This window comes from Ruegeria sp. YKSD179, from assembly GCF_059612885.1.
The window spans coordinates 1-56,563 of sequence record NZ_JBXWRL010000016.1 but is presented as its reverse complement, the minus strand read 5'-3'; the positions used below and the strand labels follow the sequence as shown (position 1 = coordinate 56,563).

Here is a 56,563-nt window from a genome sequence, read left to right as displayed (position 1 = left end):
AAGGGCAACGCCACAATCTGCGCTGGCTGCGGCTTGCGCCTTATAATCAGATTAACCGTTTCTCCGGGTTCGCCGTGACCCTTGGCAACATAACCCATAGCAATCGGCCCCCCGACGGTGGGCCCGAAACCGCCAGAGGTAATGTGACCAATCGTGTTGCCTTCCTTACATTGAATTTCGACCCCTTGGCGGGCAGGCGCCCTTCCTTCGGGCTTGATTCCTACCAACCGGCGTGATGGTCCTTCGTCCAGTTCCTTCTGCACACGCTCGGCTCCGGGAAATCCGCCTTCTTCCTTGCGGCGTTTCTGAATTGCCCAACCCAAAGAGGCCTCAATCGGCGAAGTCGTCTGGTCAATGTCGTTACCATATAGGCACAAGCCCGCTTCCAGCCGCAGGCTGTCACGAGCACCCAGTCCTGCCGGTTCGCAATCCTCATGCGCCAGAAACGCCCGTGTGATCTCAATTGCGTTATCATCGGGGATCGAAATCTCGTAACCGTCTTCGCCGGTATAGCCGAGCCGCGAAATGCGGCATTCCACGCCTTTGATTTCGGCTATGGCTGTTTCCATGAACTTCAGGTCCCGCGCGGCCGGGCATAGCCCACCCACAACTTCCTCAGCCTTGGGACCCTGTACGGCAACTAGCGCGCGATCGAAAATTTCGGTCACTTCGACGCCGCCCAAGTTGGCTTTCATGTGTGGGATATCTTGATGGCGCAGCGCAGCGTTAACCACGACAAAATAATGATCCCCTGCGTTTGACACGATCAGATCGTCCATAATTCCGCCGTCTGTGTTCGTGAAAAACCCGTAACGTGCTTTACCTTCCTTCAATGTCGCGTAGGCCTGGGGGCAAAGGCTTTCCAGCTTTTCCCCTACATTTTCACCCATTAGGATCACCTGACCCATATGGCTCACATCGAATAGGGCTGCTTTTTCGCGACACTGTTTATGTTCCCCCATAATACCCAGCGGATATTGAACGGGCATCTCCCAACCGGCAAAATCAACCATCTTGCCACCAAGTTCGACATGAAGATCGTAAAGGGGCGTGCGCTTTGGTGCGTCGGTCATGGCGATTACCTTTTCGTTCCTATCAGTCTGCGCGCTTACCAATCAGTCTGAAGCAAGCCGGACATTTTGCAACGATCGAATACATTAGACCCCACTGGCACACGCCTTTTGGGACGGTCGTTTTCAGTAGTCGCAAACGCCCCGGCGGACTGCATCGAACCCAATCGTACACCAGCGCATTCGGTAATATTTCCTATAGGAAACTTTTTTCCGTTAAGCAACACACAAGTTAAAGAGCATTATGCATTAAGACTGAGAACCGCGTGTTCCAATACGCGTAAACCCGCAACCAAATCGCTTTCGGCGGTGTCTTCAGAAAAATCGTGGCTGATCCCAGCGATGGAAGGTACGAAAAGCATAGCAACAGGCATCAGCCGGGCCACGTTAGTTGCGTCATGCAACGCGCCCGATGGAATTTTTTGCCACCGTTCCGGCGCGACTGTTTCCGCACCCATTTGAAGGGCAGAACGCAACTTAGTATCCATGGAAACTGGTTCTAACCCAAGCATCGTGCCGAAACTGAGGCCGAGGCCAACACTCTCTGCGACCTCCTGTGCAGCTTCCCGGATAATCCCTTCCATTCGCTCCAAACGATTTGCGTCACCGTCTCGCCATTGCATGGAAAAGCGAGCGCGCCCTGGCACGATTGACGATGCATTGGGGTGAAGATCGACACGGCCAATTGTCCATACAGTTTGGGGAGTGACCACGTTCTTAAAGCGATTGTTGATCATCGCGTTGAATTGCGAAACCGCCTGAAATGCGTCCCGGCGGAGATGCATTGGCGTCGTTCCGGCGTGATTTTGCTGCCCATCGAAAGTGATGACCACATCACGAATACCAACAATATCGGTGACCACGCCTATCTGATCGCCCTGCGCGTCTAGTGTTGGACCTTGTTCGATATGAAGCTCGATGAAGCCCTCGAACCGGGCCTGGTCCACAAAATCGTCAGACAGGTCAGACATCGATGATCTTGCCTCGGCGAAAGTAATCCCTGACGCGTCGGTCAATGAATCCGCTTTATCCAACGGCAAGCCACCGGACCAAACGGCCGATCCTGTAGTGACGCCAAATCTCCCCTCTTCGTCCTGAAAGCTGACAACAGAAATTTGTTGTTTAACGGACCGGGCAACCTCCAGCGCTGCGACAACGCCCAGCGCCCCATCCAACCAACCACCCTCGGGCTGACTGTCGGAATGTGACCCCAATAACAGAGAACGCCCTGGTGCCAGCCCGAACAAATTTCCAACCGGGTCAAAATGCGGAGCCAGACCCGCGTCGGCCATTTTCTGCGCCAGCCATTTACGTGCGGCGATATCGGCCTCGGAATAGGCCGGTCGCACAACTCCTTTCCCGACGCCCGAGGCGCCAAATTCGCGCAGCTTATGCAGGTCGGATAGAAAACGGCTTTCGTTTATTGTCATAGGCTACCCCTGCGTGTGGTCAGGATAACATTATACTCAACGCCGCAGTGAGCAAGACAGTGCTACCTTTCAGTATCGCACCGTATCGGTAGAAACGGCATATTGGCTTTTCTGGTTGAGCAGGCAAAACCCCTCTGGTCCCGGTCCGAATCCTGCCCTAAGACTTCTCGCCAAGAGGAACCGACATGTCATACATTACATTGGTGCGTCACGGACAAGCCAACACAACAGCGCGGGATGAATCGAGCTACGACAGGCTGAGCGATCTGGGCCATCAACAGTCGCGCTGGTTGGGCGGTCATCTTCGCGACACCCACGCACATTATCCGCGCGTTTTTTGCGGCACCTTGAACCGCCATACGGAAACAGCCAGCAGTATGGGTCTGCCGTCCCCAATCCTCGACAAACGTCTGAATGAAATTGAGTATTTCACCTTGGCCCAACTGTTTCACGAACAGCACGGCGTGCCCATTCCAACTGACCGCGAAGGATTTGTTGAGCATCTCCCGCAAACTTTTGGCGCTTGGGCAAACGGAGATATTGCGAACGCGCCCGAAACCTTTGATCAATTTGAAACTCGGGTTTCAGATGCGCTGCGCGAGATTGGAACAGAGGGCGGACCAGCCATTGTTGTGACCTCAGGCGGCCTGATTTCAATGGCGGTGCGTCAGGCAATGGGGCTGGACATACCGTCTATGGCACGGGTGGCCCTTGCCATCATGAACACATCGTTACATCGTCTGCATCCTATAGGGGCTCAGCTCAGCCCCGTTCTTTTCAATGCCGTACCGCATCTGGAAGCCCCTGATAGGCACTTCGCCCAGACGCATCTGTAACCACCATCCTGAGGGACTTCTTTGATACAGCTATACTATGCCCCGCGTACGATTTCCGTCGCTGTCGCTATCGCTTTGGAAGAGGCCAGGCTGCCGTATGAAACAATTCGCCTGGACTTTGCCGCCGGTGAACAAACCAAACCAGCCTACTGTCAGATCAACCCAAAGGGACGTGTTCCAGCGCTTGTGATCGACGGCGGCATCCTGACTGAAACGGGCGCGCTGCTAGAGTTTGTCGCCGCTAAATCGCCCGACGCCGGTTTGGTTCCGGACGATCCGTTCTTGGCCGCGCGTATGCGTGAAGTAATGTATTATCTGGCATCAACAATGCATGTGAATCATGCGCATAAGTTTCGCGGACAACGCTGGGCCGACAATCAAGACAGCTGGAAAGATATGGCTTCAAAAGTTGCCGAGACGATGACGGCTTCATGTGAATACATCTCTTCCAATGGGTTACGCGGTCCCTTTGTTTTGGGTGAGACGTTCTCGCTGGCCGATGCTTACCTGTACGTTGTTTGCACTTGGCTGGAAGGCGATGGCGTAGATGTCTCCGCCTTTCCCAAGATCGTCGCCTTTCGTCAGGCGATGAATGCACGAAAGTCGGTTCAGGCGGTAAAAGCCGCTGGAATGCTCTGAGCAAAGGATTCTCGATGACACATCTCTGGGTCCGGGCTGAACAGCGCCCGAACGAAGAAAGGGTTGGGTTAACACCCAAGGGTGCCGCCGCGCTGATCGCCGCCGGAATTCGTGTAACTGTCGAGGAAAGCCGTGTCCGTGCCATTCCGATTGATGGCTACAAAGAAGCTGGATGCGAAATCGCGACCGAGAATTCCTGGCCGGAGGCACCGTTGGATGCTGTCATCTTCGGCCTCAAGGAATTGCCCGAAGATGGTACACCCCTGCCTCACCGTCACATTATGTTCGGCCACGCTTTCAAGGGTCAGCATTCTGGCCGCACTCTGTTAGGAAGGTTCAAGGCTGGGGGCGGTACGCTATACGATCTGGAGTATCTGGTGGACGAAAACGGCCGCCGTGTTGCTGCATTTGGGTATTGGGCGGGCTACGCTGGGGCCGCAGTCACGCTAAAGACATGGGCGGCGCAGCAACGGGACGAGGAATGCCCCCCGGTTGGAGTATATCCCAGCAAAAACGCGTTGAATGCAGAGTTGTTGGCTGAACTTGATTCCATTAAAATTTCGCGCCCTCGCGCAATCGTCATCGGCGCTTTGGGCCGTGTTGGAGCGGGGGCTTCGGATCTGTGCGAAGCGATGGGCGTTCAGGTTACAAAGTGGGACATGGCCGAGACCGCCAGCGGTGGACCTTTTCTGGAAATTCTTGAACACGACTTGTTTCTGAACTGCATACTGGCCCGCCCAGGAACACCAGTTTTTGTTCCAAGGGCTGCACTGAGCTCTCCCCGCAACCTGACGGCAATTGGCGACATAGCTTGCGACCCGGACAGTGATTACAACCCTGTTCCCGTCTACGATCACGCGACCACCTGGGACGCCCCGGCCGTGCGTGTCGCCACCGATCCGGTGATGGACGTGATGGCAATCGACAATCTGCCGTCAATGCTGCCGGTCGAAAGTTCCGAAGATTATGCAGCTCAGCTACTGCCTTCTCTGCTAACCTTATCGGATATCAATGGCGGTGTTTGGGGTCGAGCGGCGACTACGTACAAATCGCATGTAAAAGGGATCTAAGCGATGACGATTCATTGGTGTGGAACTGGCCTGTCGGCAATCCCAGGTCTGCGCCGCCTGATCGAAGGCGGGCACAAAGTCACAGTCTGGAACCGGACTATTGAAAAAGCCAAAGTTGAGGTTGGAGACTTAACAAACGACATCCAAGCCTTTGACATCGACGCGCTGGGTTCGGTCCTTGAAAAAGGTGACGTGATCGTTTCCATGCTGCCCGGAGATTGGCATGTCCCGTTGGCGGAACTGGCGATCTCTAAACAGGCGAATTTCGTTTCTTCCTCTTATATTGCTCCAGAAATGCGCGCGCTGGACGATAAGGCACGTGACGCTGGCGTAGCATTGGTGAACGAGGTCGGCCTGGACCCTGGGATTGATCACTTGATGGCCCACGCACTTGTTGATGACTACCGCGCATCGAGCGCATTCGATCCGCAAAACCATCTTAGCTTTATTTCTTATTGCGGGGGCGTCCCGAAAAACCCCAACCCATTCCGATACAAGTTCAGCTGGTCGCCGCTAGGCGTTCTCAAAGCGCTTCGGTCCCCCTCGAAGTCGATCCGAGACTACGCAACGCTGGACGTCGCACGCCCTTGGGATGCGATCAGCAGCTATATCGCTCCGTTACCAATCCCTGAAAGTTTCGAAGTTTATCCAAACCGTGACTCCGTCCCTTTCATGGCCCAGTACCATTTTGAAGACCATTGGCCAGTCAAGGAATTTGTACGTGGCACCTTGCGACTAAACGGATGGGCGGATGCTTGGTCAGATGTTTTTTCCGAAATCGAAACACTGTCCGGACCCGAAGGCGAAACTCGTTTGAAACAAATGTCGGACCAGTTCTGGAGCGAAAACGCTTACGACGAAGGCGAACCTGATCGGGTTGTTCTGTGCGTAGGCCTAAAAGCCGAAAAGGATGGGCAAGAAGTTTGGCACAAAACCTATGTCATGGATGCTTGGGGCGATGATCGTGGCACAGCAATGGCACGACTGGTGTCTATCCCGGTGTCGCTGGCCGTCGAGGCAGTATTAAACCGCGAAATTCCTGTTGGGGTACACGCTGCGCCCAGTGATCCGAAACTGGTCAGCCAATGGATGGCGGAAGTCGATAAACTGGCACAACAATTGCAGATCGTAGATCATGTGAAAGATCAATACTAATTTTACATTTCGTGGATCCAGATGGAAACAGACCTCGGCCATTTGCCGAAAGCTGCTTTCTCTCCAATTGTGATTGCCTTCGAATGTCAAAATCCTGACCGAACATCTGATGAGTTCAAAAAATCGGGACTTTAGGTCTGGTCGATCAACCGAATGTATCAATCCAAATAAACGAATGGGCCACTCAAGTATTTTGAACGGCCCATCAAAAAATTAGCTTTGTTGAGGATAAGTGGTGCAATTTTAGATGTACCGATCAATTGTATCCTCGATATCTTTTCGGTTCAGACCAAGCTCGGCCAATTGATGATCAGTCAACCCGTTTAACTGTTGGGCCGCAAACACAATATCCCCTTTGATAGCGTTTATCCGCATTGCTCGATCAAACAACAAAAGGGCACTGGCCAAGGGGGAGTTGTCGGTCGGTGGTATTACATCAAACATGGTGGATACCTCATAACTTTTGAATTCCGACGGGCCGATGAATGTTTTGCCCGTATCGCGGTCAATGACGGTAAGGTCTGTGATTGTAGACGCTTTCATAAGCTTTCCGTTCGATCTGCTCCCGCGGCACACCAATGTCGTCCAGTTGCTGGTCACTCAGCCGTCTGAGTTCATTAACGGTTTTTGAGAATAGCCTGCGACGGAATTGTTCAACCCGAGCTTCGGCAAAATCAGAAAACAGGCCCGCAAAGACACTGCTTTGGGGCGTTACTTTATTGGTATATTCCATTGTTTTTCTCCTCCAAGAATTAACTGCTTTTTTTCTGTACAGTTAAAATAAAGGAGCACTGCCTTAACGACGCCAAAACGACTCATTAAGCTATGTTAATGAAAGTCTGCATCGTAAGAATTGCGGGTTTGGGCGGCCAGTTGGCACAATTCAACTCATGCAATCCGCGATTAGCCTGGGTCTTCGGTTTCAAGTAAGTTTCTGATCAGGAACTGCGCCGCCGGTGGAGTTTCGTCCGATGCAAGCAACGCCTCGAAAGTCGAATTCAGTGTGTCGTCTTCCCAAACATTCACCGCAGCCGCTATCCAGACAACTGACGCAGGATCATCTTCCAGTGTTTGCTTGAAGACTTCAGAGATTTGTTCTCGATGCTCCGGTGCCACAGCTCCTGCATCGGCAAGCGCGCGGATCAAAGCTTTCAGATCGTCCTGCGTTCCATAATTTTCCGCGATCGCGTTTCCAATTTGGGCGACGGCCTTTGACCCATCTGCTTCTATTCCGGCAACGGCCCATTCCCGAAGGCTTATTCCTCCGGTTTTTAAAGAGGATGAGTATTGGGATCGAACAAACTCTCGCGCTTGCGAATCTTTCTGTAACCCAAGCAAACGGATTGCAGCAGGTGCATAAGCATAACGCCCAACGGTTCGCAGATCCTGCCGCAGCACGTCAGTTGAAACAGTTATCCCCAGTTCACGCACAATGGGATAAGGAGCGCGGTGAATTTCTAACAGCGCAGTATCGCGTAACACCCGGTCGTGATGTTCCAGAAAATGGGTAAAGAATTCTATGCGGTCCCGCGAGTCGCTCTGTCCAATGCCCCAGCTTTGCCCACTTGAGCGGACCTGGCTCAAAAATTCAGCACGTTCAGGAGTGACCAAAAAGGCTTTAGACCACTCAGCTGAAAGGCCTCGTCCTGTTTTGTCCAGCAAAGAGGATCCATAAATCATTAAAACTCTTCGGTTCGGATCAGCGCGAAAAGCTGCACGTGTCGAGCTATCCACCAAAAATGGAATTTCCGGTGCCCTCGCAAGTTGGTCGGATGTTCCTTTCAAGACTTTCACGGGAACAAACTTAAATGGATTGTCAGGAGACGGAGCGGCAAGAACGATCACGCGCGACGACAAAATGCGATCTGCCAGAGAGTATTCCGGCAATGTTACGCAAACCCCGCAAGCAAGTGAAGGCCTAGGCGCCAAGAACCCAACCAGAACAATTCCGCAGAATATTACCAACTGCAATGTGCGAAGCATAAATCTGCTCTATCCAAAACGCAGCCTGATAGCTACAGGCCGATCACATACTCCTGTGCCAGCTTACACAAAAACTAAGAGTTCTGCGACATGTTGCAGGTTCATCCCTATTGGATGCTCCCCTTGAACAGCAGAATGGTTTTCACATGAGATCGTTTTCCACGTCTTCCGCCGAAATTCCCAGCGCATCCAGCCCGTTTTCCAAGTGGTCAGACAAGTGTGGAGTCCCGATCAAGTAGTCGGCACAGGGGGTCGAGGCCTCGGTCTTAGCGGTCACAATGGCCTCAGCCAGATCTTCGGCAAAAAAACTTTCACGACCAATCCACATTATTGCGACCAGCTCTGCTTGTTCATCCTCACTCATTCGGTCAACAAAAGCGCGCAACTCGCCTTCTGCACGTTCCAGTTCTCGCCCCATCATCGCAACTTGGGCGACTTTTCTAGCCGAAATCTCCAGCATATGACCAACTCCTGTGTCCGCGGTTTCCATCAATCAAAACCACCATCTCAGGCTTGCGTCTTTGATCTTGAGCAAACTAAACCCCTATTGCTCGCGCGGGCGAGAGATTGGGCAGGAAGGCACGGGTTCTGAACGAAACGGCCGGAATCGGGCATTTTTAAACCAGAGCTTGGCGGCCTGCCAAACTATTAGCGCAAAAACCCGCCTTGCGCCAAACGGGCGTCGGACCAAAGCCCAAAGTATTGTGCGATTTGTCAGCAAATTTCGGGGCCCGGTGAGGGTCGCGATAAGACCACCGTTTTCCCGCGTGTAATCTATCCACACGCCTACCCTTTCCAAACGATAGTCAAACCGAAAAGTGTATACACCTTCGATCTTTTGAAACGGTGAGACATGCATCAGCTTTTTAGCGACGATGCGATCCGAAGGCTGAATTAGCGAAAGGTCTGGTTTGTGACATAGATAGCTGTGGCGGGTTCCGTAGGTATTCGTGACTTCGGCCACAACGGCGTATAGACCGTCATTTTGATCGAAACAGAACCAGAAACTGACCGGGTTAAAAACGTGAGCCAAAACACGCGGTTGCGTTAGCAACACAATCCGAGCGGGCTGGGGAAACTGCAATTCATCAAACCGTTTCCGCAGCCACGCGGCCCCGGTGCCTTTGCCCGGATCGCCACCATGATCGCGATCCCGCCAGTTTGTAATATTTGCCTTGTTGACAGAAAATAAAAACGGCGTTTTCGGCCGACCTTCTGGGTCGAATAGGATGTAGTCCACGGAATAACGAAAGGAGTTTTTAATTGAACCCTTTCGGCCGTGATAAGTATGGCCAGATATATGCTCTATTTCGTTCATGTAGTTTCGATTTTCGTTCTGACCGTAACCTGCTAAAAATACAGAATATTCCGTATAGCGTTTCATACAGTTGTACGAAGTTTAGCGCAGTGTGGATTAAAACAATTAAATAAAGTGATCCGACTTGGGCTGCGGCGCGTATTGTGGTTATGTTTGCCGAAACTGATATCGCGACCTTGGACACACCGTCGGCTGAGCCTGATTTTGTGCCATCCAAGTTCGCGCCGAAAAGTGTCAGGGGTAAGTCGGTGAACGGATCGAACAACAGCTGCGATATCCGGCAAGAGTGGGTTCTCCACGTCAGACGCATTCGGGACGAAAAAGATCAGTTGGCTTTCGCCGAATTGTTCCGACACTTTGCCCCAAGGGTGAAGGCGTTTCTGATTAAGTCAGGTTCGGACGCAACTACGGCGGAAGAATGCGCGCAAGAAGTAATGGCGACGTTGTGGCATAAGGCCCATCTGTTCGACCCGTCCCGAGCAACGGTTGCAACATGGGTGTTCACGATCGCCCGTAACAAGCGCATCGATGTCCTGCGCAAACAACGCCGTCCTGAACCCGAAGATCTGGGTTGGGGCCCCGAGGCGGAACCTGATCAGGACGATGTGATTGCGCTTCAACAGGAAACCGCGCAGCTGCGTGACGCTATGGCGGCGCTTCCGGATGCGCAAAGAGAGCTGATCCAGAAGGCTTATTTTGGAGACCTGAGTCACCGCGAGATTGCGTCGCAGACAGGGTTGCCTTTGGGAACTATCAAATCACGTATAAGGCTGGCGCTGGACCGCTTGCGCCATGCGATGAATTGAGTTGAATGAGATGAGTAAGGACATAAAACATCACCTGACCGACGACCTGCTGATGGCATATGCAGCAGGATCTCTACCCGAGGCTTTCGACTTGATGGTCGCTACGCATTTGTCGTTGTGTGACCATTGCCGTGCGCAGGCGGAAAGTTTTGACGCCGTCGGTGGGTTCGTTCTAGACGACCACGAGATGCCTCTGCAAATGGGTGAGGAGTCTCTGACTGCAACTATGGCACTAATTGCCAAAGGTGAACCGACACCCAAAACTGTTCGGCCATCTTGCTCCGTCTTGCCGACTCCGCTTCAGGAATATGTCGGCGGTGATGTCAGCGCGATCCGCTGGAAATCAATTGGTATGGGAGTGAAACAGGCAATTTTGCCGACAACGCGCGAGGCGACTGCGCGCCTATTGTTCATTCCCGCAGGGGCCGCGGTACCTGATCACGGTCATAACGGCATGGAACTTACCATGGTTTTGCAAGGCGCGTTCTCGGATGAGGTGGACCATTTTGCGCGCGGTGACGTTGAGATTGCGGACGAAGATCTGGAACACACGCCTGTTGCGGATATGTCAGAAGATTGCATTTGCCTAGCCGTGACAGATGCGCCACTTAGGTTCAACAAGCTGATGCCGCGTCTGTTCCAGCCATTCCTACGGATCTGACGTTTATATCCGGATCGAGTCAAAGAGGTTGCTAAGTGTGAAGTGGTTGTTCGTAGCGATTGTCTTTTCGACCATAGGAGCGTTGGCACAAGCGCAGTCTACCGCTGAGGTAAAGTTTCAACCTGGCAACTACGGCACAATGGTCAACGGCACGATCACCGGGAACGAGTATTTCGACTATACGTTGGGCGCAAAAGCCGGCCAGGAGATGTTTGCTGAACTTAGCGTCAGCGACACTAACGGAAATGGCGTTATCTATTTCAATATCTTGCCACCCGGCAGCGATGGGACCGCGATATATATTGGCTCAATTGATGGAAATACTGCCCGGATCAATCTGCCCGAAGACGGGGACTACACGATTCGCGTTTATCTTATGGGCAACGACCGTGACACTGGGAAAACGGTCGGCTACAATCTGGACCTGTCGATTCAATAGAGTTTAAACTTCGGTTTTGCCTAACGGGACAACGTTGTTGTGATCCTCTGGAACCAGTTCTTCAAAATCAAAATTGTCTAGCCGCTGTGCCCGTCGTCCGGCCTTTTCGGCGCTGATCTTGATGTCCGAGATATCTTTGGCCGCCTGCCCAAAATGTCGATCCAGATTTGTGACGCGTTCACCTAGACGTTCAACATCTTTGTGCAACATCCCCAGCTCCTTTCGGATCGCACCAGCCTGTTCGCGCATCCGCGCATCCTTGAGAATTGCACGCATCGTATTCAACGTAGCCATGCATGTGGTGGGAGAGACAATCCAGACGCGTTTTGAAAAACTCTCCTGCACCAGTTCGGGGAACTTGGCATGCAGTTCCGCGTAAACCGCTTCTGATGGCAAAAACATCAGCGCACCATCGGCCGTTTCGCCGTCCAGAATATATTTTTCTGATATGTCGGTAATATGTTTTCGGACCGTGGTCCTAAACATTTGTACAGCCGACTTAAATTCAGCGTCGCTAGAGGACCCGATCAAAGCCTCATAAGCTTCCAATGGGAATTTGCTGTCGATCACGATTGGGCCCGGCGGATTGGGCAGATTGATCAGGCAATCAGCCCGGCGGCCATTTGAAAGCGTCGCCTGTAACCGGAAACTATCTGCAGGCAGCGCCTTGGAAACGATGTCATTCAATTGAATCTCGCCAAACGCGCCACGGGTTTGCTTGTTGGAGAGGATGTCTTGCAAAGACAAAACATCGCCGGACAACTTAGTTATATTGTCTTGTGCCTTATCGATGGCGGCCAGTCGTTCCTGCAACTGGGTCAGGGAGGTCGCAGTCTGTTTTGACGATCCGTGCAACGATTCCTTCATCCGCTCTTGCATTTCGGCAAGAGCCCGGGTGGATTTCATCGCGTTGTCCGCCAGCCGATCGTTCATCTGTTGCTGTACGGAGGAAAGCCGCGCCTCCACCGTTTGGATCACCTGAACCTGTGCGGTGGCCTGAGTGTCCGAAACATGCTGCAATCCACCGCGCAGTTGTTCCTGCCCTTGCCCCAATTGCTGTACGTGCTGCCCTAATTGGACCATCTGACGGGTAAGCGGTTCAATGTTTCTGGCCGAACGGTTCGCAGCACGCAGCGCCAGAAAAAGCAAAACAAGAATCAAAAATGTCACTGCAACACCAATCAGGGAGGCCATTACCATTGGGTCATTCAATGAGTATTCGGTGCCTGCGATTTCAATCATCTCTACTCGTGTGTTCTTGTTTTATTCTTCATAGCCCTACCAGGCATTTAGATCAACTGCGCCCGAACAGCCTCTCGATATCGCTCAGCTTAAGTTCCACATAGGTCGGACGACCATGATTGCATTGGCCCGAGTGCGGCGTCGCCTCCATCTCACGGAGAAGTGCGTTCATTTCTTCGGCCCGCATCCTGCGGCCAGATCTAACAGAACCGTGGCATGCAACCCGGCTAAGGATCGCCTCGATCCGAGCCTGCACCGCTTGACTTTCGCCCTGATCAGCCAGCTCATCCAAGATGTCTAGAACCATCGCACGGGCGTTGACCTCCCCAAGTACGGCTGGTGTCTCACGCACTGCAATCGCCCCGCCGCCAAAAGGCTCAAGCGTCAGACCAAAACGCGCAAGGTCATCGGCAACAGCCAAAAGCCGGGCGCAGTCAACCTCTGACAGCTCAACAATCTCGGGTATCAGCAAGGCCTGCGCGGCAACACCATTTTCGGCCATCTGACGTTTGAGTTTCTCATAAACCAGTCTTTCATGGGCCGCATGTTGATCGACGATCACCATACCGTTGGCTGTCTGCGCTATTATATAATTTTCATGGACTTGCCCGCGCGCTGCACCCAATGGCAAATCCTCTGTGGGTTCATGAACTTCAGGATCGCCTACCGGCTCGACAACTCTTCCACTGTAGTCGCGGGATAATTCAGCGAATCCTGATTCCTGCGCTTGATAAGCAACTTGTCGCGCCGCCGGGAGTGTTCTGTCCATCTGGTAGACCCTAGCCGGATTAGACGGTATTGGTTCCGGCCGCATGGCACCCAGTGTTGCCGTGGCCACCGTCGAAGAAGCGCGATGTCCGGCCTCGGCCAATGCATGGCGCAGGGCCGAGACGATAAGACCGCGCGCAATGCCCGGATCACGAAACCGCACTTCGGATTTTGCCGGGTGCACGTTCACATCCACTAAGGTTGGGTCACATTCAACAAACAACGCTGCAGCAGGATGACGGTCGCGGCTAAGAAAATCGAAATAGGCTGCCCGCAATGCCCCGGTCAGCATCTTGTCTCGCACGGGTCGCCCATTGACGAAAAGATACTGGGCAACTGCAGCACCGCGGGAATAAGTTGGTAGTGCGGCGTAACCATACAACCTGATACCTTCGCGCGTTGCATCAATTCGCAAGGCGTTCTCGGCAAATTCTCCGCCCAGAATGCGCGCAAGGCGGTTGTGCAACGCGTCGAATAGATCACCGTTCTCGCGGTCCACGCGAAATACCGCTCTTCCCGGGCCTCCGCCCGAAACGTCGCGCAAAGTGAACGCAACGGCAGGCTCGGCCATCGCAAGGCGTTTGACAGTATCGGTGATCGCCTGCCCTTCGGCTCGGTCGGTGCGCATAAATTTCAAACGTGCGGGCGTCGCAAAAAACAGGTCACGCAACTCGACCACTGTGCCCGAGCGCAGCGCTGCAGGTTTTATCGCTTCCATACTGCCGCCTGCAACGTGGATCGAGGCCGCCTCTTCTCCTTCGATACGGCTGGTTATTGTCAGGCGGCCAACGGCCCCCAAAGAAGGCAATGCCTCTCCCCGAAAACCAAACGTATGGATGTTCAACAGGTCTGATCCGTCGATCTTTGAAGTAGCGTGCCGGGACAGGGCCAGCGATAAGTCCCTACCCGCGATTCCGCACCCATTGTCCGTGACGCGAATCAGCGTCTTGCCCCCATCGGCGATATCGATGGCAACGCGGTCGGCACCTGCATCCAGAGCGTTTTCTACCAACTCTTTGACTGCCGAAGCAGGACGTTCGACAACTTCGCCTGCTGCAATTCGGTTTATTGCAGTATCGTCAAGCTGTCGTATCACTGGGCGGTTATCGTTGATATTGGGGTTAGTTTGCGCCATACCCCAAGACCTAGCATATCAGAACGCGATTCTGCCACAGGTTTGAGCGGACGATTTTACGAAACAAAGGCGCCAAAACGAAAATGTCCGGCCTTTGTGATCACTTCGACAAGGGGGAAGCGAATGTGATCACAAAAAGCCGGACAATTCAACGTGAGTGGTGGTCATCCTGTTAACAATTTAAATTCATCTATCATGAGATTCGAAATAAATCTTATTAATAATTAGTTATTGTTTGTGTTTGGCGAAGTTCAGCCTAAACCACAGCATTGGATTTGGCGTGAATATGCCGAGCTAATTACTGTTTGGCGCCCCTGATCTAGTTCTGCACGGACCGAAAATTGCGCAGATCATCAAAATCAATCCTGAAACCGTCGCAATCATGCCAGCCGCGCTGACCGCATTAAGACCGCCAAGCCAAAGCGGCCCGTATCCCGCAAGCACATAACCTAAAACTGCTGAAACGGTGGCAAAAAAAACGCTCCAAACGACCTGTGTCTCCAGTCGGTTTGTCATCATCCTCGCCGCAGCAGGTGGGCATATAAACATCGCAATTACGATAATTGACCCAACGGCATCAAATGCCGCGACGGCGGCAATAGCGGCAGCTATAACCAGCGCCAGACCTAATCGCCCGGTTCGAATCCCTATCGTACGGGCGAAACCTTCGTCAAAGGTCGATATCTTGAGCGGGCGCCAAAATATCCATGTGAACAGAGCCACTCCAAGAAGCGTCATAGCGATACGAGGAAGTTCCGGTGGCAACCCCGCTAGCGCCTGAGGGTCCAATACGGATTGCCATCCTGTTGCGTCCAACCAAATCAAACTTTCCAGATTGCCATACAACGCATGTTCGACATCCAAGTGCACGGTTGACGTGTCGGTCTGTTCCAGCAGTAAAACGCCTGCAGCAAACATTGAGGTAAAGACTACACCCATGGCCGCGCCGGGTTCTATCTTGCCCAATCTACGGATCGCTTCAATCATCACAACCGACACAATGGCGGCGCCTGCGGCACCCAACATCATTGGCCATGTCGAAATCGCACCCGTCAACAAAAAGGACACGACGATCCCCGGCAAAACAACATGGCTGATGGCGTCACCAATCAGCGCCTGTTTTCGCAATACCAGAAAATTTCCCGGTAACGCGCAAGCGATTGCCGAAAATGTGCCTATAAGCAAAGGTGTAAGGGAAAGGGTTACGAATTCTTCTCCGTTCATGGCTGTATCCCGTGCGGACCGCCAATTCGAAGGTCAATCTCTTCTATCTGGTCTTTTGTCAGTACTGTTTCTATATCCCTAAGCCCATCATAGAGCGCCGCTGTCGCCTCATGGGTCAGATCGGCACGCACAATTTCCCATCTCTTTTCGTCGCGCAATGCCTTGGCTGCGCGCGCACGTCCGGCATCTGTCGCAACACCGTCTGCCCGGGCCAACCCAGCACGGTGGAGCAATCGCAGCGTTAATGGCTCGTAAATCATTTGCCCTTGTGCCAACGCTAACAACCCTTGTCGGATGTGTATGCGGCGTTGAAATTGCACGTGGCGCAAGACGGCTGCCAATACACCTCTTGCCGGTGCCAATAACAGTGACAGGGCAAAAAACCCAAAGCTGACAAGTACAATGATCGGTCCGGTTGGCAGGTCTGGAGTTGATGCCGATATTGCAGCACCCAAGTATCCGGCAAGACCACCCGCCATTCCGGCCAACAATACGACAAGATCCGAGCGCTCAGACCAGAAACGAGCCGTCACCGGCGGGATAATCAGCAATGCAACGATCAGGATCAGACCAACAATCTTTAGGCCGATTACAGTTACGGCCATGACCAGTCCCATCATCGCCAGATCGGTTCGATTGACCGCAACACCCCGGGCCGCAGCGTATTCAGGGTCAAAGGCGACCATCATCATCGGCCGTCGAATTACAGTAACCAAGATCAGAGTCGCTGCGCCTCCGATCGCGATTATCAGCGCATCCAGTCTGAGCATTCCTGCGGTAGTACCCAAAAGAAAACCCTCTAACCCAGCCTGCCTGCCAACACCCAGTGATTGAATGATAGTTAGAAGAACAATACCGAACCCAAAGAACACCGATAAAACAGCGCCGATTGCTGCGTCTTCGGCCAAACGTGTATTGTGTGTCAGCCAGTTCATGCAAAGCAGGCCTAGCCATGCTGATACTGCGGAACCCGCTAGCAGCCCTATCAGATTGCGACCATCTCCGCCCAATGCGACCAATAGTAAGAATGCAAGACAAACTCCGGGCAAGGTCGCGTGGCTGACCGCGTCGCTTACCAGTGCTCTTTTTCGCAGGAACAAAAATGTCCCAGTTATCCCTGCAGCAACGCCCAATAAAGTCGAACCGATGGCTACCAGCGTGGCGTTATAGCCAAGCTGCAAGGCCAAAGCATCCCAAAGCATGATTTATCCCAGTACGCCCGAAATCTGATCGATCTGGGCTGTTGCCAACCGCCCGCCGTAAGTTGATTGGAGTGTCTCGGCGGTAAAGGCCTCAGCGACCGGCCCCTCTGCGACCTTGCGCGTATTGATCAGAAAAACGTGGTCGAAATACTCAGTGACTGTTGCAAGGTCGTGATGCACGACAACGACTGTCTTTCCAGATGACTTGAGTGACTTGAGCACACCAATGATTGCTTTTTCTGTGGCAGCATCTACTCCGGCAAACGGTTCATCCAGCAAGTACAGATCTGCTTCCTGCGCCAATGCTCGGGCCAAAAACACCCGCTGTTGCTGACCACCAGACAATTGTCCAATCTGGCGATCCCCGAAATCGCGCATGCCGACTCGATGAAGACAGTCCTTCGCATGAGATTTGTGGCGCGCCCGTACGCGGCCCAACAGTCCCAACTCGCGGGAAAGACCCATAAGGACCACATCGATAACACGGGTCGGAAAGTCCCAGTCGACACTGGCGCGTTGAGGCACGTAAGCTATTCTCGAACGTTGCTGGTCAAGTGGCCGCCCGTAAACAGTTACCAGCCCGGACAACGGCTTAACAATTCCCAGCGCTGCCTTTAAAAGGGTCGACTTACCCGCTCCGTTTGGTCCAATAATGGCAGTCATCGCACCCGGTTGTACGGTCATGTCCACTGAGAACACCGCAGGTTTCTGCCCATAGGAAACGGTTAGACCCCTTACGGCCAGCGGACTGTCACCGGGGCCGCGGTCTTCAACGGTAATTCCCTGACTGCTAACCAAGTCTAACATCGATCAGAACCCCGCTGACAGCTTGTTATTCATACCGCCCGTCGGCACATCACCACCAAGTGCGCTTGCGATAACTGTGATGTTGTGATCCAGCATGCCGATATACGTTCCTTCGTACGTGCCGGCCTCTCCCATCGCATCCGAGAATAATTCACCACCGATTGCAACCGCATGTCCCTTTGCTGAAGCACCTTCGATCAATGCCCGCATAGAACGGTCAGACACCGAACTTTCGACAAACACGGCTGAGATCTTGCGATCAACTAAAAGATCAACCAGTTCTCCAATCCTGTTAAGCCCCGCTTCTGACTGGGTCGAAATGCCCTGAATACCCAAAACCTCGAAACCAAAGCTGTCGCCGAAATAGCCAAAGGCGTCATGAGCGGTGACCAACACCTTACTGTTATCAGGGACACTACCCAGGGTATCCTGCGCATATTTCGTCAACCGGTCGAGTTCGGCCAAATGGAGCTGGGCATTTGACGCAAAAGATTCCGCGGCCTCGGGTCGGGCCAATGTCAGCGCAGCCTGAACCTCTAAAACTACATCCCGCCACAAGTCCGGCGTCATCCACACATGTGGATCGAATTTGTCGGCATAGTCATCATGCGCCCGCAGTTTCGAAGGGTCGACACCTTCTGCCACAGCAACCACAGTCCGTTTGCGTCCGAGGTCGTGAAAAAAGTCTTCCATCTGTGCCTCCAGATAAAGACCGTTCCACAAGATGAGATCGGCGCGCGTCATTGCGACGATATCGCTGCGAGTCTGGCGATAGGCATGAGGATCCACGCCAGGGCCCATCAATCCCCTGACCTCAATTTGCTCCCCACCGACCTGGCGCGCAGCATCAGCAATCATCCCAGTCGTAGCGACCACCTTCAAAGGCGGTTGCGCCCAAACCGCAAACGGCAGGGCAGCGGTAAATGCTAATGCGGCGACAAAACTGCGGCGAATCATCTGTGATCCTATTCTGGTGTTCTCTAGAGGCTAGAATATGCGAACCATTCGCAACTAAGTCAATGCTATTGAGAATTATTCGCAAGAAAGAAGAGGATTTTTTCCAATTGGTCAAAATATCGCCATCTATCCTGCCGGTGGCCTTCCATTTAAGCCAAACCCATGCGATTTTGGCTCAAACCTCCCATAGGACGTGAAGATGGATACGCAGAGCTCAGAAAGCCCAGTGCGCACGGCGCATCTGCCGCAGGTAACGGAACCCAGAAACCCCGGCACCGAACTTGATTTGGATTGGGTACGCGCCGTTCAGGCCAACACCTCGGCGATTGAGCGGCGTGCTGCAACTTTGCCTGGTCGCCGCTCGGTCAAGAAAGAGCATCAAGCCGCTTGGCTGCTAAAGGCGGTCACAATGATCGACCTGACCACCCTATCAGGCGATGATACCGTGGGCCGTGTTCGCCGGTTGTGTGCAAAAGCGCGACAGCCAGTGGCAACTTCGATTTTGAACGCTTTAGATATGCCACCTATCACAACAGGTGCGGTTTGTGTCTATCACGACATGATAGAGACGGCCGTTGATGCGCTCAAAGGGACTGGCATTCCGGTTGCTGCCGTTTCAACCGGGTTTCCAGCGGGGCTTTCGCCGTTCCACCTGCGCGTGGCTGAGATCGAAGAAAGCGTAAAAGCCGGAGCTGAAGAGATCGACATTGTCATCTCACGCCGCCATGTGCTGTCGGGCAATTGGCAGGCTTTGTACGATGAAATGAAAGCATTCCGCGCAGCCTGCGGCGATGCCCACGTAAAAGCAATCTTAGCGACGGGAGAGTTGGGCAGCTTGCGAAACGTCGCCCGTGCCTCAGTGGTGTGCATCATGGCTGGAGCCGATTTCATCAAGACCTCGACCGGAAAGGAAAGCGTCAACGCGACGCTGCCTGTCTCGCTGGTGATGATAAGGGCGATCCGGGACTTCTATGACCGCACCGGATATCGTGTCGGATACAAACCTGCAGGAGGAATTTCCAAAGCTAAAGACGCGCTGGTTTACTTGTCGCTGATTAAAGATGAGTTGGGTGACCGTTGGCTTGAGCCTGATTTATTCCGCTTTGGCGCGTCTTCGCTGTTGGGGGACATCGAGCGACAGTTGGAACACTACGTCACCGGGGCTTACTCGGCTGGCTACAGGCATTCGATGGGCTGAGGGCAAGAACAATGACAGTCAAAGAAATCTTCGAAACGATGGACTACGGCCCTGCCCCTGAAAGCGCTGCTGAGGCGCTTGCTTGGTTAGTCGATCAAGGTGGCAAGTTTGGTCACTATATTGATGGCGCGTTTACTAAACCCGGTAATGGATTTGAAAGCCGCAACCCTGCGACCGGAGAAGTGCTTGCCAAGTTGACACAGGCGAAACAGACGGACGTGAACGCGGCAGTTGCTGCCGCCCGCAAAGCTCAACCAAAATGGGAGAAGCTAGGCGGCGCGGGCCGAGCACGTTATCTCTATGCCATCGCCCGTCTATTGCAGAAACACTCACGTCTGTTTTCTGTACTTGAGAGTATGGATAACGGCAAACCCATCCGTGAATCCCGAGACATCGATATACCGTTGGTGCAACGCCATTTCTATTACCACGCAGGTATGGCACAGCTCATGGAGAGCGAGTTGCCTGAGGCAAGGGCGCTGGGAGTTTGCGGTCAGATCATCCCTTGGAACTTCCCTTTGCTGATGCTCGCCTGGAAAGTTGCTCCGGCGATTGCAATGGGGAACACGGTGGTTCTGAAACCAGCCGAGTATACCTCGCTGACCGCACTATTGTTTGCGGATATCTGCACACAGGCCGGCCTCCCGAAGGGCGTTGTGAACATTGTGACCGGCGACGGCGCGGTGGGTGAGATGATCGTCGCCTCGGACGTAGACAAAATCGCCTTTACTGGCTCGACGGTTGTTGGACGGCGTATACGTGAAGCGACCGCAGGTTCGGGCAAAGAGCTAACATTAGAGTTGGGTGGCAAGTCCGCCTACATCGTCTTCGACGACGCCGATCTCGACTCAGCCATCGAAGGATTGGTCGATGCGATCTGGTTCAATCAGGGTCAGGTCTGCTGTGCGGGTTCTCGTCTATTGGTGCAAGAAGGCATTTCAGACCGCTTCCACGAGAAACTGCGCGCCCGCATGGATAAACTGCGTGTCGGCAACCCGCTGGACAAATGCATCGACGTCGGCGCGGTCGTGGACCCGGTGCAGTTACAAACCATCAAAGCCATGGTGGATCGCAACACGGCCGGTCACGTTCATCATGCGGCTTGCGAGCTGCCCGAGAATGGTTGCTACTACCCGCCAACGCTGATCTCGGGGCTGGAGACCTCGGACCCGTTGATGCAAGAGGAAATATTTGGACCGGTGCTGGTTTCATCAACTTTCCGTACCCCGGCTGAGGCCGTAGAATTGGCCAACAACACCCGTTATGGGCTGGCTGCAACAGTTTGGACCGAGAACGTGAACCTCGCCTTGGATATCGCCCCCAAGCTTGTTGCTGGTGTGGTCTGGGTAAACGCGACGAACCTGTTTGATGCAGCGGCCGGGTTTGGTGGGGTTCGTGAAAGTGGGTTTGGTCGTGAGGGAGGCTGGGAAGGCTTGACGGCCTACACGAAGCCGAAGGGCAAGGCTAAACCATTGACAAAAATCGAAGCCATTCTTGGCGAAGGCGCTCCTGTTGACCCAATTGACCGCACCGCAAAAATGTATGTCGGCGGTAAGCAAGCTCGGCCAGATGGCGGCTACTCTAAACCGGTCTGGGGCAAGTCCGGCTTGCTGGGCCACGTGGGCCTTGCCAACCGCAAAGACGTGCGCAACGCGGTCGAGGCCGCGTCAGGTGCCAAAGGCTGGTCGAAAACCACTGGCCACCTGCGCGCGCAAATCTTGTATTATATCGGCGAAAACCTCTCGGCCCGCGCTGATGAATTCGCTGCCCGCATCGATTCAATGACCGGCAAAAAAGACGGTGCAAAAGAGGTTGAGGCCTCGATTCAGCGCTTGTTCACGGCCGCTGCTTGGGCGGACAAGTATGACGGTCAGGTGCATGGCGTCCCGATCCGTGGTGTGGCCATTGCCATGAAAGAACCTGTGGGCGTAATTGGCACACTTTGCGCCGACGAGACACCTCTTTTGGGGTTGGTTTCAGCCATGGCACCGGCGATTGCGATGGGCAACCGGATTGTTCTGGTTGCCTCTGAACCTTACCCACTGGCTGCGACCGACTTCTACCAAATTTTAGAGACTTCAGATGTTCCCGCAGGCGTCGTCAACATCCTAACCGGGAGCCATACCGAATTGGCAATGCCGCTGGCCTCGCATCTGAATGTTGACGCCGTCTGGAGTTTCTCGTCATCAGACTTGTCGAAAGAGATCGAAGTCGTTTCGGCCGGAAACTTGAAACGGACCTGGGTCAACAACGCGACGACATTTGACTGGAGCGTGGACCAATCCCGCCGGTTCTTGCAGGCTGCAACTGAAATCAAGAACGTCTGGGTGCCCTACGGAGAGTAGGGTTCTCGCATTCCGGGAGGCCTATATGAACTTTGCAGGAAAATCAGTTGTCGTCGTTGGCGGTACCAGCGGTATCAATCGAGGCATAGCGGAGGCGTTTGCCGCCGCTGGAGCCAAGGTCGCGGTGGCAAGCAGATCGCAGGAAAAAGTCGATGACACTGTTGCAGCCCTAAGGGTTGCAGGCGCTGAAGAGGCGATCGGTGAGGTTTTTGACGTCCGCGACCACGAGGCAGTTGCCAGCGCCCTAAAGCGGTTTCACCAAGATTTCGGAGAATTTGATGTACTCGTCTCGGGTGCGGCAGGCAATTTTCCTGCATTGGCGGCGGAAATGTCGGTCAATGCGTTCAAGGCTGTGATTGACATCGACTTGATGGGAACGATCCATGTGATGAAAGGTGCTTATCCCTATTTGAAACGCCCCGGTGCAAGCATCATCAACATTTCAGCCCCGCAATCCTATTTACCATATGAGGGTCAGGCTCATGTCTGTGCAGCCAAAGCCGGTGTGGACCAGATCACGCGCACTCTATCGATGGAATGGGGCATGGAAGGTATCCGCGTGAACTCGGTTGTGCCCGGATTTATCGAAGACACCGAGGGCGCCAGACGTTTGGCACCCACGCCGCAAGCCGGAGAACAACTGCGCAAAGATGTGCCGTTGGGTCGTTGGGGGACGACCAAAGACGTAGCAGACGCATGCCTGTTTCTCAGCTCGGATATGGCCAGCTATGTAAGCGGCACGGTTCTTGCAGTTGACGGAGCATTGTATCAGCGCGGGTCTGGCAAGTTTGGTCAAATGATGGGTGATATGCTGCGGGCGCAGGTTAAAGCCTAGTCAAAATCACCGATAACATGTGAACTTGTTCATATACATGACCACATGCTGCGTTCAACTTGTCACTCAATTGATGTGAGGCAGGCTGGAAACAACATGCTGAGTTTTCCCTTAGAATTCCCCGCGTTGATGCAGCTGATTACCGCAATTGGCGTATTCGGCGCTGGGCTGTATATCTTGAATTACTTTCTGCTGCAGATTGGCGTTATCAGGGGCACCGGAATTGCCTATCCCTTGATGGTTATCGTCGCGGCGGGTTGTGTGTTGGTTAGCATGTCCGAAGATTTCAATCTGGCCGGCGTTATTATTCAAATCACTTATATCGCGATTTCAGTAATGGGACTGCTCCGCGGATTTATCGCATATCACTTTGTCAGGTTTTCCGAACCGGAAAAGCGGTTTATCTCGCAATACCTGGATACCATCAAACCCCATCAGGCACGACGCCTTCTGAACACTTCCAAAGTAATGAAATTCGAACCCGGCGACGTCCTGATCGAAGAAGGGCACACTTCGGATTTCTTGGGTTTTTTACTCAGCGGCCGAACTACTATTCTAAAAGGCGGCAAAGTCATAAACGTATGCAGTGCTGACGAAATTTTGGGGGAATTAACGTTTGGTCTTGGACTTCCGGCTACAGCAACGGTTCTTGCTACCCAACCGACCACTTGTCTGGTTTTTGACGGTCCCCGCCTGATCCGATTGCTGCGGCGAAACAGTCAACTAGACGCAGCCTTGAAGGCGGCACATTTCCGGCACGCGCGGCAAAAACTGCTCAACAGCAACGTACACACGGTAGCAGCGCAAAACCGGGCCGCCGCCGCGGCCTGACCGATTTAACCCTCTAGACCTTCGGGTTTACCCACAATAGTGAAATGCAAACCATCAGGGTCGAGCAACTCAGATGCAACGCGGTTCACATCTTCAAGCGTCACTGCGTTAACTTTGTCGTTGCGGGTGGATATATAATCGATCGGCAAATCTTCCATTTGCATGCCAACCATAATCCCCGCAATCTGGCCATTACCATCAAACCGAAGCGGATAGGCACCAGTCAGATACGTCTTGGCATCTTCCAGCTCTTTCTGGGTGACACCTTCGGCCGCTGCTCTAGCCCACTCAGCACGGATCACATCAACTGCCTCTGCTATGCGATCATTCGCTGATGAGACCGAACCCAAATAAACTGACGCTAAGTCCTTGGGCACCAGATAAGTCGCAATTCCATAGGTCAGCCCACGTTTTTCGCGTACTTCTTGCATCAGACGGCTTTCGAACCCGCCACCGCCCAAAATGTGATTCAGTATAAAGGCTGGAAAGAAATCCGGATCATCGCGGTCGATACCTTTTTGGCCAAATAGAGCCACGGATTGTGGCGTGTCAAAGTCCACCACGCTGACGCCGCCAGCGATTGTCACTTCGGCTTTTGCAGGGATCGGCTTCCCTTCGGCGGGCAGGTCAGCCAGCAAATTGTCCAATAAGGCACCTAGTTCTTCGGCAGTGATGTCTCCAACAGCTCCGACGTACAGACGATCCCTTGCAAAAACGCCTTCGTAGGCTGCGATCACATCTTCTCGTGTCAGGACCGACACGCTCTCGATCGATCCTTTGCCTTCAGTGCCGTATGGGTGATCACCATATGCCATCTTCGCAAAGTTGAGACCGGCAATGTCGTTAGGATCAGTCTGGTCGGATTTCAGCCCCGACAAAACCTGGGCGCGAACCCGCTCCACAGCATCGGGATCGAAACGCGGCTCGTGAATCGTTGTATGCAACAGATCAATTACCTCATCTCGGTTCTCAGTCAGAAACTGAGCTGAGATAGACACAGTGTCGTCCGTGGCATTGTACTGAAACGAAGCGGCCAGAGATTCAAGCTCGCGCGCGTATGTTCGCGCGTCCATGTCGCCAGCACCTTCCTCGATCAAACCGCTCATCAGATACACAGCTCCACGCTTATCCGGTTCATCCAGCGATGTTCCGCCACGAAACCGCAATTCGAGCGCCGTGAAAGGTATTGAATGATCCTCGACCAACCAAGCCTTGATCCCACTTGGCGAAGTGACTTCTTTTATTTCGATCTCTGCTAACGCAGGCAGGGCAATCAGGCATGAGACCAAAACCGCTATTAAGCGTTTCATTGCGTCACCTCATCATCGCGCATCAGCCATCCGGTTACCGAAGATTCACGTTGCAGCACATCGCGTGCAGCGGCGATGATTTCCTCGCCTGTTACTGCCTGCAGAATATCGGGCCATGCTTGCACATCTTCGACCGTCAACCCGCTAGTAAGCGCACGCCCGTACCGATTGCCAATCCCGTCTACGTTATCGCGCGCGTAGGTTTGTGCGGCCCGCAGCTGCATCTTGATCCGCTCTAAGTCAACTGGGTTCACACCTTCGGTAATGAAATCTGCGACGACTTGATCCATCGCGTCTTCGGCCTCCTGCAAAGAGACCCCTTCGGCAGGAACAACGATCAGGTCGAACGTCGTATTATCCAGAGAAACGCCTCGATAAAAAGCGCCTGCGTAAACCACCATCTGCTGCTCGAACTGCAACTTTTCGTTCAGGAAAGATGTAGTGCTGCCACCCAATAGCTCAGCCAGCAGGAACAATGCAGCCGCTTCTTCCTGCTCACCCGGATTGCGTTCGGGGGCCAGATAACTGCGCTGTACATAGGGTTGTGCAACCCTGGGATCCTTGTACGTCAGACGACGCTCGGCTGTTTGCGGCGGCTCTTGCGAACGAATGCGCTCTGGCAGGTTCGGATTAGCTGGTATCAAACCATAGTGTTTTTCTGCGAGCGCCTTTACCTCATCTGGCTCGACATCGCCGGTAACAACCAAAATGGCATTGTTGGGTGCATAATGTGTTTCGTAAAACGACAATGCATCATCCATGTCCAGCGTCTCCATCTCATGTCGCCAGCCGATGATCGGCACACCGTAGCGATGGTTGAGGTACTGCGCCGCGCTCATCTGCTCGCCAAACAAGGCGCGTGGGTTATTTTCCGTCCTTTGGTTACGCTCTTCAAGAATGACATCCCGTTCTGTGGCGATGTCATTTTCGGTCAGTTGGATGTTGCGCATCCGATCCGCTTCCATCTGCATCATCAGTTCGAGCCTGTCCGATGCAACACGCTGGAAATACGCAGTGTAGTCGTAGGAGGTAAATGCGTTGTCATTACCGCCATTGGCCGCGACAGTTGCCGAGAACTCACCCGCCGCCAAGTCATCCGTGGCTTTGAACAAAAGATGTTCAAGAAAATGCGCTACGCCAGAAGAGCCAACAGGTTCGTCCGCGGAACCGGCACGATACCAGACCATATGCTGTACGACAGGGGCGCGGTGGTCTTCTATCACAACTATATCCATGCCGTTATCCAGCGTGAATGTCGTGACCGCCTCATGTCCTTCGCCGGCTGCCAGAGGGGTTGCGACCATCAGGGCCGCTGACAATGCAAGGGCCCTTAGCATGGGGCATCCTCCGTTTCGTTTCAGGTCACAAACTACGGTGGTGCGGTCCAGGTTCAAGGGTGATGACGAAAAGTTAAGAATTATTCATCCGGTGGGGACGAAGGCGTCTCAATACCGCGTTGCCTTGCCGCTCGGGTCTGTGCATGGGGATCGATCGCTTGCCGTTCGTAAACTTGCGCGTAGCGATCGACCGGGAACAGCCGCAGTCCCGTCCAGCGTCCACGGCGCTTGCGGAATTCGTCATCTTCCTGCCTAACCAGCTGTCTTGTGTTTGCCGGAACGCCATATCTGCTTGACGCCGTTACCAGTGCGGCGTCCCCTGCCGGTATCGCCGCATTCGGGTTCAGTGCCGACTCGCTACCACCCAATGCAACAACGGCATCGGCCTTTGGCGTCGGATCAGTCAAATTTGCGCCGCCAGGGGTAGGGGCAGGAAGAAAAGCGTAATCCTGAGGTTGGGTCAACGGCTTGACCGGCAGCACAGAAAACTCATCAGGACCCGGACCCGGTGGTTGCAGGTCCCGCAAGCCAGATTTGGAGCACGCCGCCACCGCAGCAGCGAGCGTCAAAACAATAATGGCGTGCGGCGTCCGCATTCGTTTCTCCAGCAAGTTTCAGGAGCTTTTATCGCATAATATCGAACAGGTCACGAGGGCTTTTTCGCGTCAAACAGGACAAGTCCCAAAGCGCCTGCAAAAACGAACACATCGGCCAGATTGAAAACAAAAGGGTTATCAATTCCGCAGCAGGACATGTTCAGAAAGTCCAGTACATAGCCGTAGATCATACGGTCGAGGACATTTCCCAATGCTCCACCAATCAAGATGCCGCCACAAAGCAACATGAGGCTTGAGGGCGACGAGCGGCGAAGCCACACAAAAACACCAATACAAATGGCTAATGAAACACCAATCAGTGCCCAACGCGCCGCTTCGCTGTTTCCCTGAAACAGGCCGAAATTGATGCCTCGATTCTCTCCGTATCGAAACACTAGCAGCGGCGGCAGCACATCTATACCACCGGGCTGATCGGCCACGCGCATCATGTGAACAACCACATACTTGCTGATCTGATCGATCAGAAATGTGGCCAGACCAGCCCAGATAAGAACTCTATACCGCATCAGTGCCGGAAATGCCGCATGCCAGTAAAAACCATTGCAAGCCCAGCCTCGTCTGCCGCCGCAATCACTTCGTCATCGCGCATCGAACCGCCTGGCTGGATAACGCAAGTTGCACCTGCTTGAGCGGCTTCCATTAGACCGTCGGGGAAGGGGAAGAATGCGTCAGATGCCACAGCCGAGCCGATGGTCAACGGTTGCGACAGACCCAAGGTATCTGCCATGCGCTCAGCCTTTTTAGCAGCTATAAGGGCCGAGTCGACTCGACTCATCTGGCCAGCGCCCACGCCGACGGTTGCGCCATCTTTGACATAAACGATTGCGTTGGACTTGACGTGTTTAGCAACTTTCCATGCAAACAGCAGGTCTCGCATTTGCTCTTCGGTCGGCTCATTCTTGGTAACGACCCTGAGGTCGTCCATGCCGACAAAACCGTTATCCTTGTCTTGGACCAGCAAACCACCTGCGACCTGACGCACGGTTTTTGCGGCTGCGGTCACGTCCGGAAGGCCTTCGGTCGTCAACAGACGCAGGTTCTTCTTGGCCGCAAAGATCGCTTTGGCTTCATCCGAAGCACCGGGGGCGATCACGACTTCGGTGAAAATCCCGGTGATTTCCTGTGCGGTTTCGGCGTCGAGCGGTTGGTTCAGTGCCACGATCCCGCCAAAGGCCGAGGTCCGGTCGCAGTCGAAGGCTGCTTTGTAAGCCTCTAACAAGGTGGCGCCTTTGGCCACGCCACACGGATTGGCATGTTTGATAATCGCACAGGCTGCCTCTTCAGCCGGGTCGAATTCTGCCACCAACTCAAAAGCGGAATCTGTATCATTTATATTGTTATAGCTCAGCTCTTTTCCCTGATGCTGAACAGCAGTGGCTACTCCGGGGCGGTTGGTACCATCCGTGTAAAAGGCCGCCTGTTGGTGACTGTTTTCGCCATAGCGCAAGGTTTGTTTCAACTTGCCAACAAAAGCACGGCGATTGGGCGCATCCAGCTGCAAGGCGTCGGCCATCCAGTTTGAAACTGCTGTGTCATACGCTGCAGTGCGAGCATATGCTTTCTGGGCCAACCATTGGCGGAAACCCAGCGACGTTTTTCCGTAGTTTTCTTCTAATTGATCGAGCAGCGACGAATAATCTTCAACGTCCACCACAACATTGACAAATGCATGGTTTTTGGACGCGGCACGGATCATCGCAGGACCTCCGATATCGATATTCTCGATGCACTCGTCGTAGTCCGCACCTTTTGCCACCGTTTCCTCGAACGGATAGAGGTTCACGACTAGCAGATCGATTGCGCCGATGCTGTGTTCTTCCATGGCTGCGACATGAGTCTCATTGTCGCGAAGTGCCAAAAGTCCGCCATGAACCATAGGATGCAGAGTTTTGACCCGGCCATCCATCATCTCGGGGAAGCCTGTTATCTCGCTTACGTCTTTCACCGCAAGTCCAGCTTCACGCAGCGCATTGGCCGTGCCGCCGGTCGATAGCAATTCTACCCCACGTTCAGCCAGCGCCTTGCCCAGCTCGATCAGCCCGGTTTTATCGGAAACGGAAAGCAACGCGCGGCGCACGGGGTGAAGATCGGTCATGGGTCCAAAGGTCCTTTTGGCGTCAGTCAAACTCGGGCTCGTCCCGGTGCAGGTCGCGTACGGCATAGGCTGTATCCTGGGCCTTGCTCAGCGTCCACCGGATGCGCGTCGCATACTCCATTGCGCGGCCGGATAGAACGATCTGTTTTGTCGCGCGGGGCTTTAAACGACCTTTTTCAAGATAAACGCTTGGTTCAAAAGACAATTTCCCTATGCGGTCATGACGAAAAACCCAAATCTCTCCACTTTTGAGCGCCATAGACACCGCCGCGCCCCCCAGATCCAGCGCAGCATCAACATCAGGATGAAGGTGAAATCTTATGTCGAAAGTAATTCCCTTCAGGCCGGACGCATCCAAGGCCTTATCGAACTGGCGTTTTGCCTTGTCCGTTGCGGTTAGCAGAATATCCTCACCTGTTAGTTCCCGGCCGTCAAATCGCAGCTCAAAAGTGCGCGCATGGGTCAGTCCGAACACTTTAGCATAGCCATCATGTCCCACCATAAACCGATAGCCTTCAAACGCATCTTCAGTATCAATTGGCACGCTACGAGGGCCATCAATTAGGGCTTCATTCATTGTTCCGCGGGCTGGTGCGGCTAGCCGGGCACTAGAATACCCATCCAAGCTTAGCGTCGAATGCGATGGCGTTGCCCGACCGGCGCGCCTCCATTCCGGGCCGAAACTACTGCCGGATCCGCAATTCACAATCAAAGGCCGACGGCCCGACGTCAGCTCGAAAGCAAGTGTCGACGCATGGGCATTGTACGATGCGGCACCAGTAGGCGGCGTGCTTGCATCAACGATAACCGTGGTTCTGGCAGCGTTCATTCGGGCGAACCCCATGGACAGACCGGAACTCGGTTTAGGCTTCACGCCACTTTGAGCCAGCGCCTGATCTAGTCGCCCGTCTATCCCGCGTCCACCTCCGTGAAAACGCGCCAAACCGCCATCCGCGTGACGCAGGTTACGCAAGGTTGGAGCGATACGCTTTATTGCATCCGTCTGAGCGGCCGGAGTGCCCCGGCCAACTTCGCTAAGTGCTGCGGATGTCCACGACAATAACGTGAAAACCTCCAACAGCTCCTCCGGGTTGCGGGTGGCGATTCCGCCTTGAGCATCTACTTGCCTGTCACATTCACGTGCAAGGGCGCGCAAAGCGGGATCGGCAATTTGTTCCAGTCCATCCAAAGCGAGACCGGCCTGAACCAGACCGGCCAGGGCCTCAAATCTAGGCAGGCCCGGCGTTGCTGCAGACCAACGCTTTGACAAAAACCATGTCTGTTGCGTCAGCGAGCGGAAAAATAACTTACTTTGCGCCTCGTCCATGCCACGCAAAAGGAACATACCGTGGTAAATCCAGCGAAGCACGCGCCGCCCGGTCAGGTCTGGCGCCCAACCGTAACCATGGCCGTTTCCATGTGATTCGATCCACCCCCAAACCCAACGCTGCGCCTTGTCCCGGGCTCGCATATCGCCAACGGCAGCCAAATCATCCAACCAGGAAAAACCATGCCGTTCGTCATCAAACGCCGCGCTTGGTGCGGGGACGTTCCACAAATCTGTATCTTCGGCCTCGACCAGATAGCCGGCGAAAAGAAGGTTTCCGGCAATAAGTTGTCGACCACGCGCAAAGGACCCGACGGTACGAGGTTCTGGTTGCCCAACAAACCCGGAAACAGCTCTACGCCTCTGGCTCAGCCGTGCGTAAAGACGGTTCTGAAACCGCGTCCATCGGTTTGCCATGGTGTCCGACTTTGACATGCCGCTCGTTACTCTGCCCCTGACGCTCTGATGGCGTCTGAACCAACGATAGACGGGTCTGGACGTGAAGTCATCGAAAAGAGTGCACTCAGACGGATTTGTTGAGGCATGCGATGTAGAACCCATCCATGCCACCCAAGTCAGTCCAGTAATCCGGACGCAATCGAAGGCCACCTTCGGCAGTGATCCATTTGGGGTCTACACCAGGCACATTCAACGCATCAGAATCCACCTGCATATCAGCGTGCCGTTCCAAAGCTTCTTCAATCTGTACTTCGCCCTCATCCGGCAACAATGAGCAGGTGCAATATACCAAACGACCACCTGGTTTAAGTAAGGTCCACGCGTGATCCAGCATTCGAGTCTGCAGATCGAACAAGGCATCAAACTCGGACCCGTCCTTGGCATAGGGCAAATCAGGGTGACGTCGGATCGTACCTGTAGCTGAACAAGGCGCATCCAGCAGAATCGCGTCATATTGCCCATGATGATCAAGCGCGTCGCCAGTAATCACATTGGCAGAAAGGCCTGTACGAACAAGGTTCTGCCTAACCCGCTCAAGCCGAATTTCTGAGACATCCAACGCCGTGACATCGGCGCCGGCCGCCGCCAATTGGAGTGTCTTTCCGCCCGGCGCGGCACAAAGATCCAAAATCACTTCATTGGCCTTGGGCGCCAGGACGCGAACTGGAACTGCAGCAGCGGCGTCTTGCACCCACCAATCCCCGCCCTTGAATCCTGGCAACGCGGAAACCTGCCCTGCATTCTGTAACCTGACTGTCCCAGTCGGTATCGTCTCACCGCCGGGGCTTTGCCCGCCCGGTTTTACTGTCACATCAAGGGGAGCACCGGTAAAATGCGCCTGTTCCATGGCATTCACAGCGCCCGTGCCCCATGCCATGACAAGAGGCTGGCGCAACCAATCAGGCAACCGCGGAACCCGCATGCGCGGCCAAGCCTCCGGCCCCTCAGCCGCCACCTTGCGCAAGACAGCGTTTACCAACCCTTTTAACCGTCCGTGTTTGCGTGAGCGTCCAACGATTTCAACCATCGAATTCACAACACCGTGGGCCGCCTCACCTTGGCACAGCTCCACTGTACCTACGCGCAGCGCGTTATGTACGGTTAACGCGGGCGTACGTTTTAGGTGATTGGCCAACAACCGATCCGCGCGCTCCAAGCCACGCAATGTTTCAAGCACCAGCCGTTGGGCACGGGCGCGATCCTCCGGGCCTAACTTGTCAAGAATTCCCGCATTCAGACATTCCGAAAGCAACCGACCTTCGCCCAATATTTGATCCAGCAAATAGATTGCGCTGCGTCGCGCGGCAGTTGCGCTGTCGGACATTGACTTGCCTTTCGTGTAACCTTTGCCCGTATTGCCATCTGCGGACGAGGGCGTATATCAAGCCCATGCCTGAAAAGGAACCCGATGGTATGAGTAACAACAACAAAGACCTTCCACCTGCTGCCCAACGCGCCTTGGCCGAGGCCGAAGAACGCCGCCGCGAGGCTGACACAAAGGCAAAACCTCAGCCGAAGGAATTGGGCGGTCGCAAGGGGCCGGACCCAGCCCGATTTGGTGATTGGGAGAAGAAAGGCATTGCCATCGATTTCTGATCAATGAGGGGCACGTAGTACCTCCAGAAAATCCTCGATCAATGATCGTTGCCTTTTGGATCTCGCTCTATCCTCTGGCCAGGTCAGCCAGTAACCGTCACGTGTTTCCAATTCAGGCATGTTTAACTTTCGCAATTGACCTGACTTCAGGTGGCCAGAAGCAAGTGGCACCGATCCCAGCACAACGCCCATCCCTTGACGTGCCGCAGCAATCGCATGGCCCATCGAATCGAAACTGATATGGGCCTGAGGCAACTCCTGCATCTCTGAAACTTTAGCCCAATCGCGCCATCCCGGACGCTCTCCGCGCTGTTCGACCAGCGGCGCGCCCCAATTAACGCCATTAGCCGCCATTGGGGTAAGAACTTCAGGTGCGATTAATACCGCCCCGCGCCCCGCCCAAGCCCCACGGCCATATCGGATCTGTAACCAGGTTTTTTCTTCTTCCAATGACGAACGGCGGGCAACCGTGTCCGTCATTACTCGGACTTTGGGCCGCAACTCAAGAAAGCTGGGAAGACGCGGTATAACCAGCGCATAAATGTGCGATGACAACCCAGCCACCCTAAGTTCGCGAGGCGACTTTCCGAACAGGTCTTCGGTGTTTCGTTCCAACGCCTGAAGGCTGTCTTGCACCAAGGGCAAATAGCTTTCGCCTTCGACAGTCAAAGATACGCCGCGGGCTTCACGCACAAACAGGGTGCGACCTAACCATGCCTCGAGATTGCCAATTCGCTGACTAACAGCGGCCTGCGTTAGCCCGAATTCCCGCGCTGCGGCGGAAAAGCCACCCAATCTCCCTGCCGCCTCTAATACCCGCAACCAATCCAGAGGCGGCAAGCCAACCTTATTCTTAGCCATCAATTATTCTTGGCCTTTATGCCAATAAGGATTAATTGTCGTAATGTCATAACCCGGTTATTTCCTCAACCAAAGTTTGCACTGAACTGGAGATACCGATGCTGCGCCATGCCACTCATGATGGCTCCGTTGTAATCGTTGAATTTTCTGAGGGGCAACAAGCCCGTTTTCACGGCATTTGGCTGCGCGACAACGCGCTGGATCCGGAAACCCGGGCGCCCGGCAATGGCCAGCGACTGATCACTATCGGAGATATACCGTCCAATTTACGCGTGGCAGACGCTAATATTGAAAACGGCAATTTATTGGTCACGTTTCAGCCCGAAGACAAAACTGTTACCTTCCCCAGTGGTTGGTTGAAAAATCATGTCTATGACTGCCATCGACCTAATACCGTCGGCAGGGTCGCCCCCGGCATAACGACATGGCAACGAGGGATCAAAGCGCCAAGTGCCGATTGGATCGAAATTCACACCGATCCTACCGTCAAGTGCGACTGGCTGGCCGCAATTGCCGAGTTTGGATTTGCAAAGCTGACAAACGGCCCGATTGAACCCGAGTCTTTGCTGAAAGTCGCTGACTTGTTCGGGTACGTGCGTGAAACTAATTACGGTCCCTATTTCGAAGTTCGGACCGAAGTAAATCCTACCAACCTCGCCTATACTGGCTTGGTACTGCAGGCGCATACCGATAACCCTTATCGCGATCCCGTACCTACCTTACAGATACTTTATTGCCTTGAAAACAGCGCCGAAGGTGGCGACTCGATCGTTGTAGACGGATTTCGTGCGGCCCAGCGCCTGCGCGATGAAAACCCAGAAGGGTTCAACCTGCTTTCGAGCCATCCCGCAAGGTTTGAATACAAAGGATCCGACGGTGTCTGCTTGCAGTCGCGCCGCCCTATGATCGAACTTGCACCAGATGGTGAACTTATAGCTATCCGGTTTAACAATAGGTCCGCCGCACCTTTGATCGACATTCCATTTGAGAAGATGGAGGGTTACTATGCCGCCTACCGCCAGTTGGGCGAAATCATTGATGACCCGGATATGGGAGTGTCATTCAAGCTGGAACCGGGCGAAAGTTTTATCGTTGACAACACACGCGTTCTGCACGCGCGCCTGGGTTACTCCGGAGCTGGGTCTCGCTGGTTACAGGGGTGCTATGCCGACAAGGATGGTTTGCTGTCGACCTTGGCCGCATTGCAGGTAACCCGGACTGAGGCGGCAGAATGAAGCCGGATTTCCAGAACCTGAACCGCGACAACATCGTAGCTTTTATTGCAGACATCTTCGAACGCCGAGGTGGTGAGGAATATCTCGGCGAACCAGTGACCATGGCCGAACACATGCTTCAGGGCGCCACAATCGCCGAACAAAACGGTATGTCCGAAGAAATTATCGTAGGCGCATTGTTGCACGACATTGGGCATTTCACATCCGAGTTCGGAACGTATCATCCCGACGATAAAGAGGACCGCCACCATGAAGACGCGGGCGCACAGGTTCTGGAACAGTTTTTTCCATCGGTCATTACAGATTGTTGCCGTTTTCACGTGGCGGCCAAAAGGTATCTCTGTGCAACCAAACCTGAGTACTTTAACCGATTGTCCTCAGCCTCGGTCCATACACTGGACCTTCAGGGTGGACCGATGAACGCCGAAGAAGTTGCAGAATTTGAAACCAACCCAAATCTTAAAGAAATCATTCAGGTGCGCTATCTGGATGAGGCAGGCAAGATAGCCGACATGAAGACTCCGGATTTCACCCATTTCGCGCCTATGGTGCAGCGGATGGTAGATAGGCATCTTGGCGCGGGTTAAAGGTTGCCGTTCAGCGTACCGAAAACCAGCCAATAGTGATTGCCAGGCTCCCAGACGCTTCGGCAAGGTTCCTTGATGGGCATCGCGGTGCGCCACGATCCAGAACTGGACGGCCACCAGATACGGCAAATAGAAGGCAAAATTCTGTATAAGATCGAATGGGCCTGAAAAGTCGGGCTCGGACCAGAGACCTCCGGTCAGCAAATACCACAGAGTGTAGTGCACCCGGTATAACCAGGAACCCAGCGCGAGCCAAAACAGGCGAAGTGCCCACTCCCAGTGCCCCTGCCTATTTCCAATAAAGACCATCCGCGCCAGCATCAGCGCGGCGGTAAAGAGGCAAAAACCATATATGAAAAATGCCGCAGACATAAGCGGTCCGCCAATGGTCCCACGCAGAGGAATATAAACCATTCCAGCCAGCCCGGTGGTCAATGCCAAGACAACCAGCAGCGAGCCGATACCGCGATGAAATGAAATGTTTCGCAGCCGAATGCGCCCGACCATCTGCAACGGCACCAAGGCCACCAGCACCGACCCAGCAGTGATATGCAACATCATCGCAGCGTTGCCGACTGATTGGTCGGCGGCAAAAAGATAGGTTTGTCGCCACGGAAAGGCGGAAAGACCCACCGTGATCAACTCAAATGCATGCGCAAGAAAAGGCAGCAAGGTCAGATAAAAAACCGTAAGTATTACGACCGTAACAATGCCTGACTTTGATAACCACATGTTGTGATCATATCGTCGATTGACGATTCGTCCATGACAGAGAAACGTTAGAGGCCCAATACATCTATCATGTCATATTGACCCGGTGCCCTGCCTTGCCCCCAAAGCGCGGCTTTCAGCGCACCGCGAGCAAAAATCGCACGGTCTGAGGCCAGATGACGCAAAACAATGCGTTCACCGGGGGCCGCGAACAACACGTCGTGCTCACCTACGACGTCTCCGCCTCGGATGGCGTGGAAACCGATGTCGCCACGTTTGCGCGCACCGGTGATGCCGTCGCGACCTCGATCCGAAATATCCGCAAGTTTAACTCCACGTCCTTCGGCGGCGGCCTCTCCTAACATCAGTGCGGTGCCCGATGGCGCATCGACCTTGTGGTGATGGTGGGCCTCGGTAATTTCGATGTCGAAGTCTTCATCCAGCGCGGCGGCAACCTTTTTGGTCAGTTGCACCAGCAGGTTCACGCCGAGGCTCATGTTACCTGCGCGTACGATTACGGCATGACGCGACGCTGGTTCCAATGCAGCAATCTGTTCTTCTGTCATGCCGGTAGTTCCGATGACATGCACGCAGCGTGCCTGCGCCGCCAGCGCTGCAAACTCAAGCGTTGCCTCGGGCGAGGTGAAATCAATTATGGCCTGCGCCTGCGCAAATGCTTCCAAGGGGTCATCCGTCACTTTTACACCAAGCGCTTGCCCGCCCATCGCCTGACCTACGTCCTGTCCGATCCAGTCATGTCCCTTACGCTCTACCGCGCCTACAAGACGTGTATGATCGTTATCAGCAACGGTCTTGATCAGCATCTGCCCCATTCGGCCCGAGGCCCCTGTGATAACGATCCCGGGAATATGGGTCATTGCGCTGGTCCTTTCTGTCAGTCGGCTCAAAGCCTCCTACCCGGTTAAGGGCCGCTTGGCAAAGCCCTGCTTTGCGCTTAGATCGGTGGTATGGCAAAGAATAAGTTTCTCGATGGCCCCGGGCCTTCCCAAAGACAATTGCGCGTCGGCGAATTGATCCGCCGTACCTTGTCCGAGGTACTTTCACGCGGCGATGTCCATGACCCCGACCTAAACCGTATGTCGATCACCGTAGGCGAGGTCCGCACGTCACCGGATTTAAAGATCGCCACCGCTTATGTGTTGCCGCTAGGCGGCAAAGGGCAGGAGGACGTGATTGACTTGCTGGCCCGCAACAAGGGCGAGTTGCGGCGCATGGTCGGTAAGAAGGTCGGGCTGAAGTTCTCCCCCGATCTGCGCTTCCGGCTTGACGATACTTTTGATCGGCTGGAGGACACCCGGCGGATGTTTGAACAGGACGCGGTGCGCCGTGATCTGGACGAGTGATCCGCTTATTTGTCATTTTGGTTGCGCTGATCTGGGCTGCTCAAGCTGCGGCGGTCACCTGTGAAAAGCTGATGCACGAAGATAAACGTTATACAGTCTGCGAAGTGGACGCAGCATCAGAAGACCTGCGCCTTTTTCTGTACGACGAAGATGGCGATCCGCTTGGGCATTTTTCGTCGGTCAACGAGGCGTTAAGTTCCAGCGGCAAACGCCTTGCTTTTGCAATGAACGCCGGAATGTATCACGAAGACCGCGCGCCTGTTGGCCATTTCGTAGAAGATGGTGTTGAAATTATGCGGGTCATCCCAAACGCGGGGCCAGGAAATTTCGGTCTCTTGCCAAACGGAGTATTCTGTATCCGTCCTGGCCGCGCGGATGTGTTCGAAACCCTGGACTTCGTCGATCAAGCACCCGAGTGCCGTTTTGCCAGTCAGTCCGGCCCTATGCTGGTGATTGATGGCGATCTTCATCCGCGCTTTCTTTCCGATGCAACGTCTCGATATATTCGCAACGGCGTCGGTACCAGCGCAGATGGTACTCGTGCAGTGTTTGCCATTTCAGACGATTATGTGACGTTTCACGAGTTCGGCCGCTTGTTTCGCGATGTGTTGGAAACGCCTAACGCGCTTTTCTTTGACGGTAACATTTCACGCATGTACGACCGTGCAGGGAACCGCTCGGACGTTGGGTTTTCGTTGGGGCCAATTGTTGGGGTGGTCGAAGACTTACCCTGAATTTGACAGCCAAGTTGTGATCCGTTAGGCCGCGCGCCTCAGAATAGTTCAAGGTGCAAGATGGGACGCAAACGCAAGGGTCGCGATATTTCCGGCTGGCTGGTGGTTGATAAGCCTGCGGGTATGACTTCGACCGCCGTAGTCAACAAAGTTCGTTGGGCTTTAGATGCTAAGAAAGCCGGTCACGCAGGCACGCTGGACCCAGAAGCAACAGGTGTTCTGGCCGTTGCCTTAGGCGAAGCGACCAAAACCGTGCCATACATCACCGATGCCCTGAAAGCTTACGTTTTTACCGTGCGCTTGGGGCAGGCCACCAATACCGACGATGCCGAAGGTGAGGTTATTGCCGAAAACTCTGCGCGTCCTTCCGATAAGGAAATCAAACAGGCGCTCACATCCTTTTTGGGTGAGATAATGCAGGTGCCGCCCAAGTTTTCGGCCGTCAAAGTCGATGGTCAGCGCGCCTATAAACTTGCCCGCGAAGGCGAGGATGTGGAGCTGTCGGCCCGTCCGCTATGGGTTGAGGAACTGTTGCTTATTGACCGGCCTGATCCAGATCACGTGGTTCTGGAGATGACTTGCGGTAAAGGCGGTTACGTACGTTCAGTAGCCCGTGATCTTGGCGCGGCACTTGGATGCCATGGCCACGTCAAAGAATTGCGTCGAATCTGGTCCGGCCCATTCGAGGCCGAGGATGGACTGAGCGTCGAGCAGATCGACAGGTTGGCCAAAACCACTGCTTTGGAGAAATATCTGCATCCGTTGGAAACCGGGTTGAAAGATTTGCCCGAGCTTAAGTGCACACCTGAAGGTGCCGCACGATTGCGCAATGGCAACGCGGGTATGGTAATGGCATCTGACGTGGCATATGGCGACGAGGCTTGGGCCTCATTGGACGGCAAAGCCGTCGCGGTAGGCATCTACAAATCCGGAGAATTGCATCCCAGCCGGGTGTTCGTCTTATGAAAGCCATGTTACGCGAAAGGACATGATCACTCGATCCCATACAAAGGGCGACGCACCCTCGACCGCAGTTTATTCGGACTGCGAGAAATATCGTTATAGTCTTACCCGCATCTGGAACACTCGGGGGCGTAAGGCTTTATTCGTAATGCTGAACCCATCAACCGCAACTGAAATTCAAAACGACCCGACGGTAGAACGCTGCGAACGAAGGGCGCGTGCGCTTGGATTTGGTGCTTTTCAAGTGACCAACATTTTTGCCTGGCGTGATACCGATCCACGCAAGATGCGAGCTGCTATCGACCCAGTTGGGCCTCAGAATGACGAGGCCATTCTGAACGGTGTTGATTGGGCCGATCAGGTCATCGCCGCGTGGGGTACACACGGCTCACATCTGAATCGCGGTTATGCTGTCGAAAACCTGCTGCGCGATACCGGTCAACCCCTGTTTCATCTTGGGCTTACCAAAGACGGGCACCCAAAGCATCCACTTTACATCGCATACTCTCAAAAACCCGAGCGCTGGTGAATGCGTTTCCGATCTGCTTGTTTGGCCCGGCAGTAAAAGCGGGCGCGGTATTCGTGATACCAGGCGAAGGCGCCGCCGAAATTTATTTCGACCTCAAAACCCAAAGCCGACTCGGTCAAAATCATAGATTTTGAGGTTGGACAGGACATACTATTGATTGCCTGGGACGCCGCGAACGAAGGTCACCTAGAGGTTTTGGTTGCCATGGGCACCATTCAAAGATTCCTTTTGCCATTTGAGGCAAATGCGCCTATACGCGCCCATCCGCATCGGAATCGGTGCGGTTTTCTCCATGGGCCTGCGCTGGACGACATCCCGGCCTGCGCCATTCACTCTAACCATTAAAGGAGACCCCGATGTCGATCACTGCCGCTGAAAAAGCACGCGTTATGAAAGAATTCGCAACTAAAGAGGGCGACACCGGCTCACCCGAAGTTCAGGTTGCTATCTTGACCTCGCGCATCAACACCCTGACCGAACACTTCAAGACCCATAAGAAAGACAACCACGGTCGTCGCGGTCTTTTGAAGATGGTGGCGCAGCGCCGTAAGTTGCTTGACTACCTGAAGGGCAAAGAAGAAGCGCGCTACCAAGACCTTATCCAAAAGCTGGGTATTCGCCGTTAATCGAGCACTGCTCGATTTTTGTTTTACTAACCAACTTTTACATAGTTCACGCCCGCCATTGAGGTGGGCGTGTTTGTTTTTGCCCTAGGGGTTATATGGCACTGTACCCATTTTTAGATTGCTCGCAGGCACTTCTAGGAACCGGCCCAAATGTGGTGCCTGCGGTGTCGCCTCGATTATTATGATTGTACGATTCCGACCCGTGCCAGTCGCAAAAATTGCAGAAGTTCAAAATTTGAATTGTCAAATGGTTACGTCATTAAGGGTCGTGCGCCATGTACCAAGACAATCCATTTCACGAGATGCTGCTGGCTATTTCTCAGGTCTATTTGACCGAGGATAATCCAATGGGTTCTTTTACTGCGCAGAGACTTCTCGATGCGCCAGCTGCCATAACGCATGACCCAGTTTTACCTTGTCTCATGGATGAAAGTATCCGAACTGTGCTGTCAGAAAGCCGGCATTTTGCGGCGGCTGCCGTTCTTGGCGCTCAGACTTTGATTCCGTGGGGGTCAAACCCCGTCGAAGGAAATACAGAGGTGGGTGTCGCTGCGATGATTAGCGTTGCTACCCTGCTTGGGCCGGATGGCCCTATTCCAGCTCCGGACGTTCGGCTGGGATTGGTTTATATGCGCCCGAACAGTTATTATCCGCTCCATCGCCATGATGCGGATGAAACTTATGTCGTGATAGCAGGACGAGCGATTTGGACTGCGGGCGATGACATCCGAGTGCGCGGGGAAGGCGATATGATACATCATCCCAGTCTCATGCCACATGCCTTTCGGACAGGCCCCGAAGGTTTCGTGGCGCTTTGGCGTTGGAGCGGCGACATAAACACACACTCTTATGCTTTCATGGAAAGTCCAGAAACAGACCTTAAAACTTGAGTCAAAAGAAAGAACGCCCGCCAATTGACGGGCGTTCTTGATTGTTTGAACGTTACGCTACATCTTGGAGCGTTCAGATTTCAGTGCTAGCCAAAGACAGTAACACATGATCAGAACGACCAATGTGAACGGGATACCTGTTGACACAGCCGCACCCTGTAGCGCGCTTAGGCCGCCTCCGAGCAGCAGCGCGATGGCCACCAGACCTTCGAGAGTACACCAGAATACCCGCTGTACCACCGGCGCATCCATCTTACCGCCTGCCGTGATCGTATCAATCACCAATGAGCCAGAGTCCGATGAGGTGACAAAGAACACCACGATCAGGATCAACGCTATAGGAGCTATGATGCCGTACAACGGCAGCTCCTTTAGGAACCCAAAAAGCGCACCCTCAGGCGCGTAGCTTTCGATCACCGTCGCGCGGACACCGTCGGCGCCACCCGCATTCAGCATGTCGATTGCCGCACCGCCGAATGTTGACATCCACAGGGCGCAAACCGCAGTTGGGGCTAACAAGGCGCAGATCACAAATTCACGAACTGTGCGACCTTTAGAAATGCGGGCGATGAACATCCCGACAAAAGGCGACCACGCAATCCACCAGGCCCAGTAGAACGTTGTCCAGCCATGGAAGAAACTGGTGTCTTCACGCCCGAATGGGTTCGAGAGAGCTGGCAACAACCGCACATAATCTGTCATGACACTAAAGTAACGCGAGATGGCGGTGCCAATACCGGTAACCACGATCACAAACAGGAAAAGGCCAACGGCCATGATCATGTTGATCTCGCTCAGCCTCTTTACCCCGGCATCCATGCCCATAAGAACCGAACCTAATGCAATCATCGTGATACCTATGATCAATAGAACAACGACTGTCGGACTTGGTGCGATTCCGAAGACTTCGTTAAGGCCCGCCGCAACTTGCTGTGCACCAAGACCAAGCGAGGTCGTCAGGCCAAACAAAGTGGCAAATACCGCCAAAGTATCGATTATGTGACCCCACCAACCCCAGACTCGTTCGCCAAGAATTGGATAGAATGCAGACCTTAGGGTCAGCGGAAGACCAAGATTGTAGCTGAATATCGCGAGCGCAAGGCCTACAGCCGCATAGACTGCCCAACCCTCAAGCCCCCAATGGTGAATGGTGCCCACAACGCCGATATATTCGTTGCCCGGAACCGCGATATCAATGCCCAGCGGGCGCGCTCCGCCGTCTTCGGCAAAGTTGTAATATACCGGTTCCAGAACGCCAAAAAACAGCAGTCCTATCCCGATGCCCGCCGCGAACATCATCGCTATCCATCCGGCATATGAATAGTCTGGTTTGGCGTCTTTGCCGCCGATCCGAACACTACCCACAGGCAGGACGATCAGAACAAGGCAGAAAAGAGTGATGATGTCGACCGAAAGGACGAGGAACCAGTCGAACGTGCTTGTCAGCCAGGGTCGGAGCCACCCGAAAAAGGCGGCCGCCGCCTCTTGATTTGCTAGAGAAATCAAAACAAACGCAAAAATCAGGATGCTTGAGATCAGAAAAACTGGATTGTGAATGTCCAGCCCAAAAGGTCTTACGTTGTCCTGCCCCAGTTCATATTCGGTTTCAAAGTCGTAGATCCTTGGATCCGGATCCAGCATTTTCTTGGATTGTGCCATTCGACTGTCCCTTGTTGTTTCATTGAACAAAACGCCAAGCATTGAGGCCGAAGGACGGGTTAAGAATGTTTCCAACTTGACGCATTTCCGTCAATTCGACCCTGAGGTGCACAGCAACATGTTACACTGGCTAACAAATTTCGCAAAATGCATTCATTTTTAGATATGTTAGCGGCGCTACTGGAGGGGAAATAAAGTCGAAATTTCAGGTCAAGAATGTCGTTCTGAGTCCTGCTGTGATGTATCGTCTACTTGGCGTTTTGGAACTTGAAGCGCTCTTTCTTTCACTCTCTGGCACAGCCTGTATCTGTTTATCGGGCGGGGCTGATCGCGCATAGCCGGCTCAAAGAAACTCGCATCTTTCCAAAGCTATCAAACTGCTGTATGGGCCATCCATCTGAGACGTTGTGCCCTGACCCCGGCACTCGAACGGAAGATAAAATGGGGTCGGCGGCAATGGGGCCGCCACGCAAACGGGAGACCCGCAGGGGCGGGAGTGCTCTCATCTAGGATACGCATATGTTTGATGTAACAAAGAAATCGATTCAGTGGGGCGAAGAAACGCTGACACTGGAAACCGGTAAGGTTGCCCGCCAAGCCGACGGCAGCGTGATCGCCACGCTGGGCGAAACCAGCGTCATGGCGAACGTGACTTTCGCAAAAGAACAAAAAGCAGGTCAGGATTTTTTCCCGCTGACCGTTCATTATCAGGAAAAATACTATGCCGCGGGCAAGGTTCCGGGCGGTTTTTTCAAGCGTGAAGCGCGCCCGACCGAAAAAGAGACACTGACGGCGCGTCTGATCGACCGTCCAATCCGTCCGCTTTTCGTAGACGGTTTCAAGAACGAAGTTCTGGTCATGTGCACCGTGCTTAGCCACGATTTGGTGAATGATCCCGACATTGTTGCGATGATCGCGGCATCGGCTGCCCTGACCATCTCCGGTGCGCCGTTCATGGGCCCGATTGCTGGCGCTCGTGTCGGTTTCGTTGACGGAGAATACGTTCTGAATCCAACGGTTGACGACATGCAGGATCTGCGCCTGAATCCGGAACAGCGTCTGGACCTGGTTGTTGCCGGCACCAAGAACGCCGTGATGATGGTAGAGTCCGAAGCGTACGAACTGTCCGAAGCAGAGATGTTGGGTGCAGTTACCTTTGCGCACGAACAGATCCAGCCAGTAATCGACCTGATCATTGATCTGGCCGAAGAGGCTGCAAAAGAGCCGTTTGACTTCCAGGCGCCGGACTACTCCGAACTGTTCGCGGCCGTTCAGTCCGCAGGTGAGCAGCAGATGCGCGCGGCGTTCGCAATCACCGACAAGCAAGAGCGTACTGCCGCAGTTGCAGCGGCTCGCGAAGCTATCAAAGAGGCTCTGACCGAAGAACAGCTGGAAGACGCAAATCTTGGGTCTGCAATGAAGAAGCTGGAAGCGGGCATTCTGCGCGGCGACGTTGTGAAAGGCGGAAAGCGTATCGACGGTCGCTCGACCACTGATGTTCGTGCAATCGAAGTCGAAACCTCATTGTTGCCGCGGACTCATGGTTCCGCACTTTTTACCCGCGGTGAAACTCAGGCGCTGGCTGTCACCACGCTTGGTACAGGCGATGACGAACAATTCATCGATGCGCTGCATGGCAACTTCAAGTCCAACTTCCTGCTGCATTACAACTTCCCTCCATATTCGGTTGGTGAAGCTGGTCGCGTTGGACCTCCGGGACGTCGTGAAATCGGCCACGGCAAGCTAGCGTGGCGTGCACTGCAGGCGGTTCTGCCTGCTCCTACTGACTTCCCCTATACCGTTCGCGTGGTGTCAGAGATCACGGAATCCAATGGCTCATCCTCGATGGCTTCTGTTTGCGGCGGTTCGCTATCGATGATGGACGCAGGTGTTCCGCTAAAGGCTCCGGTCGCCGGCGTCGCGATGGGTCTGATCCTGGAAGACGATGGCTCTTACGCGGTTTTGACAGACATTCTGGGTGACGAAGACCATCTGGGCGATATGGACTTCAAAGTTGCTGGTACAGAAAACGGCATCACGTCGCTGCAGATGGACATCAAAGTGGCTGGCATCACGCCTGAGATCATGGAGACAGCTCTGTCGCAGGCTAAAGAAGGCCGGATGCATATTCTAGGAGAGATGGGCAAGGCCCTTTCCGAGACCAACGAATTTTCGGTCCACGCCCCACGCATCGAGACCATGAACATCCCGACAGACAAGATCCGTGAAGTGATCGGGTCGGGTGGTAAGGTTATCCGCGAGATCGTGGAAACTTCGGGTGCCAAAGTCGATATCAACGATGACGGTGTGATCAAGATTGCGTCTCCGGACGGTGAATCGATCAAGAAGGCTTACGAAATGATCCACTCGATCGTGGCCGAGCCGGAAGAGGGTCAGATTTACACCGGCAAAGTCGTCAAGATCGTCGACTTCGGTGCCTTCGTTAACTTCTTTGGTAAGCGCGACGGTCTGGTGCATGTGTCCCAGATCGAAAACCGCCGCCTGAACCATCCGTCGGATGTTTTGAAGGAAGGTCAGGAAGTAAAAGTCAAGCTTCTGGGCTTTGATGATCGCGGTAAGGTGCGCCTGTCGATGAAGGTTGTCGATCAGGAAACCGGCGAAGAGGTCGTTCCCGAAAAGAAAGAAAAGAAAGAAGAAAGCGCAGAGTAATTTGCCCCGCTTTCAACTAACAAAGGCCCCGGCGCAATGTCGGGGCCTTCCTTTATGTTACAATGCCGTCGAGCCCACAGGGAGAGATGGATATGACGGATACAAATCGGATCGATGACCTTGCGCTGAGATATTTGCAGGCCATCGAAAGCGGCGATCTTTCCAAGATGCTGAGCTTATTCGCCGACGATGCAACGGCAACTTCGCCGATATCCGGAATGCAGCCTGCTCGGGACTTTTATTCCAACGTGATGCAGATCACGAGCAACCGGTCCACAGTTCACAAGAATACCTTTGCGGACACTGCGGGCGCCCCTCAGATGGCGGTGCATTTCGACTACACGCGAACCATCCGCAACGGGCACCCCGAAACCATCGAATGCGTCGACCTGTTTGAACTTACTGATGACCACAGCAGCTTTAAGTCGGTCAAAATCATCTACGACACTGCACCAGTCTTGGTAGATTTTGGCGAAGCTTGACGATCCGTTTTTAGTGGGCGACCCCTGACGGGCCATGTTTCAGCACATGCCATTGTCCATAGCTGTCGTTAAGGTCCAACTTAATGGCCGCATCCGCCTTGGTCGACGCACTGCCAACTTCGGCAATTGTAAATTCGATGCCGCCCGGGATATCGATGCGCACTCGGTGTTCACCTCCACCGTGCGGTGCTTGAATCGGTCGCCCCGTCGACTTCAGCACGTCATCAATAGATATTTCGGCCGTACGGCCCTCGATATCGATGTTGAAGTCAATGGGTAAATAAAGAGTTTCGTGGATGGTCTTGCACATCGCCCGGAATACAAACCAATGAGTAGCCATTTCTTCGGTTTCCTCACCATGAAAGACCTTTTCAAGCGCACCGCGCTGAGCCTCGGTCGCCTTTGGATCAATAATTACCTGCATTTCTCCGCCGCCTTCAAAAATCGGGCCGGGCCAGGCATATATCAGTGCAGCCTTCGCGCCGCTGAGATCCGTGTCGTCAAAATGTCCTTTTGCGACTTCAAGCACCTCGAAGCCACGGCAATGTCCGTTCGTTGGCAACTCTTCAAACTGACATGGGCAGGCATAACCACAATTGCAGTTACCAAAACTATTTCCTTCAATGTACCAGTCTGTAATTGGCATGGCTTTCTCCTGTAAAGCACGGTCGAAATCCCGATGTTTGACAGTTGCGGCCTGTATAAATGTCTGCCGATTGCACCTTAGCACGGTTTGACATGCAGTTCGAACTATATCCGCTGCACCAAAGAATAATATACATCAGGCGAAAATGTGGATTGAGTCTTTAAGCAACGTTAGCCTTACTTGACTGCGCAACGGTTTCGGGACCGAGAAGCCCATGAAAACAGCCCCGGTTCGCCAAATTCCGCGCGTTCCATTTTGGATAGAAACACGCGGATGTTTTATCGAAAAAAGCCGCGCTTATCAGGTCGGCGCCTTGGTCTTGCGTAGGTAAGGGAAAATGGTTTCGAACTCGCCGAATTTCTCCTTCGCCTCATCATTTGACACAGCAGGTGGAATGATTACATCCTCACCGGGCACCCAGTTCGCCGGTGTAGCAACGCCTTTCGAGCTCATCTGTAGGCCGTCTAAAGCACGCAAAATCTCAGCGAAGTTTCGGCCCACGGTCATAGGATAAGTCATCGACAACTTTAATTGCTTGTCGGGCCCGATGATAAAGACAGAACGCACAGTGGCGCTGTCAGCAGGGGTGCGGCCATCAGGCAGGTAGGCTTCGGCAGGCAGCATGTCGAAAGCCTTTGAAACTGCCAGGCCATCATCTGCAATAATCGGAAAGCCTGGATTGGCGTTGCCATAGGCTTCTATGTCTTTCTTCCATTTTTTGTGGTCCTCGACTCCGTCAACAGACACACCAATTACTTTGGTGTTACGCGCGGCCCACTCATCGTTCAGCTGCGCGACAGCCGAAAATTCGGTGGTGCAGACAGGCGTAAAATCCTTGGGGTGCGAAAATAGAATAGCCCAGCTGTCACCGATCCAGTCGTGAAACTGAATGGTGCCCTGATCTGTTTCAGCGGTAAAATTTGGGACGGTGTCGTTGATGCGGAAACCCATGGTGCATCTCCTTTCCTGCAAAAATCCGAGTCGGATGGCGTAAACCTAAACACTTTGTCCAGAGGTTAAAGCGTCCATAAGGATTTTCTGGGCGTATTTCGCCAAAAATCTCCAAAATAATTTGATCAAATTATGCACTTGCCCCGCCCTATGGCCGATGACAAAGTGGCCCGGAAACTGGCCATGAGGCCAAATGTTCAGGAGGACGCGCCATGATCGAAAGACGCAATTTTTACATCGATGGCATGTGGGTTGCCCCGTCGGAAGCAAACGATTTTCACGTAATTAATCCTTCTAACGAGGAGCCATGCGCAACAATATCCTTAGGCTCTCAGGCTGATACAGATGCAGCCGTCGCTGCGGCCAAGGCCGCCCTGCCCGGATGGATGGCCACCCCGGTCTCGGATCGAATTGCTTTAGTTGAAAAGCTGATCGACATTTACCAGTCCCGAACTGAAGATTTGGCGCAAGCAATGTCGCTTGAGATGGGGGCGCCGATTGACATGGCTCGCACGCAGCAAGCAGGAGCGGGTACATGGCACCTTAAGAACTTTATTCGCGCCGCCAAAGAATTTGAATTTGAGCGTCCATTGGGCAATCACGCTCCGAATGACCGGATCATTTACGAGGCCGTCGGCGTGGCCGCCCTGATAACGCCATGGAATTGGCCAATGAATCAAATCACGCTTAAGGTCGGCGCAGCGGCGATTTCGGGGTGCACAATGGTGCTGAAGCCATCCGAACAAAGCCCATTGAATGCAATGATTTTTGCCGAGATGATGGACGAAGCAGGGTTCCCGCCAGGCGTATTCAATCTGGTCAACGGCGATGGCGCGGGCGTAGGCTCGCAGCTGTCGGCGCATCCAGACGTGGACATGGTCAGCTTTACCGGCTCAACCCGTGCAGGAACTGCAATTTCCAAGAACGCGGCAGATACGCTGAAAAAAGTGCATTTGGAACTGGGTGGTAAAGGCGCAAACGTGGTATTCGCCGACGCCGATGAAAAGGCAATCAAGCGTGGCGTTCTGCACATGATGAACAACACGGGTCAAAGCTGTAATGCGCCCAGTCGAATGCTGGTCCAGCGTCCGGTTTATGATCAAGCGGTCGAAACCGCCGCCGAAGTGGCCAACAAGGTCACCGTGGGCAGCGCCGCGGAAGAGGGTCGGCATATCGGACCCGTAGTTAACGAGGTCCAATGGAACAAAATTCAGGACCTGATCCAGAAGGGTATTGATGAAGGCGCGCGCCTTGTCGCAGGCGGCACGGGACGACCGGAAGGCTTGAACAAGGGCTACTATGTGCGACCCACTGTCTTTGCCGACGCCAACAATCAGATGACCATCGCGCGCGAGGAAATTTTCGGCCCCGTTCTGACGATGATCCCTTTCGAAACTGAAGAGGAGGCTATCGAAATAGCCAATGATACACCCTACGGTCTGACGAACTATGTCCAGACACAGGACGGCTCACGCGCAAACCGTATGGCGCGGGCGTTGCGGTCAGGGATGGTCGAGATGAACGGCCAATCGCGCAGTGCTGGTTCACCTTTTGGAGGTATGAAACAGTCGGGCAATGGGCGCGAAGGTGGCGTCTGGGGCCTGGAAGACTTTTTGGAAGTCAAAGCTGTGGGCGGTTGGGCAGCAGAGTAGCTTTTGAACACAGGGATCGGGCGAGGCATTTTTGATGCCTCGCCTTATCTCAGATTGGCCGTACCAACAACTGAGGCTTTCCGTCTGAAGTGCGCCGGTGGGACCGACCGTCCCAACCGATACTCCCGGTTACGCGCTGTCGTAGTGACGAAAAACTGTCAAACCGAACCACATCGACTGGTTGGTCGAATTGTAGAGTTATTCTGCGACTGCTTCCGTCGCCAAGCATGGTAATGCCGCGAATTTCAGCCGTGAACGGTTGCCCCAAGTACTGACCTTCAACCCGATCACCTACACCAAATTGCATTCGGTTTTCGACCTTTGCAACCAACGTATTCCAGTCGCGGGCACCGTGTTGATGGGCTAGCATCTCCAGCGCCGCGCTATGTGAGAGAGAGACCCCGGCGCTTCGCAATTTCTCTCGCAAGCGTTTGGCCTGTGTCTTGAGCTCCTCAATCTGAGGAGCCGTCTTGGATGATGTCATCATCTGCCTCTTTTCCTATAGAGGGCACGAAATCAGGACGGGGCTCACATTACCATCCGCGTGCCGTGAAAAGACAACAGATGTTCAGCTTGTCGGGTTTCACCAAAGCCATAGGCCGTGAGCGGCAGGGGACCCGAACCTGCTGCCCCATTTGGCATTGGATCGCCTTACTGTCAATCAGGCATCGGCCTGCGCGGCTTCATATGCCAACATCGCCCGCTTTACGGGCAAGCCCCAGTGATAGCCCCCCAATCCACCCGATTTGCGCAACGCACGGTGACAAGGGATCAGCCAACTGACCGGATTTCGTCCAACAGCTGTGCCCACCGCGCGTACCGCCTGTGGTGATCCAACGCGCTGTGCGATCTCGGAATAGGTGGTCACCTGACCAGAGGGAATGTGCATCAAAGCCTCCCAAACCTTAATCTGCAGTGGTGAGCCGATCAGATAGAGCGGTGTCGGTTCAAGCCGGTCGCTGGCCGCACCGAATGCGCTTAACACCCAAGGGCGCAGGCGCATCGGGTCCTCGACAAAGTCGGCCAATGGCCAACGGGACAGCATATCAGCCATCGCGTCTTCTTCTCCAGTTTCAGCGCCAAAAGCTATGCCGCAGATTCCTTTGTCAGTGGCCATAACCAAAGCAGGTCCAAACGGACTATCGAACCAACCCCAATAAATGGACAGGCCCGCGCCGTTTCTGGCGTATTCGCCGGGGCTCATGGATTCCCATTTCAAAAACAAATCGTGCAAACGCCCACTACCGGACAGGCCGACGTTGTGAGCGGTTTCCAGTGTGGTGAAACGTTCGCGCAATAACGCTTTGGCGTGACCAAGGGTTAAATATTGCTGATATCGCTTGGGCGAAACACCCGTCCAGCGCGAAAACAGCCGTTGGAAATGAGCTGGGCTCATGTCCATCTTGTTGGCCAACTCCTCCAGGCTCAGTGTCTCGCCACCTTGATCGATTAAATCAATCGCGCGTCGCATTACGTTATAGTGATAGCCGCTTTCGGGGTTCTGGACGTTCATGGGCCTTACCTTTCTGACTGGGTAAAACATAGCCTGTCGGCTCTATGTTCGCGACCCGGAAGTTGCGCAAACCTTAATGCTTGTATCAACCCTTCAGGGACGTCATTAATGCCCGAATGACCAAGCAACTCGGATATCATCGGATCCGCGAGATCTTTGAGCGTTTTCACGACGCCGACCCTGAACCTAAGGGTGAGTTGGATCACGTAAACGTCTACACTCTGGTTGTTGCGGTGGCGTTGTCGGCGCAGGCAACTGACGCCGGTGTGAACAAGGCCACTCGGGGACTTTTCCAAATTGCCGATACACCACAAAAAATGTTGGACCTGGGCGAAGAAGGTTTGATTGAACATATCAAAACCATCGGTTTGTTTCGACAAAAGGCCAAGAATGTCATCAAGCTCAGCCGCATTCTGGTCGAAGACTATGGCGGCGAAGTCCCGAACTCTCGCGCAGCGCTGCAATCTTTACCCGGCGTTGGCCGGAAGACTGCCAATGTAGTGCTGAACATGTGGTGGCGATATCCGGCTCAAGCTGTGGACACCCACATCTTTCGCGTCGGCAATCGGACCGGAATCTGCCCGGGTAAGACAGTCGAAGCAGTCGAGCGCGCAATCGAGGACAATATACCGACCGATTTCCAGCTACATGCACATCATTGGCTGATCCTGCATGGCCGCTATCACTGCAAAGCTCGAAAACCACAATGCCAAACGTGCATCATCCGTGATCTTTGCGATTTTGAGGATAAAACCTTATGAAAACTTACCAGCTTGTCGGCATTGGAAATGCCGTTGTTGACGTGATTTCCCAAGCCGATGACAACTTCCTGGAACTCATGGGAATTGAAAAAGGCATCATGCAACTGATCGAACGTGATCGGGGCGAGGTGTTGTACGCAGCAATGGAAAGCCGGCTACAAACACCGGGTGGCTCGGTTGCGAATACAATTGCCGGTGCTGGCGCGTTGGGGCTGGATGCGGCTTTTATCGGACGCGTACATGATGACGCCTTAGGTCGGTTCTATGCCCGAGCAATGAACGAGGATGGCGTCGATTTTGTTAATCCACCTGTTCCGGGTGGGGAGCTTCCGACCTCTCGTTCGATGATTTTTGTTTCGCCGGATGGCGAGAGGTCAATGAACACTTACCTGGGAATTTCGTCCGAGCTTTCTTCGGCAGATGTCTCGGTCGAGGTCGCTGGCAATAGCCAGATCATGTTCCTTGAAGGGTACTTGTTCGATAAGGAAAAGGGTAAGGCGGCCTTTCTTGAGGCTGCCCGCGATTGCCATAAAGGTGGCGGCAAGACCGGGATTGCTATTTCCGACCCGTTTTGCGTGGAACGCCACCGTGTAGATTTTTTGTTGTTGATCGAGAACGAACTGGATTTTGTCATAGGTAACGAGGCCGAGATCAAATCGCTCTTCGAAACCGAAAACTTGGAAGAGGCCTTGGCTAAAACGGCGCAGATATGCCCGCTTGTCGTCTGTACCCGCTCGGGCGACGGTGTAACTGTTCTGAACAAGGGCAAGCGAGTTGATGTGCCCGTTGAAAAGATCGTGCCAGTTGACGCGACAGGTGCAGGTGATCAGTTTGCGGCGGGCTTCCTGTTCGGAATGGCGACCGGCCGCGATTACGAAACCTGCGCACGAATTGGCAATGTCTGCGCCCGTGAAGTCATCAGCCATATCGGCCCGCGACCCGAGGCAAACATGCTGGAACTTTTGCGAGCGGAGGAGTTGCTCTAAGCTGGACCTTCGCAGACCGGTAACTGTATTTTGCTCACCGTTTCTGACGGTGCCTGCGCTGAATAATTTACTGAGTTTTTCGGTTGTGGTTTCGCGCATTGCTACACAACCTATCGGCAGCGCTACAGCAGTAATAGCTCAGGCATGAAGCAAGTGGACACATTGGCAAGGCTAAATGTGTTGCACTCTTCTTGTGATATCCGGAAAATGCTTGGGCAAATTTATCTGAGATGCGTATCAAATTCAGCTATAACCTGCCTGTAAACGTCTCGTTTGAAAGGCACGATTTCTTCAATCAACCGTTCAGGGTCCTGCCACTTCCAGCTGGTGAACTCTGGGTGTTCAGTTTCGATTTCGATCTGCGTATCTCGGCCCAAGAAACGCAAAAGGAACCATTTTTGCTCCTGCCCACGAAAACGTCCCTTCCAGATTTTTGGAACTATATCATGCGGCAAATCATAGGGCAGCCAACCGTCTGTCTCGGCGATGATCTCAACCAGATCCGAAGTCACACCGGTTTCTTCCCACAACTCTCGCAAGGCTGCTTCACGTGGGTCTTCTCCCTTGTCCACGCCGCCCTGAGGCATTTGCCAGGCGTCTTTGTGGCGATCATTTCGCTGGCCGACAAAAATCTTGCGGTCGGCATTCATCATCATCAGTCCCACGCAGGGACGATACGGAAGTTTGGCGATTTCATCCCGTGTCATGCGCGGCCTCATCTTGTGTTTGCCCAACGTCTAACAAGCGACAGAACCGCAGCAAAGGGGGTGACGTCAGGTTTCGCGTGACACCAGCGCCGGACAAGGCGATGGTCCCGTCTGAATCAGGGAGAGTTTCGCCATGACTGCGTACCCAAATATGTTGGCCCCGCTGGATCTGGGATTTACCACGTTAAAGAACAGGGTTCTTATGGGCTCGATGCATACTGGGCTGGAGGAAACCGGCGACTGGAACCGGGTCGCGGAATTTTATGCCTCACGCGCTCGTGGCGGTGTTGCGTTGATGGTGACCGGAGGGATCGGCCCAAATTTGGAAGGATCAGTGCTGCCAGGTGCGGCAATGATGACAACCGAAAAGGATGTTATCAATCACGCCATTGTAACGGATCGGGTACATCAGGCGGGCGGTAAGATCGCCATGCAAATTCTGCATGCCGGGCGATATGCCTACGGACCAAAATGCGTGGCGCCCAGCCCGGTTAAATCTCCAATCTCTCCGTTTCCGCCAAACGAATTGGACGAAGACGGTATCGAAAAACAGATCAGCGACATCGTGAACGCGGCCGTTCTGGCGCAACAAGCGGGCTATGATGGGGTCGAAATAATGGGGTCCGAGGGGTATTTCCTCAACCAATTCATTGTGACGCATACCAACAAACGCACTGACCGTTGGGGCGGCTCTTACGAGAACCGGATGCGTTTGCCGATTGAAGTCGTGCGTCGCACCCGAAAGGCCGTAGGCACAGACTTCATCATAATATACCGCTTGTCGATGATAGACCTGGTACCAAATGGCTCGACCCATGACGAAGTGGTGCAATTGGCGCAAGAGGTCGAAAAGGCCGGGGCTACGATCATCAATACTGGGATCGGTTGGCATGAGGCGAGAATACCCACAATCGCCACCAGCGTACCGCGTGCGGCGTTCGCGTGGGTGACAAAAAAGCTGATGGGCAAGGTATCGATTCCAGTAATCACTTCAAATCGTATCAACACACCCGAGGTTGCAGAAGAAGTCTTGGCGACCGGTTGTGCCGACATGGTGTCTTTGGCGCGGCCCATGCTTGCAGATGCTGACTTTGTGACAAAGGCGATGACGGGCCAAGCAGCCAAAATCGCGCCTTGTATAGCGTGCAATCAAGCTTGCCTGGATCACACGTTCAGCGGAAAACTGACGTCTTGTCTGGTCAATCCACTTGCCTGTCATGAAACGGAACTGGTTATCGGGGCGGCTGACGCCAAAAAGAATATTGCCGTTGTAGGGGCGGGACCAGCTGGACTTTCCACAGCGATGACAGCCGCTCAACGGGGGCACAACGTGACACTCTTTGATCGGGCCGCGGAAATTGGTGGTCAGCTGAATTTGGCCAAACAGATTCCGGGGAAAGAAGAGTTCTGGGGTCTAGTGGACTGGTACCGAACTATGATTGCAGACCTTGGCGTAGAGGTTGAGTTGAATCGTGATGTGAAGGCACGCGATTTGACCAGTTTCGACGAGGTAATCATTGCGACGGGCGTCATCCCGCGTGACCCGAAGATTCCCGGGCAGGAGCACGAGAGTGTCCTTAGCTATATAGACGTTTTGCGCGAAAAAGCCCCGGTTGGTGACACGGTCGCTGTAATAGGCGCAGGCGGCATTGGGTTCGATGTGTCCGAGTTCCTGCTGGATGACGGTCACAGCCCAACCACCGACCTGCCGCTTTGGATGAAAGAATGGGGTGTCACTGATCCCGCGGAACATCGTTCAGGACTAGCTCCTGAAGGGCCTCAACCCGAAGCACCCGCGAGGCAAGTAACTTTACTGCAACGTAAGAAGCAGGCCCACGGCAAAGGTCTGGGAAAGACAACCGGCTGGATTCACCGAACGGCACTGAAAATGAAAAACGTGAATTTTGTCGGTGGTGTGAACTATGAACGTATCGACGATGATGGTTTGCATGTCAGTTTTGGTGAAGAACGCACAGACCCGACGTTAATCGCCGCGGATACTATTGTTCTATGCGCAGGCCAAGTTTCGGACCGTACTCTTGCAGATGAACTAATCGAATTGGGCATTACACCGCACATCATTGGCGGAGCTGACGTCGCCGCTGAGCTGGATGCAAAGAGGGCAATCAATCAAGGTACGCGGCTGGCTGCGACGCTGTGATCCGGCGGCAGGGTTTTTCTGTGCTTTACTTAATACTGATGAAAATCGCAGGCTCGTGCTCTGATTGGGGTCCATCGAAGTGATGATTTCACGCCTACGGCGCAGCGCGTTGCCGACTAAGCTCTCTTCGCGGCCATTGCCCCTAGAAACGAGGTAGTTTGGGCGGCAATCACTATTTCACGCGGCGGCTTGCATGCTGTCGTGACTGCCTTGTGATTTGCCTAACCCTCAAAGTGTAACAGCCATTGATCGGCATGAGCAATCATTCGACGTTTATTGTTATCACATCCGAAACGACTGGCGGAGAATGCGGCACATGTCCTGCGTCGCCCAATACCAGTTGCAAGGTGTGCACCCCAGAAGGAAGATCAAGCGTCACCTGAGTTTGTCCGCCACCAAAGTGCATATGATTGTCGTCCGAGGGCAGTCCATACGCCAGTTCATCCGCACCGTCTTCACCCTGCCCAAGAGGTGGGCGATCCACAAGAAGATGGTGATGACCCGTGTTTTCGGCTTCGGTTCCCGCTGGTGCAACACCCATACCACTGAGACCAAAGACCACAGTTACTGGTGATTGAACGGTATCACCGTCGGACAAATTGACGAAATAGACCTTCGCATCCGGGTTGGACGGTGTTTCGCCGCCAGCCCATCCAATTAGAGGCGACAGGATCAGTGCGAATGACAAAGTTATTGTTTTCATCTTCTTCTCCTCGGTCACAAAAAAGCCATTCTCATACTAGCACGATTATACGAACTGCTTGAATTCTTCAGATATTATGCGAGGCGAGGAGTTATCGGCCTGCCACTTTCGCCGTTTCCTAAGCGCAAACGATCCTTTTCAAAACCCTGATATTATCCCATGTCTGCCAAGTTCTCGCCCAGATTGATCGCAATATTGGGACAACGAACAGAACACTTGGGGAACGAGAATGGACCGACTAACCGAAATGGAGGCATTTTCCAATGTAGTGGACCAAGGTGGTTTCACCGACGCTGCTAAGAAAATGGGAATCTCCAAATCGGCTGTATCCAAGCACGTATCGAGCCTTGAAGCGAGATTGGGTGCCCGGTTGCTGAACAGGACTACACGTCGTGTTTCACCAACCGAAATCGGATTGGCCTATTATGACCGCGCGCGGCGCGTACTGAATGACGCCGGTGAGGCGGACGCGCTTGTTAC

The 56,563-nt window shown here is 53.7% G+C and carries 56 protein-coding genes (1 of these 56 cut by a window edge); 27 read left to right on the top strand and 29 right to left on the bottom strand.

Annotation, left to right across the window (positions count from 1 at the left end; genetic code table 11):
• Together gcvT and AC2FNE_RS10610 are read right to left on the bottom strand one after the other, a co-directional pair.
• Window positions 1–1,073, bottom strand: the 5' portion of a protein-coding gene (gene gcvT, locus AC2FNE_RS10615; protein WP_496805337.1) for a glycine cleavage system aminomethyltransferase GcvT. The gene continues 25 nt to the left of window position 1, outside the view; only the first 1,073 of its 1,098 coding nucleotides appear in the window; the start codon lies at window positions 1,071–1,073; the stop codon falls past the left edge of the window.
• A 239-nt stretch (window positions 1,074–1,312) separates the two neighbouring features.
• Window positions 1,313–2,500, bottom strand: a complete 1,188-nt coding sequence (locus AC2FNE_RS10610; RefSeq protein ID WP_170603106.1) for a Zn-dependent hydrolase — start codon at window positions 2,498–2,500, stop codon at window positions 1,313–1,315.
• 185 nt (window positions 2,501–2,685) lie between these two features.
• Here AC2FNE_RS10610 and AC2FNE_RS10605 point away from each other — a divergent pair, with 185 nt between their 5' ends.
• Genes AC2FNE_RS10605 through AC2FNE_RS10590 form a run of 4 tightly spaced genes read left to right on the top strand, consistent with a single transcriptional unit; the run spans window position 2,686 to window position 6,200 of the window.
• Window positions 2,686–3,336, top strand: coding sequence for a histidine phosphatase family protein (locus tag AC2FNE_RS10605; RefSeq protein ID WP_170603104.1), 651 nt, complete (start codon window positions 2,686–2,688; stop codon window positions 3,334–3,336).
• Window positions 3,337–3,360: 24 nt separating this feature from the next.
• Window positions 3,361–3,975: a glutathione S-transferase family protein gene (locus AC2FNE_RS10600; protein WP_170603102.1), complete on the top strand. Its 615-nt coding sequence runs from the start codon at window positions 3,361–3,363 to the stop codon at window positions 3,973–3,975.
• Window positions 3,976–3,989: 14 nt separating this feature from the next.
• Window positions 3,990–5,045 (top strand): saccharopine dehydrogenase, encoded by a 1,056-nt coding sequence (locus tag AC2FNE_RS10595; protein ID WP_170603100.1) that lies wholly within the window; start codon window positions 3,990–3,992, stop codon window positions 5,043–5,045.
• 3 nt (window positions 5,046–5,048) lie between these two features.
• On the top strand, window positions 5,049–6,200 hold the full coding sequence (locus tag AC2FNE_RS10590) for a saccharopine dehydrogenase family protein (protein WP_170603099.1): 1,152 nt from the start codon (window positions 5,049–5,051) through the stop codon (window positions 6,198–6,200).
• A 243-nt stretch (window positions 6,201–6,443) separates the two neighbouring features.
• On the opposite strand, the gene AC2FNE_RS10585 is transcribed toward AC2FNE_RS10590, so the two are convergent.
• The 5 genes from AC2FNE_RS10585 to AC2FNE_RS10565 all read right to left on the bottom strand — a co-directional run bounded on the left by AC2FNE_RS10585 (window position 6,444) and on the right by AC2FNE_RS10565 (window position 9,501).
• The gene (locus tag AC2FNE_RS10585) at window positions 6,444–6,743 is read right to left on the bottom strand and encodes a DUF1127 domain-containing protein (RefSeq protein ID WP_170603097.1); all 300 of its coding nucleotides are present in this window, start codon (window positions 6,741–6,743) and stop codon (window positions 6,444–6,446) included.
• On the bottom strand, window positions 6,706–6,933 hold the full coding sequence (locus AC2FNE_RS10580; RefSeq protein WP_170603095.1) for a DUF1127 domain-containing protein: 228 nt from the start codon (window positions 6,931–6,933) through the stop codon (window positions 6,706–6,708). Before AC2FNE_RS10580 ends, AC2FNE_RS10585 begins: the two co-directional genes overlap by 38 nt.
• A gap of 170 nt (window positions 6,934–7,103) precedes the next feature.
• Entirely contained in the window at window positions 7,104–8,183 is a 1,080-nt protein-coding gene (locus AC2FNE_RS10575; protein WP_496805336.1) for a hypothetical protein, read from the bottom strand.
• Window positions 8,184–8,325: 142 nt separating this feature from the next.
• Window positions 8,326–8,643, bottom strand: a complete 318-nt coding sequence (locus AC2FNE_RS10570; protein ID WP_170479421.1) for a DUF3775 domain-containing protein — start codon at window positions 8,641–8,643, stop codon at window positions 8,326–8,328.
• Window positions 8,644–8,727: 84 nt separating this feature from the next.
• A complete protein-coding gene (locus AC2FNE_RS10565) occupies window positions 8,728–9,501 on the bottom strand; it encodes a DUF1365 domain-containing protein (protein ID WP_496805347.1) in 774 nt (257 codons plus the stop codon).
• 149 nt (window positions 9,502–9,650) lie between these two features.
• On the opposite strand from AC2FNE_RS10565, the gene AC2FNE_RS10560 reads away from it, so the two are divergent.
• Genes AC2FNE_RS10560 through AC2FNE_RS10550 form a run of 3 tightly spaced genes read left to right on the top strand, consistent with a single transcriptional unit; the run spans window position 9,651 to window position 11,407 of the window.
• Window positions 9,651–10,307, top strand: coding sequence for a sigma-70 family RNA polymerase sigma factor (locus tag AC2FNE_RS10560; RefSeq protein ID WP_496805346.1), 657 nt, complete (start codon window positions 9,651–9,653; stop codon window positions 10,305–10,307).
• Between the two features lie 10 nt (window positions 10,308–10,317).
• Window positions 10,318–10,968 carry a ChrR family anti-sigma-E factor gene (locus AC2FNE_RS10555; protein ID WP_170479425.1) on the top strand — a complete coding sequence of 217 codons (651 nt, stop codon included), beginning with the start codon at window positions 10,318–10,320 and terminating at the stop codon, window positions 10,966–10,968.
• Window positions 10,969–11,005: 37 nt separating this feature from the next.
• Window positions 11,006–11,407 carry a hypothetical protein gene (locus tag AC2FNE_RS10550; protein WP_367648129.1) on the top strand — a complete coding sequence of 134 codons (402 nt, stop codon included), beginning with the start codon at window positions 11,006–11,008 and terminating at the stop codon, window positions 11,405–11,407.
• Window positions 11,408–11,410: 3 nt separating this feature from the next.
• Here the strand turns inward: AC2FNE_RS10550 and AC2FNE_RS10545 are convergent, their stop codons facing one another.
• The 6 genes from AC2FNE_RS10545 to AC2FNE_RS10520 form a co-directional block, all read right to left on the bottom strand.
• Window positions 11,411–12,649 (bottom strand): DNA recombination protein RmuC, encoded by a 1,239-nt coding sequence (locus AC2FNE_RS10545; RefSeq protein ID WP_170479429.1) that lies wholly within the window; start codon window positions 12,647–12,649, stop codon window positions 11,411–11,413.
• A gap of 52 nt (window positions 12,650–12,701) precedes the next feature.
• A complete protein-coding gene (gene mutL / locus AC2FNE_RS10540) occupies window positions 12,702–14,552 on the bottom strand; it encodes a DNA mismatch repair endonuclease MutL (RefSeq protein ID WP_170603085.1) in 1,851 nt (616 codons plus the stop codon).
• A 294-nt stretch (window positions 14,553–14,846) separates the two neighbouring features.
• Window positions 14,847–15,776, bottom strand: a complete 930-nt coding sequence (locus tag AC2FNE_RS10535) for a metal ABC transporter permease (protein WP_170603083.1) — start codon at window positions 15,774–15,776, stop codon at window positions 14,847–14,849.
• Complete coding sequence (locus AC2FNE_RS10530) at window positions 15,773–16,978, bottom strand: metal ABC transporter permease (RefSeq protein ID WP_170603081.1); 1,206 nt, start codon at window positions 16,976–16,978, stop codon at window positions 15,773–15,775. The genes AC2FNE_RS10535 and AC2FNE_RS10530 overlap by 4 nt, the downstream gene beginning before the upstream one ends.
• Window positions 16,979–16,981: 3 nt before the next feature.
• Window positions 16,982–17,785, bottom strand: a complete 804-nt coding sequence (locus AC2FNE_RS10525) for a metal ABC transporter ATP-binding protein (protein WP_496805335.1) — start codon at window positions 17,783–17,785, stop codon at window positions 16,982–16,984.
• Between the two features lie 3 nt (window positions 17,786–17,788).
• Window positions 17,789–18,742, bottom strand: coding sequence for a metal ABC transporter solute-binding protein, Zn/Mn family (locus AC2FNE_RS10520; RefSeq protein WP_170603077.1), 954 nt, complete (start codon window positions 18,740–18,742; stop codon window positions 17,789–17,791).
• A gap of 199 nt (window positions 18,743–18,941) precedes the next feature.
• On the opposite strand from AC2FNE_RS10520, the gene deoC reads away from it, so the two are divergent.
• The 4 genes from deoC (at window position 18,942) to AC2FNE_RS10500 (ending at window position 23,951) form a co-directional block, all read left to right on the top strand.
• Complete coding sequence (gene deoC / locus AC2FNE_RS10515) at window positions 18,942–19,940, top strand: deoxyribose-phosphate aldolase (protein ID WP_496805334.1); 999 nt, start codon at window positions 18,942–18,944, stop codon at window positions 19,938–19,940.
• An 11-nt stretch (window positions 19,941–19,951) separates the two neighbouring features.
• On the top strand, window positions 19,952–22,285 hold the full coding sequence (locus tag AC2FNE_RS10510; protein WP_170603073.1) for an aldehyde dehydrogenase family protein: 2,334 nt from the start codon (window positions 19,952–19,954) through the stop codon (window positions 22,283–22,285).
• Between the two features lie 25 nt (window positions 22,286–22,310).
• On the top strand, window positions 22,311–23,120 hold the full coding sequence (locus tag AC2FNE_RS10505; protein WP_170603071.1) for an SDR family oxidoreductase: 810 nt from the start codon (window positions 22,311–22,313) through the stop codon (window positions 23,118–23,120).
• A gap of 96 nt (window positions 23,121–23,216) precedes the next feature.
• Window positions 23,217–23,951 (top strand): Crp/Fnr family transcriptional regulator, encoded by a 735-nt coding sequence (locus AC2FNE_RS10500; RefSeq protein WP_170603069.1) that lies wholly within the window; start codon window positions 23,217–23,219, stop codon window positions 23,949–23,951.
• A 5-nt stretch (window positions 23,952–23,956) separates the two neighbouring features.
• On the opposite strand, the gene AC2FNE_RS10495 is transcribed toward AC2FNE_RS10500, so the two are convergent.
• The 7 genes from AC2FNE_RS10495 to AC2FNE_RS10465 all read right to left on the bottom strand — a co-directional run bounded on the left by AC2FNE_RS10495 (window position 23,957) and on the right by AC2FNE_RS10465 (window position 32,420).
• Window positions 23,957–25,261 (bottom strand): M16 family metallopeptidase, encoded by a 1,305-nt coding sequence (locus AC2FNE_RS10495; protein ID WP_496805333.1) that lies wholly within the window; start codon window positions 25,259–25,261, stop codon window positions 23,957–23,959.
• On the bottom strand, window positions 25,258–26,598 hold the full coding sequence (locus AC2FNE_RS10490) for a M16 family metallopeptidase (RefSeq protein ID WP_496805332.1): 1,341 nt from the start codon (window positions 26,596–26,598) through the stop codon (window positions 25,258–25,260). The genes AC2FNE_RS10495 and AC2FNE_RS10490 overlap by 4 nt, the downstream gene beginning before the upstream one ends.
• A gap of 80 nt (window positions 26,599–26,678) precedes the next feature.
• Window positions 26,679–27,194, bottom strand: coding sequence for a DUF3035 domain-containing protein (locus tag AC2FNE_RS10485; RefSeq protein WP_170479452.1), 516 nt, complete (start codon window positions 27,192–27,194; stop codon window positions 26,679–26,681).
• A gap of 50 nt (window positions 27,195–27,244) precedes the next feature.
• Window positions 27,245–27,721 carry a signal peptidase II gene (lspA, locus tag AC2FNE_RS10480; RefSeq protein WP_170479454.1) on the bottom strand — a complete coding sequence of 159 codons (477 nt, stop codon included), beginning with the start codon at window positions 27,719–27,721 and terminating at the stop codon, window positions 27,245–27,247.
• The gene (purH, locus tag AC2FNE_RS10475; RefSeq protein WP_170603065.1) at window positions 27,721–29,310 is read right to left on the bottom strand and encodes a bifunctional phosphoribosylaminoimidazolecarboxamide formyltransferase/IMP cyclohydrolase; all 1,590 of its coding nucleotides are present in this window, start codon (window positions 29,308–29,310) and stop codon (window positions 27,721–27,723) included. The genes lspA and purH overlap by 1 nt, the downstream gene beginning before the upstream one ends.
• Window positions 29,311–29,332: 22 nt before the next feature.
• Entirely contained in the window at window positions 29,333–31,072 is a 1,740-nt protein-coding gene (locus tag AC2FNE_RS10470) for a heparinase II/III family protein (protein WP_496805331.1), read from the bottom strand.
• An 88-nt stretch (window positions 31,073–31,160) separates the two neighbouring features.
• Entirely contained in the window at window positions 31,161–32,420 is a 1,260-nt protein-coding gene (locus tag AC2FNE_RS10465; protein WP_170603061.1) for an RsmB/NOP family class I SAM-dependent RNA methyltransferase, read from the bottom strand.
• 89 nt (window positions 32,421–32,509) lie between these two features.
• Here AC2FNE_RS10465 and AC2FNE_RS10460 point away from each other — a divergent pair, with 89 nt between their 5' ends.
• Window positions 32,510–32,692: a DUF1674 domain-containing protein gene (locus tag AC2FNE_RS10460; protein ID WP_170479693.1), complete on the top strand. Its 183-nt coding sequence runs from the start codon at window positions 32,510–32,512 to the stop codon at window positions 32,690–32,692.
• On the opposite strand, the gene AC2FNE_RS10455 is transcribed toward AC2FNE_RS10460, so the two are convergent.
• Window positions 32,693–33,553, bottom strand: coding sequence for a LysR family transcriptional regulator (locus AC2FNE_RS10455; protein WP_496805330.1), 861 nt, complete (start codon window positions 33,551–33,553; stop codon window positions 32,693–32,695). It lies immediately after the preceding gene.
• 98 nt (window positions 33,554–33,651) lie between these two features.
• Between AC2FNE_RS10455 and tmpA the strand changes: the two genes are divergently transcribed.
• Both tmpA and tmpB read left to right on the top strand, forming a co-directional pair.
• Window positions 33,652–34,788 carry a 2-trimethylaminoethylphosphonate dioxygenase gene (gene tmpA, locus AC2FNE_RS10450; RefSeq protein ID WP_496805329.1) on the top strand — a complete coding sequence of 379 codons (1,137 nt, stop codon included), beginning with the start codon at window positions 33,652–33,654 and terminating at the stop codon, window positions 34,786–34,788.
• Window positions 34,785–35,375 carry a (R)-1-hydroxy-2-trimethylaminoethylphosphonate oxygenase gene (gene tmpB / locus AC2FNE_RS10445; RefSeq protein ID WP_170603055.1) on the top strand — a complete coding sequence of 197 codons (591 nt, stop codon included), beginning with the start codon at window positions 34,785–34,787 and terminating at the stop codon, window positions 35,373–35,375. The genes tmpA and tmpB overlap by 4 nt, the downstream gene beginning before the upstream one ends.
• 779 nt (window positions 35,376–36,154) lie before the next feature.
• On the opposite strand, the gene dapB is transcribed toward tmpB, so the two are convergent.
• Window positions 36,155–36,964, bottom strand: a complete 810-nt coding sequence (gene dapB, locus AC2FNE_RS10440; RefSeq protein ID WP_170603052.1) for a 4-hydroxy-tetrahydrodipicolinate reductase — start codon at window positions 36,962–36,964, stop codon at window positions 36,155–36,157.
• 90 nt (window positions 36,965–37,054) lie between these two features.
• Here dapB and rbfA point away from each other — a divergent pair, with 90 nt between their 5' ends.
• The 6 genes from rbfA (at window position 37,055) to AC2FNE_RS10410 (ending at window position 41,192) form a co-directional block, all read left to right on the top strand.
• Window positions 37,055–37,450, top strand: a complete 396-nt coding sequence (gene rbfA / locus AC2FNE_RS10435; RefSeq protein ID WP_496805328.1) for a 30S ribosome-binding factor RbfA — start codon at window positions 37,055–37,057, stop codon at window positions 37,448–37,450.
• Complete coding sequence (locus AC2FNE_RS10430) at window positions 37,447–38,184, top strand: phosphodiester glycosidase family protein (RefSeq protein WP_367648130.1); 738 nt, start codon at window positions 37,447–37,449, stop codon at window positions 38,182–38,184. The genes rbfA and AC2FNE_RS10430 overlap by 4 nt, the downstream gene beginning before the upstream one ends.
• A 60-nt stretch (window positions 38,185–38,244) precedes the next feature.
• A complete protein-coding gene (truB, locus tag AC2FNE_RS10425; RefSeq protein WP_170603048.1) occupies window positions 38,245–39,150 on the top strand; it encodes a tRNA pseudouridine(55) synthase TruB in 906 nt (301 codons plus the stop codon).
• Between the two features lie 22 nt (window positions 39,151–39,172).
• The gene (locus AC2FNE_RS10420) at window positions 39,173–39,676 is read left to right on the top strand and encodes a DUF1643 domain-containing protein (protein ID WP_170603046.1); all 504 of its coding nucleotides are present in this window, start codon (window positions 39,173–39,175) and stop codon (window positions 39,674–39,676) included.
• Window positions 39,677–40,032: 356 nt separating this feature from the next.
• Entirely contained in the window at window positions 40,033–40,302 is a 270-nt protein-coding gene (gene rpsO, locus AC2FNE_RS10415) for a 30S ribosomal protein S15 (RefSeq protein ID WP_170479478.1), read from the top strand.
• A 275-nt stretch (window positions 40,303–40,577) separates the two neighbouring features.
• On the top strand, window positions 40,578–41,192 hold the full coding sequence (locus tag AC2FNE_RS10410; protein ID WP_170603044.1) for a dimethylsulfonioproprionate lyase family protein: 615 nt from the start codon (window positions 40,578–40,580) through the stop codon (window positions 41,190–41,192).
• 57 nt (window positions 41,193–41,249) lie between these two features.
• Here AC2FNE_RS10410 and AC2FNE_RS10405 read toward each other — a convergent pair whose 3' ends face one another.
• Window positions 41,250–42,851 (bottom strand): BCCT family transporter, encoded by a 1,602-nt coding sequence (locus tag AC2FNE_RS10405; protein ID WP_170479482.1) that lies wholly within the window; start codon window positions 42,849–42,851, stop codon window positions 41,250–41,252.
• Between the two features lie 519 nt (window positions 42,852–43,370).
• Between AC2FNE_RS10405 and pnp the strand changes: the two genes are divergently transcribed.
• Window positions 43,371–45,521 carry a polyribonucleotide nucleotidyltransferase gene (pnp, locus tag AC2FNE_RS10400; protein WP_170479484.1) on the top strand — a complete coding sequence of 717 codons (2,151 nt, stop codon included), beginning with the start codon at window positions 43,371–43,373 and terminating at the stop codon, window positions 45,519–45,521.
• Window positions 45,522–45,613: 92 nt separating this feature from the next.
• Window positions 45,614–46,003 carry a nuclear transport factor 2 family protein gene (locus tag AC2FNE_RS10395; RefSeq protein WP_496805327.1) on the top strand — a complete coding sequence of 130 codons (390 nt, stop codon included), beginning with the start codon at window positions 45,614–45,616 and terminating at the stop codon, window positions 46,001–46,003.
• Between the two features lie 10 nt (window positions 46,004–46,013).
• On the opposite strand, the gene AC2FNE_RS10390 is transcribed toward AC2FNE_RS10395, so the two are convergent.
• Both AC2FNE_RS10390 and AC2FNE_RS10385 read right to left on the bottom strand, forming a co-directional pair.
• A complete protein-coding gene (locus AC2FNE_RS10390; protein WP_170603039.1) occupies window positions 46,014–46,649 on the bottom strand; it encodes a DUF1326 domain-containing protein in 636 nt (211 codons plus the stop codon).
• Window positions 46,650–46,949: 300 nt separating this feature from the next.
• On the bottom strand, window positions 46,950–47,600 hold the full coding sequence (locus AC2FNE_RS10385) for a peroxiredoxin (protein WP_496805326.1): 651 nt from the start codon (window positions 47,598–47,600) through the stop codon (window positions 46,950–46,952).
• 212 nt (window positions 47,601–47,812) lie between these two features.
• Here AC2FNE_RS10385 and AC2FNE_RS10380 point away from each other — a divergent pair, with 212 nt between their 5' ends.
• A complete protein-coding gene (locus AC2FNE_RS10380) occupies window positions 47,813–49,252 on the top strand; it encodes an aldehyde dehydrogenase family protein (RefSeq protein ID WP_170603037.1) in 1,440 nt (479 codons plus the stop codon).
• Between the two features lie 49 nt (window positions 49,253–49,301).
• On the opposite strand, the gene AC2FNE_RS10375 is transcribed toward AC2FNE_RS10380, so the two are convergent.
• Together AC2FNE_RS10375 and AC2FNE_RS10370 are read right to left on the bottom strand one after the other, a co-directional pair.
• Window positions 49,302–49,739, bottom strand: a complete 438-nt coding sequence (locus AC2FNE_RS10375; protein WP_496773784.1) for a glyoxalase superfamily protein — start codon at window positions 49,737–49,739, stop codon at window positions 49,302–49,304.
• Between the two features lie 174 nt (window positions 49,740–49,913).
• A complete protein-coding gene (locus tag AC2FNE_RS10370) occupies window positions 49,914–50,765 on the bottom strand; it encodes a methylated-DNA--[protein]-cysteine S-methyltransferase (RefSeq protein WP_170603033.1) in 852 nt (283 codons plus the stop codon).
• Between the two features lie 116 nt (window positions 50,766–50,881).
• On the opposite strand from AC2FNE_RS10370, the gene nth reads away from it, so the two are divergent.
• Entirely contained in the window at window positions 50,882–51,526 is a 645-nt protein-coding gene (nth, locus tag AC2FNE_RS10365; protein ID WP_170603031.1) for an endonuclease III, read from the top strand.
• A complete protein-coding gene (locus tag AC2FNE_RS10360) occupies window positions 51,523–52,512 on the top strand; it encodes an adenosine kinase (RefSeq protein ID WP_496805325.1) in 990 nt (329 codons plus the stop codon). Before nth ends, AC2FNE_RS10360 begins: the two co-directional genes overlap by 4 nt.
• Before the next feature lie 221 nt (window positions 52,513–52,733).
• Here AC2FNE_RS10360 and AC2FNE_RS10355 read toward each other — a convergent pair whose 3' ends face one another.
• Entirely contained in the window at window positions 52,734–53,219 is a 486-nt protein-coding gene (locus tag AC2FNE_RS10355) for an RNA pyrophosphohydrolase (protein ID WP_170479501.1), read from the bottom strand.
• Between the two features lie 133 nt (window positions 53,220–53,352).
• On the opposite strand from AC2FNE_RS10355, the gene AC2FNE_RS10350 reads away from it, so the two are divergent.
• Complete coding sequence (locus AC2FNE_RS10350; protein ID WP_170603027.1) at window positions 53,353–55,380, top strand: NADPH-dependent 2,4-dienoyl-CoA reductase; 2,028 nt, start codon at window positions 53,353–53,355, stop codon at window positions 55,378–55,380.
• Window positions 55,381–55,642: 262 nt separating this feature from the next.
• Here the strand turns inward: AC2FNE_RS10350 and AC2FNE_RS10345 are convergent, their stop codons facing one another.
• On the bottom strand, window positions 55,643–56,083 hold the full coding sequence (locus AC2FNE_RS10345) for a DUF4399 domain-containing protein (RefSeq protein ID WP_170479504.1): 441 nt from the start codon (window positions 56,081–56,083) through the stop codon (window positions 55,643–55,645).
• Window positions 56,084–56,312: 229 nt separating this feature from the next.
• On the opposite strand from AC2FNE_RS10345, the gene AC2FNE_RS10340 reads away from it, so the two are divergent.
• The coding region (locus AC2FNE_RS10340; protein ID WP_496805324.1) for a LysR family transcriptional regulator at window positions 56,313–56,563 on the top strand (251 nt) is incomplete at its 3' end.

Coding starts and splice junctions, on each gene's coding strand:
- AC2FNE_RS10490 (WP_496805332.1), bottom strand. CDS start 26,598: ATGCTAAGGGCCCTTGCATTGTCAGCGGCCCTGATGGTCGCAACCCCT.
- AC2FNE_RS10555 (WP_170479425.1), top strand. CDS start 10,318: ATGAGTAAGGACATAAAACATCACCTGACCGACGACCTGCTGATGGCA.
- nth (WP_170603031.1), top strand. CDS start 50,882: ATGACCAAGCAACTCGGATATCATCGGATCCGCGAGATCTTTGAGCGT.
- AC2FNE_RS10500 (WP_170603069.1), top strand. CDS start 23,217: ATGCTGAGTTTTCCCTTAGAATTCCCCGCGTTGATGCAGCTGATTACC.
- AC2FNE_RS10485 (WP_170479452.1), bottom strand. CDS start 27,194: ATGCGGACGCCGCACGCCATTATTGTTTTGACGCTCGCTGCTGCGGTG.
- AC2FNE_RS10590 (WP_170603099.1), top strand. CDS start 5,049: ATGACGATTCATTGGTGTGGAACTGGCCTGTCGGCAATCCCAGGTCTG.
- AC2FNE_RS10520 (WP_170603077.1), bottom strand. CDS start 18,742: ATGATTCGCCGCAGTTTTGTCGCCGCATTAGCATTTACCGCTGCCCTG.
- AC2FNE_RS10530 (WP_170603081.1), bottom strand. CDS start 16,978: ATGCTTTGGGATGCTTTGGCCTTGCAGCTTGGCTATAACGCCACGCTG.
- AC2FNE_RS10390 (WP_170603039.1), bottom strand. CDS start 46,649: ATGCCAATTACAGACTGGTACATTGAAGGAAATAGTTTTGGTAACTGC.
- AC2FNE_RS10575 (WP_496805336.1), bottom strand. CDS start 8,183: ATGCTTCGCACATTGCAGTTGGTAATATTCTGCGGAATTGTTCTGGTT.
- purH (WP_170603065.1), bottom strand. CDS start 29,310: ATGACCGATCTTCACCCCGTGCGCCGCGCGTTGCTTTCCGTTTCCGAT.
- tmpB (WP_170603055.1), top strand. CDS start 34,785: ATGAAGCCGGATTTCCAGAACCTGAACCGCGACAACATCGTAGCTTTT.
- AC2FNE_RS10565 (WP_496805347.1), bottom strand. CDS start 9,501: ATGAACGAAATAGAGCATATATCTGGCCATACTTATCACGGCCGAAAG.
- rbfA (WP_496805328.1), top strand. CDS start 37,055: ATGGCAAAGAATAAGTTTCTCGATGGCCCCGGGCCTTCCCAAAGACAA.
- AC2FNE_RS10395 (WP_496805327.1), top strand. CDS start 45,614: ATGACGGATACAAATCGGATCGATGACCTTGCGCTGAGATATTTGCAG.
- AC2FNE_RS10560 (WP_496805346.1), top strand. CDS start 9,651: ATGTTTGCCGAAACTGATATCGCGACCTTGGACACACCGTCGGCTGAG.
- AC2FNE_RS10405 (WP_170479482.1), bottom strand. CDS start 42,851: ATGGCACAATCCAAGAAAATGCTGGATCCGGATCCAAGGATCTACGAC.
- AC2FNE_RS10455 (WP_496805330.1), bottom strand. CDS start 33,553: ATGGCTAAGAATAAGGTTGGCTTGCCGCCTCTGGATTGGTTGCGGGTA.
- AC2FNE_RS10350 (WP_170603027.1), top strand. CDS start 53,353: ATGACTGCGTACCCAAATATGTTGGCCCCGCTGGATCTGGGATTTACC.
- AC2FNE_RS10360 (WP_496805325.1), top strand. CDS start 51,523: ATGAAAACTTACCAGCTTGTCGGCATTGGAAATGCCGTTGTTGACGTG.
- AC2FNE_RS10605 (WP_170603104.1), top strand. CDS start 2,686: ATGTCATACATTACATTGGTGCGTCACGGACAAGCCAACACAACAGCG.
- AC2FNE_RS10345 (WP_170479504.1), bottom strand. CDS start 56,083: ATGAAAACAATAACTTTGTCATTCGCACTGATCCTGTCGCCTCTAATT.
- AC2FNE_RS10505 (WP_170603071.1), top strand. CDS start 22,311: ATGAACTTTGCAGGAAAATCAGTTGTCGTCGTTGGCGGTACCAGCGGT.
- AC2FNE_RS10410 (WP_170603044.1), top strand. CDS start 40,578: ATGTACCAAGACAATCCATTTCACGAGATGCTGCTGGCTATTTCTCAG.
- AC2FNE_RS10570 (WP_170479421.1), bottom strand. CDS start 8,643: ATGCTGGAGATTTCGGCTAGAAAAGTCGCCCAAGTTGCGATGATGGGG.
- pnp (WP_170479484.1), top strand. CDS start 43,371: ATGTTTGATGTAACAAAGAAATCGATTCAGTGGGGCGAAGAAACGCTG.
- tmpA (WP_496805329.1), top strand. CDS start 33,652: ATGCTGCGCCATGCCACTCATGATGGCTCCGTTGTAATCGTTGAATTT.
- AC2FNE_RS10370 (WP_170603033.1), bottom strand. CDS start 50,765: ATGAACGTCCAGAACCCCGAAAGCGGCTATCACTATAACGTAATGCGA.
- AC2FNE_RS10470 (WP_496805331.1), bottom strand. CDS start 31,072: ATGTCAAAGTCGGACACCATGGCAAACCGATGGACGCGGTTTCAGAAC.
- AC2FNE_RS10375 (WP_496773784.1), bottom strand. CDS start 49,739: ATGATGACATCATCCAAGACGGCTCCTCAGATTGAGGAGCTCAAGACA.
- AC2FNE_RS10420 (WP_170603046.1), top strand. CDS start 39,173: ATGATCACTCGATCCCATACAAAGGGCGACGCACCCTCGACCGCAGTT.
- AC2FNE_RS10580 (WP_170603095.1), bottom strand. CDS start 6,933: ATGGAATATACCAATAAAGTAACGCCCCAAAGCAGTGTCTTTGCGGGC.
- AC2FNE_RS10545 (WP_170479429.1), bottom strand. CDS start 12,649: ATGATTGAAATCGCAGGCACCGAATACTCATTGAATGACCCAATGGTA.
- AC2FNE_RS10385 (WP_496805326.1), bottom strand. CDS start 47,600: ATGGGTTTCCGCATCAACGACACCGTCCCAAATTTTACCGCTGAAACA.
- AC2FNE_RS10355 (WP_170479501.1), bottom strand. CDS start 53,219: ATGACACGGGATGAAATCGCCAAACTTCCGTATCGTCCCTGCGTGGGA.
- AC2FNE_RS10495 (WP_496805333.1), bottom strand. CDS start 25,261: ATGAAACGCTTAATAGCGGTTTTGGTCTCATGCCTGATTGCCCTGCCT.
- AC2FNE_RS10595 (WP_170603100.1), top strand. CDS start 3,990: ATGACACATCTCTGGGTCCGGGCTGAACAGCGCCCGAACGAAGAAAGG.
- AC2FNE_RS10525 (WP_496805335.1), bottom strand. CDS start 17,785: ATGTTAGACTTGGTTAGCAGTCAGGGAATTACCGTTGAAGACCGCGGC.
- deoC (WP_496805334.1), top strand. CDS start 18,942: ATGGATACGCAGAGCTCAGAAAGCCCAGTGCGCACGGCGCATCTGCCG.
- lspA (WP_170479454.1), bottom strand. CDS start 27,721: ATGCGGTATAGAGTTCTTATCTGGGCTGGTCTGGCCACATTTCTGATC.
- AC2FNE_RS10535 (WP_170603083.1), bottom strand. CDS start 15,776: ATGAACGGAGAAGAATTCGTAACCCTTTCCCTTACACCTTTGCTTATA.
- mutL (WP_170603085.1), bottom strand. CDS start 14,552: ATGGCGCAAACTAACCCCAATATCAACGATAACCGCCCAGTGATACGA.
- AC2FNE_RS10510 (WP_170603073.1), top strand. CDS start 19,952: ATGACAGTCAAAGAAATCTTCGAAACGATGGACTACGGCCCTGCCCCT.
- AC2FNE_RS10610 (WP_170603106.1), bottom strand. CDS start 2,500: ATGACAATAAACGAAAGCCGTTTTCTATCCGACCTGCATAAGCTGCGC.
- AC2FNE_RS10460 (WP_170479693.1), top strand. CDS start 32,510: ATGAGTAACAACAACAAAGACCTTCCACCTGCTGCCCAACGCGCCTTG.
- dapB (WP_170603052.1), bottom strand. CDS start 36,964: ATGACCCATATTCCCGGGATCGTTATCACAGGGGCCTCGGGCCGAATG.
- truB (WP_170603048.1), top strand. CDS start 38,245: ATGGGACGCAAACGCAAGGGTCGCGATATTTCCGGCTGGCTGGTGGTT.
- AC2FNE_RS10380 (WP_170603037.1), top strand. CDS start 47,813: ATGATCGAAAGACGCAATTTTTACATCGATGGCATGTGGGTTGCCCCG.
- rpsO (WP_170479478.1), top strand. CDS start 40,033: ATGTCGATCACTGCCGCTGAAAAAGCACGCGTTATGAAAGAATTCGCA.
- AC2FNE_RS10465 (WP_170603061.1), bottom strand. CDS start 32,420: ATGTCCGACAGCGCAACTGCCGCGCGACGCAGCGCAATCTATTTGCTG.
- AC2FNE_RS10585 (WP_170603097.1), bottom strand. CDS start 6,743: ATGAAAGCGTCTACAATCACAGACCTTACCGTCATTGACCGCGATACG.